A 57,671-nucleotide genomic window follows, 5' to 3' on the forward strand; every position below is an offset into this window, starting at 1 on the left:
AGTAGGGAGCAGTAACCCCGCGAAGGTTCAGGCTGTGAGGAAAGCTTATGGAGAGACTGCGGAAATTATTCAAATACACGCCTTATCCGGCGTTTCTGACCAGCCCTTCTCGGATGAAGAGACCATAGAGGGAGCGTCTAACCGGGCCAGGAATTGTCTAAGACAGAGCGATGCGGATATCGGCATCGGGCTAGAGGGCGGAGTTGTACAAACAAAATATGGCATGTTTCTCTGCAATTGGGGCGCTCTAGCTGACCGGGAAGGCAATCTCTTTATTGCTGGCGGTGCTAGGGTCCCTTTACCTGACCAAATCGCAGAAAGACTCATTTTAGGTGAGGAATTGGGCCCTGTAATGGATGAGTATACAAAAAAGAAAGGCATCAGGAAAAAAGAAGGGGCCATTGGCGTTTTTACCAATGAACGAATCACCAGGACTGGCATGTTCAGTCATATAATGAAAATGCTGATCGGTCAAATTGAATATAAAAATATGAAAAACAAGCAGCAATCTTGCCCTTAATGAGAAAAATCCTTGCCAGGTTTTAGCTGGCAAGGATTTTTTTATTCAATGTCAAAAACATAGGAGAGAACCTTCAGGGCCTGGTTTACGGACTCAACAGTTAAATTCGCTTTGGCCGAGAGTTCCTTTAACGGATGGTGAAGGGCCTCCGGTCTAATCAGTATGAGCGGTTTTCCTAGAGTGAGTGCTGCACTTGCATCCATGGCAGTATTCCATTGTTTGTATTTTTCCCCGAACAAAGCAATGACTAGATCTGCTTTCTTCATAAGCAGCTCTGTGCGGAGATTATTAATCTGCGATGCAGCGGCGTCTTTTAAAATACTTGTTGGCTGCGTCCCGAGAATTTCTTCCCCTATATTATCAGAGCGTTCATGATCTTCCATCGGACCGACAAAATTCAACGGAAGCTGCAACGCTTGTGCCTTTTCCTTCAACTCATGTCTCCAATTGCTATGAATCTCGCCTGCCAAATAAACTGTCATTTCCATATTTTCTCCTCCAGACTCATTTTTTCACAAATAAAGTTTCAGCTGATTCATAAAGATGTCCTTGAAGATAAGTGTAACATGACTAATATGGACATGTGTAATCAAGGTTGCATATTATTGGTATGCTGTCTTTTTGTTTGGTAATATCAAAATAAATCATTTGGCATAGATTGCGACATTGGCTGGCTAAATATATTTTGAGCTTTGAGACAAAGTTACCTGAATTTCCGCAATAATAATCTGGATTTTGGACAGATTTTTCTCCTGTTGGCTAAATAACTCTAATTTTGGACAGATTATCACTAGTCTTTGGAGAGATGATTGCAGAAATTTAATAGGGAAGGGAGAAAAAAGAATGAAACATTTAGAAACCATAGAACAATATGATGAACTAAAAAACGCTGGGAAACATATCTTTCTATTTTCTGCGGATTGGTGCCCTGATTGCAGGGTGATTGAACCTGTCCTTCCGGAAATTGAACAAAACCATCCGGATTTTACTTTTGTTTATGTAGACCGTGACAAATTCATTGATGTGTGTGCCGCCAATGACGTTTATGGCATCCCGAGCTTCATAGCGTATCAAGATGGGAAAGAATTAGGCCGTTTCGTCAGCAAAGACCGCAAAACACAGCAGGAAATCGAGGATTTCATCAACTCTTTATAATTGGCTTTCTCCCCCGTCCGCGTATGGGGGCGATTTATTTTTTTATACTAAAAACGAAGTATAACTTTTCCAATGGCGCAGGTACCAGTTAACGGTTAGCCTAGCTTATGCCGGGCACGATTGGTGTAAAAGGAGGGAAATCATTTGAAAATGGACGGTAGAAAAATGAAGGATCTTCTTCAGGAGCGACTTCAATCAAACGATCGGACATTTACGTTTGACAGCAAAAAAGATGTGCTCAGAATTGAAAATACAACGACTGGTAAAGGGATAACCATCGAATTGCCTGGTATTATCGCAAAATGGGAAACAATTAAGGAAAAAGCAGTAGACGAGGTTGTTTATTATGTGGAAGAAGCCCTCAACGTCATGGGAGAAGAACATACACTTGCAGGCCGTGAAAAAAATATTTATCCGGTAATTAGGTCTACATCTTTTCCACAAGAGGCGACTGAAGGGAATCGTTTTCTTTTTGATGATCATACAGCCGAGACGAGGATTTATTATGCATTAGACCTTGGAAACACTTACCGGTTGATAGATGAAGGCCTGCTCGCGAAAGAAAGTTGGGACGCTGAACAGATCCGTCAGATAGCCCGGTTCAACGTACGTTCTCTTCCAACTCCGGTAAAATCGGATACCGTTGCCGGAAATACTTTTTATTTCTTGAATACTAACGATGGATACGATGCGAGCAGAATCTTGAATGAGTCCTGGTTAAAAGAGATGAAAGGCAAAATGAACGGAACCATGGCCATCGCGATCCCTCACCAGGATGTAATCATTATCGCTGATGTGGAAAATGACACTGGTTATGATGTCTTGGCCCAAATGGCGATGAGTTTCTTCGCGAGCGGGCATGTCCCAATCACGGCGTTATCCTTCCTTTATGAAGAAGAAGGGTTGGAACCAGTCTTTATTCTGGGGAAAAATAAAAAACGAAGCGAGTAAAGGCTAAGAAACTTAATTATTTTGGGTTAGTAAAAAAGCAGCAAGGATGGGTCTTTTCCGCAAAATCGGAATCCCATCCTTTTTTATTTTGACGCTATTTGCCTTTTATTTTCCCATGATTGGCCAATCATTCCTCATATTGTACCAATCTACACAATTTTGCTCGATATTTTAAGAATTACTGTTAAAATGGTAAGGTGAAAACTGGCTGCAAGTCATCCAGCTATAAGTCCGATCAATGGAAAGAGTGATAATGATTGAAGTGGTTTAAGAAAATAAAGAAATGGTTTCAGGATGAAGAAATTATTGAAATAGAAGAAATCATCGTCGACGAGCCCATTGATAAAGAAACTTTGAAAAAAATAGACATCACAAAGCTGAAAGAGGAAACCAAACCAAACAGGCAGCAAAGGACTATAAACATAGCAGGAACCAATGATCCTGATACAAAGGTGTTATATCAATATCCGAAAGGGCGTTTTAAATTTCCTGTCATCCCGGATGAAAACCTTTCGCGGAAAAAAAGAAATAGTCATGAGCCCGTACGGAATTCAAACAAGAAACAAGGAGTCCGAAAAGAAAAATCAGAAGGCGAAAAGCCCAATGGTTTAGCCGACAAGCCAAAGAGCAGCAAACCAAAAAAAATAGAACCTTCCAACGTACCATTTCGGCCAACGGAAATCCCTTCTCCAATATATGGATTCAAGCAGCGGCCGGATAAGCAGCTGGATAAGCAAGCCCCGGATACAGATGATACAGTAGAATTTGAGCTTGAAAGTAAGCCGGCACAACAGCTAAAAACTAAAAACTTCCCGGATGATATTCCTGCCATCTACCGTAAAGGTGAAACGGAAAGCGACAAAGAGAAGCAGGACGGCACGGGCTATACCCTTCATGGGTCCGATACAAGCTTTGAAATAGAAGCTGCTGAGCAAACAAGTGAAGATAAACATACTGCAATATCTGAAATTGCAGTATCATCACAAGCCAATGTTATTATTGGGCAAAACGGACAAGACCATGAAGAAGCAAGTCTGGAAATGAGTGTACCTCTTATGGGAAATAAACAGGACGACGAAAGGCATAACGACGCGGAAGTCCTTGAAGTGCTCTCCACCCCTAGTGGTGAAGAGAGCGTTCCTGAGGAGATACAAGCTATGGAAGAGTTTGAGGAGGAATCAATTCGCCCTGAATTGAAGCCAGAGGCTATTAACGTACAAGACCTTCCTGCCGTACAAGTCGTGGAAGAGGTTCAAGAAGAAGTATTGAAGGAGGAACCCGAAGCACCTCCAACCACGTCCCAGAAGAAACACATTCCATTCAATGTCGTGATGACAAAGCAGGACAGGGACCGATTCCAGCAAAAGAGAAAGGAAAGCACATTTCTAAACATAGAGGGTTCAAACGACAAGAATTTTGAGGAATATGAGATAACTAAAAAACAAGCTAAGCCTGAGCCGATTGAGATTGAAAAAACTGTCGAGGCAGAGCCAATTGAGATGGTGAAAAAAACTGTCGAGGCAGAGCCAATTGAGATTGAAAAAGCTACCGATCCTGATCCAATTCAGCTTGGGCAAAAAGGGGCTGATTCAGAATCATTCCTTCTTCAGAAAAAAGTGATCGAAGCGGGGGCAATGCAATTTGAAGAAAAAGCTGCAGCTGCTGATGAGCAGGATAGAGACCTGCCATATTATGCTTTTCCGTCAATCGATTTATTGTCACCACCTGCGCATGCGGAGAGCGACCAGGAATGGCTGCAGGACCAGGCAACGCTATTAAATGATACGCTAAAGAATTTCAATGTGAGGGCCCATGTTGTGAATGTAACTCAGGGACCGGCGGTTACACGATTTGAGGTGCAGCCAGAACCTGGTGTAAAGGTAAATAAGATTACTAATTTAACAGATGATATCAAACTAAGCCTTGCTGCACAGGATATTCGTATGGAAGCGCCCATCCCGGGTAAACATACGATCGGTATTGAAATCCCGAATCGCAAAAGTAAGCCGGTATTTTTACGGGAGGTGCTCGAAAGCGATGCCTTCCAACAAGACGGGTCACCATTAACGGTAGCGCTCGGGCTGGATATCTCAGGACAGCCGATGCTGACGGATTTGAAGAAAATGCCTCACGGTTTGATCGCAGGTGCCACAGGATCGGGTAAAAGTGTGTGCATCAATACGATGCTAGTCAGCCTGTTGTATAAGGCAACGCCGCAGGAATTAAAGCTGCTTCTAATCGATCCGAAAATGGTAGAGCTTGCCCCCTATAACCGGATTCCACATTTGGTAAGCCCGGTTATTACGGACGTGAAGGCAGCCACTGCAGCTTTAAAATGGGCCGTTGAAGAGATGGAACGCCGGTATGAATTATTCGCCCATACAGGTGTACGGGATATTGGCCGTTTTAATCAATTGGCTGACAGAGCCGGCCAACATGCTGATAAGTTGCCTTATATTGTCGTGGTCATCGATGAGTTGGCCGATTTGATGATGATGTCCCCAGCGGATGTGGAAGAAGCGATTTGCCGGATTGCGCAGAAAGCGCGCGCATGTGGAATCCATCTTATTGTCGCCACCCAGCGGCCGTCAGTAGATGTTATTACGGGACTGATTAAGGCCAATATCCCGACAAGGATTGCTTTTTCTGTTTCTTCTCAAGTGGATTCCCGTACAATTCTTGACGCAAGCGGCGCCGAAAAGTTGCTTGGTAAAGGTGATATGCTGTTTGCTGAAAATGGTTCGTCAAAAACGGTACGTCTTCAGGGAACCTTTGTCTCTGATGACGAGATTGAGCAAGTGGTGGGCCATGTAAAACAAGAGCAAGAGCCGAACTATTTGTTTGAGCAGGATGAACTTTTAAGCAGGGCGCAGGTTATCGAAGAAACGGATGAATTGTTTTATGAGGCTTGCGAATTTGCGGTGAACCAAAACGGGGCGTCTGCATCAAGCCTTCAAAGAAGGTTCCATATAGGCTATAACAGGGCTGCGAGATTGATTGAGATGATGGAGCGGCAAGGAATCCTGTCCGAATCAAGAGGTAGTAAACCCCGGGATGTGTTAATATCTGTAGAGGAGCTTGAATACATTCTTGAATCGAATGGCGGAAATTAACGCTTTTATTCTACCTGCAATGGTTTAAGATAATAGTATTATTCAATATTTTCTAGGATCGGGGATTGCATGATCCCCGATCTGCATCAGAAAAGGTTTTCATTAGGAATTAGGGGAGCTGCCAGGGATGAAGGAAATTGAATTGAAATTAAAGGGAGAAATAAAGAGACTTACCAATAAAACCTTTAAATTTGATGATAGGGTGAAAGAAGGTTGGTTTTCTGCCGTTTACTTTCTAAAAACAAAGGAAATAGCAGAAGAGTTTTGCCCCGATCACACGGTCACCATGCAGTTTTTTCAACGAAAGCATGCCGTGCTATGCGGGACGGATGAAGTGGTGGCATTGATAAAAACGTTTGCAGACCATCCAGACTCGCTCGAAATCCACTCGTTAAAGGATGGCGATAAAATCAGCCCGTTTGAAACGGTCCTTACCATTACAGGACCTTATCAGGAATTCGGGTATCTGGAGGGGGTTATTGACGGAATACTTGCTCGCAGAACATCAGTAGCCACTAATGTATATAATGTCGTTAAGGCGGCTGCCTATTCAGGAATTCAAAAGCCTGTCATTTTCATGGGTGACCGGGATGATCATTTTACCCAGCAGGCTGGGGATGGATATGCCGCGTATATCGGAGGAGCCACTGCCCAGGCGACCCATGCCATGAGCGAATGGTGGGGTAAAAAGGGAATGGGGACAATGCCTCATGCGCTGATCCAGCTATTCAACGGAGATGTTGTAGCGGCTACAGAGGCGTACCATAAAAAGTATCCGGAAGATGAATTAATTGCGCTCGTTGATTACAACAATGACGCCATTACTGATTCATTAAAATTGGCCAGGGCATTTGGAGATAAATTGCGCGGGGTCCGGGTGGATACATCCAGGACCATGATTGATAAATACTTTGTTCGAAATCAGCATCTTTTGGGCTCCTTCGACCCAAGAGGGGTGAATGCGGAGCTGATATTTGCCCTTCGAAAGGCGTTGGATGAGGAGGGCTTCCAGCATGTCCGCATCCTGGTTAGCGGAGGGTTCACAGAAGAAAGAATCCTGGACTTTGAAAGAGAGGGAGTTCCGGTGGATATGTATGGCATCGGAAGCAGCCTCTTGAAGATCTCCGTCAGTTTTACTGGTGATAATGTTATGTTAAATGGAAAGCCTCAGGCAAAAGCAGGGCGTAAATACCGTCCAAATCCTCGCCTTGAAAAGGTAGAGTAACACCGAAACGGTAATAGAAGAACTAACTTTGGTTTATTGTAATAATTGAAATATTCCTGACATGGTGGACTATGCGAAAAAGTGATATAATAAAAATTCATTCATATAAATGCTTTAGCCCATTACAGCAGAGAAAAACGTGCCTGCCCTTCGCTTTAATTGTGGGATAGGAGTGCTGAAGGCGATAGGCAAAAAACAGAAAACGTCATATACTGTCATACAGATAGACGACTGGTGGAGGTTCTATTTATGACTGTTTACCATTTTGTTGGTATCAAAGGTTCAGGGATGAGTGCATTGGCTCAAGTCCTGAATGATATGAATTATGAGGTTCAGGGTTCCGATATTGAAAAAACGTTCTTTACCCAAGCTGCTTTGGAAAAGGCGGAAATACCCATCCTGTCTTTCAACGAAGAAAATATAAAACCGGGTATGACAATCATTGCTGGAAATGCATTTCCCGATACTCATCCTGAAATTACACGGGCAATGGAACTTGGATTGCCTGTTATTCGTTATCACCGTTTTCTTGGGGATTTCCTCAAAAATTTCATCAGTGTCGCGGTGACCGGGGCACATGGAAAGACGTCAACGACCGGCTTGCTTTCCCATGTCATGAGTGGGGCCAAACCTACGTCCTACTTAATTGGTGACGGGACTGGTAAAGGTGAGGAGAACGCGGAATACTTTGTATTCGAGGCATGTGAATATCGACGCCATTTCCTATCCTACCATGCTGACTATGCAATCATGACGAATATCGATTTCGATCATCCTGATTATTATTCCAGCATTGAAGATGTATTTCAGGCTTTCCAAGAAATGGCCTTGCAGGTTGGAAAAGGGATCATTGCCTGTGGAGATGATGAACAGCTCCAGCGCATTCAGGCCAAGGTACCGGTAATCTTTTACGGTTTTGCCGAGGAAAATGATTTTCAAGCAAGAAATGTGGCAACATCAGCTTCAGGAACAACGTTTGATGTCTTTGTCAGAAATACATTCTATGACACATTTACCATACCGACATATGGCAATCATAATGTGCTCAATGCTTTAGCGGTCATTGCCCTTTGTAATTATGAGAACCTGGATACAGACATAGTGAAAGCCCAGCTACTCACATTTAGCGGGGTCAAACGCCGTTTTACTGAAAAGGAAGCAGGACGCCAAATTATCATTGATGACTATGCGCACCATCCTACCGAAATTACAGCAACAATCGATTCTGCTAGACAAAAGTACCCGGAGCGGGAAATTGTAGCTGTATTCCAACCGCATACTTATACTAGGACCCAGGCGTTCCTAGGAGAATTTGCAGAGGCCCTTAACTTAGCCGATAAAGTGTATCTTTGCGAAATCTTTGGCTCGGCCCGTGAAAATCAGGGCAAGCTTTCCATTGAAGATCTCCGGGAAAAAATTCCCGGTGCAGAGGTCATTGCAGAAGAAGATACATCGCCACTGGCAGGGCATAATAGTGCTGTCATCCTATTTATGGGTGCCGGCGACATTCAAAAGTTCCAAGTGGCTTACGAACAATTGCTCCAGCAAACTAATTGAAAAAACGAATCAAAAATAAACTAGAGATTTCTAAAAGAAATCCTCAACAAAAAATGAATGCAACAAGTACGAACACCTTCGATTATGTTCCAATGTATGAACATGCTCGGAGGTGTTTTTGTACGTAAAAGGCATATAAAAATATTCACCGCTTAAATTGTAGTAGATTTGGACCCTGGGAATATTTTTAAGAACTATGTCCACATTATGTAATTGACATCCAGACTTCTTCTACAAGCCCATCCCCATTATATGGGTAGTTTGAAAAAAGGCCTTATGGGTATATTGACAAGGCTATTGATAGCCAGTTATCAATTTATCAAAATAAGTTTTAAGCTTTCCTAAACTGTTTAGGTTGATGAAGGGGGGATATCGATGTGGTTGGCGGCAATGTGGGGCTCGATTTCAGGATCAGCGGTTCTTTTAGGTGCTATAATCTCCCTGTATTTTTCCATTCCGAAAAAAATTATTGGTGATATCATGGCGTTTGGTACTGGAGTTCTAATTGGAGCTGCGTCTTATGAACTGCTTGGAGAAGCAGTTAACGATGGAGGGCTTACACCAACTACTATCGGATTTGTATCCGGTGCTGTCATTTTTACAATTTTTGATTATGCCATTTCAAAAAAGGGAGGCTCCGATAGAAAAAGGTCGGGACAAAAAGCTGTTGGAGGTGGAGGGCTGGCCATTTTTATTGGTACCATTATGGATGCTGTTCCAGAATCGATTATTATAGGAGCCAGCCTGCTTGAACAACAAACGGTAAGCTTCCTGTTGGTTATTGCTATTTTTATTAGTAATATTCCTGAGGGATTATCCAGTACATATGGAATGAAAAACAGTGGTTATTCCAGGAGAAAAATATTGCTGCTTTGGTTTGCAGTAGTCGCTATATCGACTCTTGGTGCTTGGGGAGGATATATCTTGCTTAATGGGGCTTCAGAACACCTGATGTCTGGTATAGCTGCATTTGCAGGAGGTGGTATTATAGCAATGGTTGCATCAAGTATGATGCCGGAAGCATATGAAGATAGTGGGCCAATAACAGGTTTAATGGCTGCGCTTGGCCTCTTGGTCTCATTAATGCTTGATCGAATTTCTTAAAAAAACTCCTTGAAGGGACTAATCCCTTAAGGAGTTTTTCCATTTATCGTTTACTTAAGATTTTCCGGATTCAACTTTTCAAGTTCGGGGATCATAAAGCGGCCATCTTTGCGAATTAACATGCCATCAAAATAAATTTCACCGCCACCGTAATCGGGGCGTTGAATATTCACCATATCCCAGTGGATATTGGAATGGTTACCGTTATATGCATCATCGTAGCATTGCCCTGGGGTAAAGTGGAAGCTGCCATCGATTTTTTCATCAAAAAGGATGTCCTGCATTGGATGAAGAATATACGGATTTACACCGATTGCGAACTCACCGATATATCGGGCACCTTCATCAGTGTCAAAAATTTTGTTAATTCTCTCTGTGTCATTGGCTTCTGCGTGAATAATTTTTCCGTCCTTGAAGGTCAGCTTTACGTTTTCGAAAGTGAAGCCCTGATATGGGGAAGGCGTGTTGTATGTAATCATCCCGTTAACAGAATCTTTTACAGGTGCAGTATAAACTTCCCCATCCGGAATATTTAACTCACCAGCACATTTAATTGATTTTATTCCTTTTATGGAGAAGGACAAATCGGTCCCTGGTCCGGTAATACGGACTTGGTCGGTCCGGTCCATCAGATTCACAAGGCTTTCCATTGCATCGCTCATCTTTCCATAATCCAGATTGCAAACATCGAAATAAAAATCCTCGAACGCTTCCGTGCTCATTTTTGCGAGCTGGGCCATGGAAGAATTCGGATAACGAAGCACTACCCATTTCGTTTTAGGGACACGAATTTCTCTATGGACTTTTTTTCCAATCGTGTTACCGTGGATTGCCATTTTTTCGGAAGGAACATCGGCATGCTCATTGATATTATCTCCTGAGCGCAGGCCGATGTAAGCATCCATTTTCTTCATGACATTTGCTTCAAAATCAGCCAACATATTGAACTGTTTGTCCTTGGCACCCATTAATAACGAACGGTCGACCTGTTGGTCTTTTAACAAGACAAATGGATTGCCGCCAGCCTCATATGCTTCTTTTACAAGTGCCATGACCAGCTCACGCTGCAAGCCAAAGTTTTCAATCAATACATTTTCTTCCTTTTGAAGCTTTACGGAATAATTGATTAAGTTACTCGCCAGTTTTTGTATTCTAGGATCTTTCATATTTAATTCCTCCGTATGATTCTTATGTTACCATACATATTGTACCCGATGACTGTCTAATGTTCATGAATGATTGTTTAAATATTGATCTGCAAGAAAATAATAATCATGGCATGCAATTTTTAAAAAGCGCTCGCTTAAAGGCTATACCTGGAAAAATAATTACGTTTATAATGAAAGTGAATGGGTATTTAACAAATAAATTGGTACAAGATGTACTGGAACAAATAACGGAGGTGTCCTATGGAAATTATTTTATATCTAAGCGCTGCGGTAGCGGCCATTGCGTTTTTAGTATTGGTGATCTTCTTATCAAGAACCTTAAAATCGCTGCAGACCACCCTTGATAGTGTGGCGCACACGTTGGATGGGCTGGAAAAGCAAATGCAAGGAGTAACCGTAGAAACTGCTTCACTTCTGCATAAAACGAACGTACTAGCAGAGGATCTGCAAAAGAAATCTGAAAACCTTAACTCCGTAGTCAATGCGGTAAAGGGTGTGGGAGAATCTATTAAAGGCTTTAATTCTTCCATTCAAAAGGTCTCTAACCAAGTTCAGGCAGGCATAGATAACAATCAGGAGAAAATTTCCCAGATTGTGCAATGGAGCAATGTAGCCATGGAAATCCGTGACAAATGGAAGTCTCGTAAGAACCAACAGCTTCCCGGTGTTTCTGCCATTGGAGTGACGGAGACGGAAGCTATGGAAACCGATAATCTTCCTAAGAAAAGATTTTTAAGATCCAGATAAGAGCATGGAAACTTTCGTAAAGAATACACTTATTAAAAATTGAGAGGAGCAAAAATAATATGATTCAAAAAGAGTATCAGGAATATACAAGGGATTATCAAAAGCCTTATCAGGAGCGAAATAACGAAACTGGATCAAGGGATTTCGTAATTGGAGCGATCATCGGCGGCGTTGTTGGAGCTGCTACCGCCTTGTTCATGGCGCCAAAGCCTGGTAAAGAGCTGCGGAACGATCTTAATGTACAGGTTAAGACCCTTGGTGAAAAAACAGATAAGTTAAAACAAACAGCTATGGAAAAGGGCGGCTCACTGGCAGAAACAGCACGTGAAAAAACGAACGCCGTAACTGAAATGGTCACAAGCAAATCTGCCGGATTAATGGATAAAGTTAAGAACATGAAACAGAATGATAGCAGCAAAACAGAGTCATCCGTTTCTTCAGATTATGAGGTTGGGAGCGACTTGTCCGCGGAAGCAACAGCAGATGACTATACAGCTGCTGATATGGGTAATACTACAGCAGATGCTACTTCATCCTCCAGTACGTCACCTGGAAAGAATGCTGCCCAGTTAAAACTGGATGAAACGAAAAAAGCATTCGAGGAAACTGAAAAAGCGTTTGAAGATACGGAAAAAAGGTATAATTAAAGAACGAAAATAAATTTGCAAAGGTAATATATTTGTAATAGCAGGCGGTGAAGTGGTAAGATAACTTCACCGCTTTTTCAGTCCAAAATGCACTGGTTAAAGGAGACGAATGATGGCAGCAAACAAAATTGAAACAAAAGAGCAATTTGAACAGCTTGCAACTAAGGACAGCTTCTTGCTAATCAAGCACAGCTTAACCTGTCCTATAAGCGGCGCCGCGTTTGAAGAATATGAAAGTTTCCTTGAGGACCATACAGATGTTAATACCGCTTACCTTGCCGTCCAGGAAGCGCGTGCGCTTTCCAACTATGTTGCTGAAACATATGGAATTAAGCACGAATCCCCACAGGCAATTTTATTTAAAAACGGGCAACCGGTGTGGAATGCGTCCCATTGGAAAATTACTTCCGATTCCTTATCAAAAGCAATTAAAGAATAATAATTTTTTTAAGCCTTTCCTTCTCTTAGATACTAAAGGAAAGGCTTTTTTGTGAAAAAAAGTTATAGAAAAATCGCAAAGTCAATGAAATGTCGGAAAACAACTATTGCTTTTTTATTTTGAATATATTAAATTTTTAGAAATAATGTTATTTTTTTAAACACAGATTAAAGTTTGTATCTATGCTTAAAAAGTGGGAACAAGAGGGGGATATTTTTGTGAAAAAGAGATTTAGTACAGCTTCATTCGTATTAGCGGGGCTTATTGCTTTGGCGGGTTGCAGCAGTGATGCTTCAAATGGAAAAACGGAAGAGGATAAAACAAAACAATATACAATCGGATTGACGCAATATGCAAAACATCCATCACTGGATGCTGCAACAGAAGGGTTTAAAAAAGCACTTGAGGATAATGGGTTTAAAGAAGGGGAAAATGTTAAATTTGATTTTCAAAATGCGCAGGCTGACCCGAACAACACCCAGCCCATTGCCAATAATTTTGTAGGGGACAAAGTTGACCTGATTTTTGCCAATGCAACGCCAAGTGCTGTTAGTGCATTGAACGCCACAAAGGAAATTCCTATTGTGTTTACTTCCGTAACTGATCCGGTTGGAGCAGGATTGGTGGAAGCCCTTGATAAACCGGGTACAAACATTACGGGTACGACGGACAATCATCCTGATGCAACGAAAAAAACAATCGATTTCATTACCGAGCAGATCGGTGCTAAAAAAATCGGTGTTGTATACAATGCAGGTGAACAAAATTCTGAGGTACAGGTTGACCAAGTAAACAAGCTTGCTGGAGAAAAGGGTGCGAAACTGGTGAAAGCCTCTGTTTCAACAACGGCAGAAGTTAAACAGGCGACGGAATCTTTGGTTGGCAGGGTTGATGCCATATATATCCCAACGGATAATACAGTCGTATCAGCACTGGATTCTGTCATTTCGGTCGCCAATGACAAAAAAATTCCATTATTTGTTGGTGAACTGGATTCAATGAAGAAAGGGGCAGTTGCTGCCACTGGCTTCAGCTACTTTGATATCGGCTATCAAACAGGTGAAATGGCAGCAGACATATTGAAAGCTGACAAGAAACCTTCCGAAATACCGGTAGAATTGCCTAAGGACTTGAAACTCATGATCAACAGGCAAGCAGCAGATGCGCAAGGGGTGGAAGTAAAACCGGAATGGGAAAAAATCGGAGAATTCTTTGAAGGGAAATAGGAAAGGATGATTTACTGTGTTTACGGCTTTATTTGGCGCATTTGAATCAGGAATCATCTATGCCATCATGGCGCTTGGCGTGTATTTATCATTCAGGATCCTCGACTTTCCTGATTTAACGGTTGACGGCAGCTTCGTAACCGGGGCAGCCGTTGCGGCCATATTAATTGTAAACGGGGTAAATCCATTTACAGCTACGATTATTGCCACTGCAGCCGGTTTTGTCGCAGGATGTCTTACAGGCCTCATTCATACGATAGGGAAGATCAATGCGTTATTATCAGGGATATTGATGATGATCGCCCTTTATTCGATTAACCTCCGGATCATGGGGAAATCGAATGTCCCTTTATTAAACACCGAATCGGTATTCACTCATGTTAGCGAATTCGGAAATAAGTTCGGGATGGATTCAGTTCTTAATGGTGCCCTATCCGCAATTGGCCTGGGAGACAGTCTTCCACGTACGTGGGGCATCTTGCTTTTTATGCTGGTTGTTACCTTTTTAATTAAATTTCTTGTTGATGTTTTTCTCCGCACAGAAATTGGCTTAGCGTTAAGGGCGACTGGAGACAATCAAAGAATGATCAGAAGTTTTTCTGCCAATACGAATTTGATGATTGTACTGGGACTTGGTTTATCGAATGGACTAGTTGCACTTTCTGGCGCACTCATTGCCCAGCAAGGCGGTTTTGCAGATGTAGGTATGGGAATCGGGATGATTGTCATAGGGTTGGCCTCCGTTATTATCGGGGAGGCGCTGTTTGGCACGAGAACCCTCGCTATTGCAACTCTAGCGGTAATTGGCGGAAGCATTGTCTACCGCATTGTTGTCAGCCTTGCGCTCCGGATTGAATTCTTCGAACCAGGAGATGTAAAAGCGATTACCGCGATGATCGTTCTGCTTGCCTTAGTTTTACCGCGTTTTATAGAAGGATATAAGGAGCGGAAACGCAGAGCCAGGAAGCTTGCTGAGCAAGTAAGGGCAGCGGAAGTTCCGGGAGAAAGGAAGGGTGAGACCCGTGCTTGAGTTAAATAATATCCATAAAATCTTCAATGAGGGCACACCCGACGAGAAAATTGCATTAGACCATATTAACTTGCATTTGAAGCAGGGAGATTTCGTCACGGTTATAGGAAGTAACGGAGCCGGTAAATCAACACTTATGAATCTTGTGTCTGGCGTTCTCCAACCAGATTTGGGAGAAGTGAAGATTGATTCAAAAAACGTCACGCAGCTTCCGGAATATAAACGTGCTAAAATGATTGGGCGGGTTTTCCAGGATCCCATGGCGGGCACGTCGCCTTCTATGACAATCGAGGAGAACTTGGCGATTGCCTATTCCCGCAATAAACGAAGAACATTACAACGGGGCGTAAATAAAAAGCGGAAAGAGTATTTCAGGGAAGTGCTAGAATCTCTTCATCTTGGCCTTGAAAACAGGCTTAATGCGAAAGTAGGGCTTCTTTCCGGAGGGGAAAGGCAGGCGCTTTCGTTGCTCATGGCCACATTTACAGAGCCTTCGATCCTTCTATTGGACGAACATACTGCTGCATTGGATCCATCGAGGGCGGAGCTGATTACATTGTTGACAAAGGAGATTGTCGAAAGGTACAGGCTGACCACGATTATGGTGACACATAATATGCAGCAGGCATTGGATTTAGGAAACAGGCTCATTATGATGGATAAAGGGCAGATCATCTTAGAGGTTGATGAAGACAAGAAAAAATCGTTAACGATAGAGAATTTGATGGAAGAATTCCAGCGTATTCGCGGCACACGGTTGGCCAATGACCGGGCACTGTTAACGTAAAGTAGAACACAGAGAGGACCATCCTTTTCATGGGTAATGGTCCTTTTTTTGTCGTATAGCGTGATACAAGGTAGGCTTATAGCTTTTGGGGCGTAGGAGCCCAAATGATTTGTAATTCGTCACCTGAAGATATCGGCTTATCAAAACTTGTTTCTTTATTATTATTGATAAGCACAAATTGGCCGCTGGATGAACTCGGAATCTCTACCTCTGCAACTCTAAAAACATCCTGGAAGATAAATGGTTCCATTTTATATTGCACAAATGTTAAGACCTCATGGTTGCGGACCGGCTCTTTTTCTCCTATGAGCTTATCGCCCCGGTAAAATTCAGAAAGACTTTTAGATAAGATAATCCTTTTCCCATTGAATTTGACGGCGATCGAATAATTGGTGCGGACCTTGAGTGCATTTGCAAGAGTAGACACATTAGGAAGTGAGGGTGGAACGACCTTAATTTCGTCACCATCGTCACACGAATTTGAAGGCCTTACTTGCCGGCCATTTTTTTCAATCCGACCAGAAAAGTCATTGAGTTGCCTGTTTTTTTTGTTGATCTGAATTTCAAATGGCTGGACATAAGAAAGAAAATGCTCTAAAGAGAGATAACTCAGCACATCAGCAATTGTCTGGGGCAACGTGCACATAATTTCATCTCGGTCTTCTATAAATGCATCGCCGTTTGTAATGGTTCCATTTTTTACAATGTGTGCTTTTATAGTATGCTTTTCCCCATTAATGGTGATTGTTTTTTCTGGAATGCTATCAATTAAATCCTGGATACGAACAACGGATGATGACCCGTCTTCGCCTTTTAAAGCGATGATTTCATCTCCATTATGTACCTTGTCTCCCAAAGATGCCTCCAACCCATTCAGAAGCAACTGCGGTTTTTGTCCATGCAAACCTGGAATGGTAATGTTCTGTCCATTTAGGTTCACCATTATCGCCATACCTGGTTTTCCATGTAGTCCCGCAAGCTTGATGCCGGCAGTTAATAGGCAGTCCCCCACCGTCAACTTCTTCATGTCGAACAGCCGGACAGCCTGCCCGTTTACACTAACACTCATATATTGGATGGGATTTTTATGAGCAGCAATAGCAATACCGATCGGGGTCACAAGCTCCGGTCCTTTTGCCAATGTATCCGCCAAAGTAAGGTTTTGAATTGCGTCCAGGCCCCTGATGGCTACCCTGTTTTCTTGCAGGCCAAGCCTTTCCGCAAGCATTACAGGAATTTCCGGAGTTAAGCTGCCGCCACCAACTAGCATAACAGCCCTGGGGGATTTGTCGCTGTTCAATGACAATATCTCCGCGCAAATGGCATCAGCCAGCCTCTTAAGGGATGGGGAAATTTTATTTGCGATTTCATCCCTTGTCATTACTGTTTCAAACCCAAGAATATCCGTCACTGTTATTTCTTCCTGTTCTCCCAGCTGCCTTTTTGCCTGTTCAGCAAGTGGAAAGTCGATCAGAAATTGATCGCTTAACGCTTCTGTTATTTCATCTCCTGCAACAGGCACCATTCCGTAAGCAATAACGGTACCGGAATCTGTAATTGCAATATCGGATGTGCCGGCCCCAATATCCACCAGGGCGACATTCAATCTTCTCATCGAATGGGGGATCAGGACATTTATAGCGGCGATCGGTTCAAGTGTTAGTGCCTGCATTTCAAGGCCTGCACGCTTTAATGCCGAAACCAGGGACTCTACAACTACCTTTGGGAGAAAGGTAGCTATGATTTCAATCGTAGCCTCATCGCCGCTCTGGTCAATTAAACTACCAATTTCCTGGCCATCAAGCCTGTAATATAGGACAGAATAACCCACACAATAATAATTGTACCCACCATTGGTGACATTCTTTTCAGACACCTTCGCCTGTGCCTGCTGGACTGCGCCTAACTCCAAATGAAGGATGTCTTCATGCTGCATCATTGGTTTGCCTTTAATGTCTTGTGCAATTTGGGCGCGCTCTGTCTTAAGTGCTCTGCCTGCTGCCGCTACACATACTTTTTCTAAGGGGCCATATTTCTTCTCGAGTGCTGCTTTTATTTCCTGGATAACTTTTGATACTGCAATGACATCGTGGATCTGCCCGTCCAGCATGGCACGTTCGGTATGTTCTTTTGAAATAATATCTTTCACAAAATAATTTTCATCCTGTTTCTGAATAATAATTCCCACAACGGAACGCGTACCAATATCCAGGGCAAAAATCTGTTCCTGCACGACAAACACCTTCTTTATTGGGTAATTTACTTTAGCGCTTAAAAGCGTTTAATTATTAAAGAAAAAAGTAGTGACAATGTTCTGACTTTGCTTTATAATAACCCTAAATAATATGAAATGTAACATACTTTTTTCATTGGTCCAAGCCGTCGGTGTTGAATGATCAAATGTTGTCACAATGGGAAGCAGTTGTAAATCATGATATATAGGCCGGCCGTATCTTTAAAAGCGAAAGGAAGGATGGCAATGAGTAACTTAGAACTAGATGCCCTACGAGCAGAATTGGATGATATTAATCTTGATTTATTACATCTTATTAACAAGCGAGCCGAACTTGTACAGGAAATTGGGCGTGTAAAGGAAAAACAAGGTGTAAACCGATATGACCCGGTCCGGGAAAGAAAAATGCTTGAGTTAATTGAAGCCAATAATGAAGGACCGCTTGATATTGCGTCGGTTAAGCATATTTTTAAAGAAATCTTCAAGCTTGGACTGGATTTGCAAGAGGATGACCACAAAAAGGCGCTGCTAGTTTCCAGAAAGAAAAAGCCGGAAGACACAGTTATTAATGTCAAGGGTGAACTGATTGGAAACGGCGTGCCTAGCTTTGTATTTGGTCCTTGCGCTGTGGAATCTTATGAACAAGTCGCATCAGTAGCGGAGGTTGTTAAGAACAAAGGCCTGAAACTATTGCGCGGCGGAGCTTATAAACCTCGTACTTCCCCTTATGATTTCCAGGGTCTCGGCGTAGAAGGTTTGAAAATCTTAAAACGTGTGGCTGATGAATACGGCCTAGGCGTAATCAGTGAAATTGTAAGCCCTAATGATATTGAAACGGCTGTTGATTACATTGATGTTATTCAGATCGGTGCAAGAAACATGCAGAACTTTGAGTTGCTTAAAGCAGCAGGTGCTGTAAATAAGCCGGTTCTTCTAAAGCGTGGCTTGGCTGCGACAATCGACGAATTCATCAATGCTGCGGAATACATCATGTCACAAGGTAATGGCAATATCATCCTTTGTGAAAGAGGGATCAGGACATACGAGCGTGCAACTCGAAACACCCTCGATATTTCAGCGGTTCCTATTTTAAAGCAGGAAACGCATTTGCCAGTACTCGTTGATGTAACCCATTCTACAGGAAGACGCGATCTACTTCTGCCTACCGCTAAAGCGGCTTTGGCAATTGGTGCTGACGGCGTAATGGCTGAGGTTCATCCAGATCCATCTGTCGCTTTATCTGATTCCGCCCAGCAAATGGACTTTAACCAGTTTGATGAGTTCTTCTCAGAAATCAAGAAACAGAACTGGGTTACTGTTTGATGTAACAGTTTGTTGCTATACTGCCTGGCAATATATCAGCCTCTTGCATATGCGGGAGGCTGATTTTTTGTTTTTTAAGTAGATTAAAGGTCGAAATTGGGTTAAAAAAAGACTCATACATTGCAGTAAAACAGTTACTATCGTATGATATTATACATAAAAATGTGTTTTCTCGGACCAATAGGCGATTATGTGTCCTTTTCTGTTTGCAATTGTTCAAAAGTGAACATACCTACCTTGATGATTTTGCCCGGATTCCTGGGAACAGGATTGAAAAGAACAGAAATAATCATATTATATTAAGGGAAAAATACAAGATATGAAGGAGTGGTAAAATGAATAATATAACGATTTATGATGTGGCCCGTGAAGCTAATGTTTCAATGGCCACCGTTTCCCGTGTCGTCAACGGGAACCCGAACGTAAAACCTGCCACTAGAAAAAAAGTGTTAGAGGTCATCGAGCGATTAGGGTATCGGCCAAATGCCGTGGCTAGAGGGCTTGCGAGCAAAAAAACAACGACTGTGGGTGTGATAATCCCTGATATTTCCAGTATTTTTTATGCGGAGCTTGCCAGGGGAATTGAAGATATTGCCACGATGTACAAATATAATATTATCTTAAGCAATTCGGATGAAAACCAAGAAAAAGAGTTTCATTTATTGAATACAATGCTCGGTAAACAGGTTGATGGAATTGTGTTTATGGGTTCGAATATTACGGAAGAGCATGTGCTGGAGTTCCAAAAATCCCCGGTACCAATCGTGTTAGCAGGATCTGTTGAAGACACCGGCCAAGTACCGGCGGTAAATATCGACTATGAAGCAGCAGCATATGACGCAGTAAATGCTTTTGCAGAGCAGGGCCATCGCAATATCGCCTGTGTAATAGGAAGCCTGTCTGAACCGATTAACCAGAAAAAGCTTGCCGGTTATAGAAGAGGGCTCGAAAGTACAGGTATGCAGTTTAATGATTCATATGTAGTGGAAGGGGACTATACATATGACTCAGGAATTGAATCATTTGAAAAGTTGGTTGAAGCAGTTGAAAGGCCGACTGCTATCATAGCTGGCGCCGATGAAATGGCTTTGGGGATTGTACATGCTGCACAGGATAAGGGCTATCACGTCCCGGATGATTTTGAGGTAATAAGCTTTGATAATACGAGGCTGACGTTGATGGTTCGCCCTCAAATTACAACTATTGTCCAGCCGCTTTATGACATTGGCGCCGTAGCCATGAGATTGCTGACAAAATTAATGAATAAAGAGGCAGTGGAGGGCCAGGAACAGGTCGTTCTGCCGCACCGTATTGAAAAGCGCCAATCCACAAAATAAAAAAACGTCCCGGAGGGCGTTTTTTTATTAATCTAAAACAATTCCGTTTGTTGTGGATGTTTTACGGCTGGACCTGATAGGGTACAGCGCTTTTTCAAGCGTTTGCTTGTTTTTTTCCGTGATTTCCGATTTGCGAGGGATTGGCTGGTAAATCCCTTCATGGTCTTCCCATTCGTAAGGAAGGGTGACAGGGGATTCCGGCTGCCATTTTTCAATCCATTCTGCAGGCATTGGGCCTGAGTTGTTTTTATTTTCTGTCATTTCAAGCCAAATCATAGACCAAGCCCTCGGCACGACCCGCCAGATATCATATCCTCCGCCCCCTACCGCTATCCAGCGGCCCTCACAGTACTTATGGGCCATTTCATGGGCAAGCTTTGGTATTTCTTTATATATCCTCATTGTGGAGGATAGGTGTGTCAACGGGTCGTAATAATGAGAGTCTGCACCGTTTTGGGTCATAATGACATCCGGTTTGAAAAACTCTGCCACCTCCCGAAAGGCGGTAGTATATGCTTCAAGCCAGGACTCGTCCTCTGTAAAAGCGTCCACTGGTATGTTGAAAGAATAGCCATAACCTTTACCCTGGCCCCGTTCATTAATATTGCCGGTACCCGGGAATAAGTATCTGCCTGTTTCGTGAATGGATAAAGTGCAGACATTTGGATCGTCGTAAAATGACCATTGCACCCCATCGCCATGGTGGGCATCGGTATCAACATAGAGCACTCTTGCGTTATATTTCTTCTGGATGTACTTTATGGCGACGGAGCTGTCATTATAAATGCAGAAGCCGGATGCCTTTCCCCTGAAACCATGGTGGAGTCCGCCACCAAGGCTGAGGGCATGTCTGGCTTGCCCGGTCATAACCTGGTCAACTGCAACTAATGTTCCGCCCACCAGTAGGCTGCTAGCCTCATGCATATTCGGAAAAATCGGAGTATCCTCTGTACCAAGGCCGAAGCCATCTCCCTTTTCCGCGGAAAGCGTTCCTTTTCCTGCAAGTTTGACAGCGTTTACATAGGACGGGTCATGAACCAACTGTAATTCTTCATCTGTTGCCATCCTTGGGGCAATTATATCCTCGTCTTTGATTGCATGGTGTTTTTTTAACAGGTCCAGAGTTAAGGTTAGCCTCTTTTGGTTGAATGGGTGCTTGTCATTGAACTTATATGATAATAGTTCATTAGAGTAAACAAACACAGCATTTTTAATCATGAGGAGGCCCCCGGTAAGCTTGGCCATAAAACGGTATAGCCCTCATTCTTTAAATCCTCCACCACCATAAATGGATTCATTGTTTGTACGCGCAGGACAAGGACTTTATGTGCTTCGTCATCTTTATAGGGATATATGAGAACGCTCAGGATATTCGCTTTTCGTTTTTTGAGGATACCTGATACATCATGAAGCATTCCAGCTTTATTAGGGACTTTTACTTCTAATTGGGAGCCTGGCTGATGGGCACCTGTCATTTCAACATAACAATGGAGCAGATCCGTACCGGTGATGATGCCTACTAATCTATTTTCTTTTACGATGGGCAGGCAGCTTATATGATTCTCATAAAAGACGGAAGCAGCTTCTTCTACAAAGTCGAGTGGGTGGGCGGTTATTACATTGGTTTTCATGATCATGCCTACTGGCTTTTGTAAATCGCCCTTGAACTCCTCTGTGCGGAATATGGAGGGGGTTGCTTCCCTGATATCTCGATCGCTAACCAAACCGACAAGGCTTGAGTGTTCATCCACAATCGGAATATGTCGAATCCGTTTCTCCTTGATTAACTTGACGGCAGTAAGGATTGTATCGGTTTCGGTCAAAGTAGTAACATCCGTGGCCATGATTTCCTCAATGATCATATCTATTCCTCCTCTTATTACCCGTCAATACATAAACCGATTCATAAATCGAAGACGGTCGAATAGCTGTACGGATTCGGGCGGAACTCTTGCACCGATCCTTGCCATAAGGCAATTGGCGGGATGTGAACAAATTTCCGGATCGTCTGTTGCGTAGTATACAAGACCGCCGGCATTCATCATTTTCTCCATGACCTTGCGATAATCCCAAACATTCAGGCCTGTCCCTTTCAGGTCCCAGTGCCAATAATATTCAGTTGTGATGATGATGTAATCCTCCATCGCATCGTCCATCATGGATACTATGAGTAGGTTTTTCCCCACTTTGGCACCGCGGAACTCCGGTATCACCTCAATCGCACCCAATTCAATTAAGTCATGCATTTCAATTTCAGACCATCTCTCCAACGGGTCAGGATATAAAAAAGTTACGTAACCCACAATTGTATCTTTATGCCTCGCAATGATAATCCTTCCCTCAGGGAGATCAGCAATGCCAATAAGTGCCTCATGCTGCTGCTTTGGCGGGCGAAATGCCACCAAATCATGATGGAACTCATATGAACCGAGTTTTTCGGCAGTAACGGGTCCTTCAATGATCAAGGTCCCATTTACCGTCTTTAATTCTTTCGCATTGTAAGTCTTCTTATGCTCCATTCCTTCACCACCTATATCAGTAGTCCTTTCCATTATACATAAAAAGGGTGAATGAATATTTAAAAATTTCATGTCTTTTTCTTTTTCATTCTATATTTCGACATTCGTTTATTATCTTAGAATACGGGTATAATTTTTTTAAAATTGAGAAAATGAAACAGGTGTAATATAATGAGGGTGTAAAGTCGAAATAAGGGGGAGTATGTGACATGAAAGTGGAAGCGCTACCAGTGGTAATAGGGGAATACAACCTTCAGAATTATGATGAAACGTACAAGCAGTTTGAGTGGTCGGAAACAGAAAAGTCTTTTTCCTGGGCGGAAACAGGTAAGGTAAACCTGGCTTATGAAGCAATCGACCGCCATGCAGAATCTCACCGAAAAAATAAAATCGCTTTATATTATAGGGACGCAGAAAGGAATGAAAAATATACATTCAAGGAGATGAAAGAACTTTCCAACAAGGCTGGAAATGTGCTCAAGTCTTATGGAAACGTGGAAAAGGGCGACCGTGTCTTCATCTTTATGCCCCGTTCTCCTGAACTGTATTTCGCCCTTTTGGGTGCTGTTAAGCTGGGTGCGATCGTTGGCCCTCTATTCGAAGCGTTTATGGAAGGCGCGGTAAAAGACAGGCTGGAAGACAGTGAAGCAAAAGTTTTGATAACAACTCCTGATTTACTATCGCGGGTACCGGTGGCGGACCTTCCTGCTTTAAAGCATATTTTCCTTGTCGGCGAAAATATCGAAGAAGATACGATATACTTCGACTTTAAAAAGAAAATGAAGGAAGCTGATAAGAAGCTGAATGTTGAATGGGTAGACAGGGACGACGGCCTAATCCTGCATTATACTTCAGGTTCAACAGGAAAGCCAAAGGGAGTCCTTCACGTACATAATGCTATGATCCAGCACTATCAAACAGCCAAATGGGTGCTCGATCTTAAAGAAGATGATGTTTATTGGTGTACGGCTGATCCCGGCTGGGTAACCGGCACTTCGTATGGAATATTCGGGCCGTGGCTTACTGGAACATCTAATGTTGTAGTGGGAGGCCGATTCAAGCCTGAATCATGGTACCAAACCATTGAGGATTTTGGTGTAACGGTTTGGTATAGTGCGCCTACTGCTTTCCGAATGCTGATGGGAGCGGGGGACGAGATCGTAAAAGGCTTCGACTTAAGCTCGCTGCGACATATTCTCAGCGTAGGGGAACCTCTAAACCCTGAGGTAGTCCGGTGGGGTATGAAGGTATTCCAGCTTCGTATCCATGACACATGGTGGATGACGGAAACAGGGGCACAGGTGATCTGCAATTATCCGTGCATGGAAATTAAACCTGGCTCAATGGGAAAACCGATCCCAGGTGTAAAGGCTGCGATAGTAGATGATCAGGGGAACGAGCTACCGCCTTACAGAATGGGGAATCTTGCGGTTAAAAAAGGCTGGCCGTCAATGATGAACCAAATATGGAATAATCCACAAAAATACGAGTCTTATTTCATGCCGGGCGATTGGTATGTTTCAGGGGATTCTGCCTATATGGACGAAGATGGTTACTTCTGGTTCCAAGGCCGGGTTGATGATGTAATCATGACTGCCGGTGAACGCGTTGGCCCGTTTGAAGTAGAAAGCAAGCTTGTGGAACATCCGGCAATTGCTGAAGCAGGTGTTATTGGAAAGCCGGATCCGGTTCGCGGCGAAATCATTAAAGCATTCATCGCCTTGCGTGACGGTTATGAACCGAGCGATGAACTCATTGAAGAAATTCGACAGTTTGTTAAGCAAGGACTTGCTGCACATGCGGCACCGCGAGAAATTGAGTTCCGGGATAAGCTGCCTAAAACCCGAAGCGGAAAGATCATGCGCCGTGTCTTAAAGGCTTGGGAATTAGATTTGCCAACAGGCGATTTATCAACGATGGAAGATTAATAAGGCTCTAATAAAAGAAAAGAAAAACCAAACCCTGCGGTTTGGTTTTCTTTTTGAATAGTAAAAGGTTTCCCAGTATAATGTTGTTTCTTGCTTGAAGGTAAGATAATCTCAGCGGCTGTTCCTTTGTTCCAATTCATCAACGCGTTACAATGTTAGAAGGGGGCGACTCATTACCTTCGATGTCAACCGCAGTCACTGAATGTGAGCCTCCGCGGCTGCCAAACGATAAGTTTCGACCAGCCTTGACGATTCCTACTTTTTTGCCATTACTATATATCCTGTAGCCAATAACATCATTTTCAGGGTGTGGATCCCAAATAATTGTTCTTCCCTGCATTCTCGCCGTTGGCGGGCTTGGCACTTTGCCGTTATCCTTTAGTACTGCAGCTGTAGAGCTGCCCTCGGTTTTATTGTTAGGTAACAAAGATCCCGGATTTATAATATATCTGCCGCCAATTTGTTCAAAATTATTAGGATTCACGATAAAGCCAGTACTTGTAAACTCAGCGGGTGTGGAAGGCAGTGCAGCATATCTCCTGTTTCCAATCTGGACGAACAGGCCGCCCCCGGTTAAACCCTGATCCATTCGGCTTGGTACAAACTTTGCGATAAAGAGGTCTGTTTTTACCATTCCTGCTGCCTCACACGACTCGGAAGGCAACAGCCCTGAAGTGCTGCAAAAAGAACGTCTCACTATTCCTCCAGGCATTTCGAATCTTTTCTTCGGTGCAATTAAATCTGGCTTAACCTTATATGTTTCATTCATTAATTTGGCCCATAAGTATATATTCCGTTTACTATAGGATAACCCATGATACGTTTGATCCAGAGATTTTGGGGTATCATAGCCTATCCAGGTTCCGAATGTTACATTTGGGTTGGAGGCAACGAACCAAGCATCTCTGAGATTTTGCGTAGTACCGGTCTTTCCTGCCCAATCTGCGGAAAACGACAGCCGGTTTTTTAGTGAAGCTGCGGTTCCATTTGAAATGACATCTCTCATCATATCCAAGGTAAGATATGACGTTTGAGGTGTAAAGACATCCACTGGTTTGGGTTTATGCTGGTAGATCACCTTTCCGTCTTTTGACACAATTTTATCAATCAGATAGGCGTCTACGAACTTACCGCCATTTGCAAATGTCGCAAAAGCATTCACATTCTCCTCCACCGTAACCCCTTTTTGCATGCCGCCAAGCGACAAAGACATACTGCTATAGTCGTCCGGCGTGAGACTTGAGAAACCCATCTTTTCTAGGTATTTAATCGGCTGTTGATTTTTGATATCAGCGTAAAATAATGCGGCTGGAATGTTATAGGATTTGGCAAGTGCCTCCCGAGCAGTTGTCAATCCTGTATAACCACCTCCTGAATTAGTGGGTTTCCATGGTTTTGAGGAACCGTCATTGATGCTGATAGGCACATTGGCTTTAACCGAACCGGGCGCCAGTTTGCCTAGCTCTATGCCTGGGGCATAAACGAGGAGGGGCTTCATGGTAGAACCGTTTTGCCTTAACGCGTTGGTTGCATGGTTGGTTGCTTCCCTCTTATGGTCACGCCCGCCAACAAAGCTGATGATTCTTCCTGTTTTGTTTTCGATCAGCACAGCTCCTGTTTCCACAGGCTCCATCACGGTTTTCATTCGCCCTGTTTCAGCATCTTTTACCTCTTCCGGCTTTGCACTTCCATAGTACTGGTATTCATTTGCGGCTGCTTGCATTTGGTCATAAATTTTTTTATCAATCGTTGAATAGATTTTATATCCGTTTTGGTACAGGTTCCTATCAGCCAATTTCAAATATTGCTCTCTGAGATCTTTGTCTTCTTGTAGGTCGCTTTCTTCATAACCGGCTTGGGTAGCAAGAATTTTTGAAAGAACATCAATGGAGCGCTTTTCAATTTCATATGTAACCCATGGATATTCTTCGGTTGGTGAAGCCTTTTTGCCAATAAAATCTTTTGTTATATCATAACTAAGAGCGCTTCGGTATTCTGATTCGGAGATGTAATTCCCGTCACGCATCCGTTTTAAGACGGTTTTCATCCTGGATAACCCCGGTTCCAAATCATCCTTAATTGTACCCTTTTGAGTATAAGGCGTATATCCGAAAGGGCTCTGGGGCAATCCTGCAATAAATGCTGATTGAGGGATATTCAAATCTTTGGCACTCTTGCCGAAGATGCCTTCTGCGGCCGCTTGCACACCGGCAATGTTGCGGCCAGAGGAATTTCTTCCGAACGTCGAGACATTGAGATAGGTTTGTAATATCTCATCCTTTTCAAAGAATTTTTCCACTCTAAGTGCAAGCAGAATTTCTTTTGCTTTTCTTTCAAAGGAAACCTCATTGGTTAGGATTTGGTTTTTGATCAGCTGTTGGGTAAGGGTACTTCCTCCTGACTGTACGGAAGAATTTGTTATTTCCTGGAGAATCGCTCGCATGATGGCTTTGGGCACCACACCGTCATGTTCATAAAAGTATTCATCCTCGGTGGCGATTACCGCATTGGAAAGATGTTTCGATATTTGGCCAAGCGTAATTTCTTCCCGCTCGAGGTCTGTTTTCAGTTTGCCGAGATATACATTATTGGCAAAATAAATTTCCGAAGTCTCCTCATAATTGTAAATATCTTTTCTTAGTTCGCTTTTGGTCCGGATTGGTTCATCCTTCACTATCGCGGCAAAATAGCCGGCCCCAACTCCCCCGGCAAAGGAAAGACCAACAATGATCAAAATAATGGATAAAAGAAATAAGTTCCAAATAACACCATACGTAATCCGGGAATATTTTCTTGTCTTTTTGTCACGGAGAAATGCCGTGATTCGCTTCCACTTTGATGGCAGTTGGCCATCCGGATTGGTTGTCATCATATCATCCCTCCCCCGAAATCAACCTACATTATAGCATATTACCGTTACATTTAAGTTACATAGCCAACCGCTCAGAGCCTTAAGCAGCAAGTTGACATTCGTTTTAATATATGGTAAAAATTCATTATTATTAAAACTCAATTTTTTCAATGGCTATGACAGGACCCAGTAGTGGCTTCATCCCTGTTTCAGAGAGCTGGTGGTTGGTGCGAACCGGTACAAATGGAGAGACGAATTACTTCCTTGAGCATTTGCTGTGAACTTAATGCGCTTCCGGGCGTTTAGTAGCAGTAAACGGCAGCGACCGTTATCGTTTAAAGTGGAGGATAAATGATCCTCAAGTTGGGTGGTACCGCGAATTTTTTCGTCCCTTCAGTTGCTGAAGGGGCGTTTTTATTTGCCTAATATTTTTAATTTTGTTTTATTCAGGAGGAAAATAAAATGAATTTGTTAAAGGATCTCGAATGGAGAGGAATCATTTACCAGCAAACGGATGAAGAGGGACTGGAAAGCGTCTTGGCTAGCAATAAAATATCACTTTATTGCGGAATGGATCCCACTGCAGATAGCATGCACATTGGTCATTTGCTTCCGTTTCTGACTCTTCGCCGTTTTCAGCAGGATGGCCATCGGCCGATCGTGCTGGTAGGTGGAGCAACTGGTCTGATCGGTGATCCGAGCGGAAAGAAAGAAGAGCGTAAGCTGCAAACGATCGAAACGGTGGAGCATAATGTTAGAGGCCTAAAAGCCCAGCTGGAAAGCATTTTTGATTTCGGAGGGGAAAACGGGGCTGTTATGGTAAATAACTATGACTGGACACGTACCATCGACATCATCACCTTCTTGCGCGATTATGGGAAACATATCGGAATCAACTATATGCTCGCAAAAGACACGATTGCTTCCCGTTTGGAAACGGGCATTTCATTTACTGAGTTTACGTACACGATTCTCCAGGCAATGGATTTTAATCACCTATATCAAACCTTGGATTGTAAGCTTCAGATTGGCGGAAGCGACCAGTGGGGGAATATCACCACAGGCCTTGACTTAATCAGAAAGATGAACGACGAGGGTGCCAAAGCATTTGGGCTCACAATTCCGCTTGTAACTAAGGCTGACGGCACAAAATTCGGGAAATCTGAAAGCGGCACTGTGTGGCTTGATCCTGAAAAAACAACTCCTTATGAGTTCTATCAGTTTTGGATTAACACAGCAGATGCGGACGTTGTTAAATACCTGAAATATTTTACTTTCCTTTCACATGAGGAAATAGATGCCCTTGCACAATCCGTTGAAACGGAACCTCATCTTAGAAAAGCACAGAAGGCACTGGCGGAAGAAATGACTCGTTTGATTCATGGAGAACAAGCGTTGCAGCAAGCAATCAAAATTTCGGCTGCTCTGTTCAGCGGGGATGTGAAAAACCTGACTGCCGAAGAAATCAAAGTTGGATTTAAGGATGTGCCAAGCTTTGAAAGGGGAAGTAAAGAAGCTACAGGGCTTGTAGATTTATTAGTAGAGGCAAAAATTTCTCCTTCCAAACGCCAGGCCCGTGAAGATATTCAGAATGGAGCCATTTCCATAAACGGCGAAAAAGTGACAGACCTGGAATACCAGGTTTCCGAAAATGATATGATTGAAGGACAATTCATGCTGGTCCGCAGAGGGAAAAAGAAGTATACATTAATTAAGTAATGGTATAGAAGAAGCAGGCTCTTCGGTGAGCCTGCTTCTTCTATAAAGCAGGAGATATTTTAAAAACAAAGGTTTTTTTACTTGATAGTAAAATTTATTCAAAACAAAAAACCCCCATCCGAAGATGAGGGTTCTCGTTATTAACGAGAGTAGAATTCAACGATAAGAGCTTCGTTGATTTCAGCAGGCAATTCAGAGCGTTCTGGTAAACGAGTGAATGTACCTTCCAATTTATCAGCATCAAAAGTCAAGTAATCTGGAACGAAGTTGTTTACTTCGATAGATTCTTTAACAGTATCAAGGTTGCGTGACTTTTCACGAACACTGATTGTTTGGCCAGGAGCTACTCTGTAAGATGGAATGTCAACGCGTTGTCCATCAACAGTGATATGTCCGTGGTTTACAAGCTGGCGTGCTGCACGGCGAGTGCGAGCAAGGCCAAGACGGTAAACAACGTTATCAAGGCGTGATTCAAGAAGTACCATGAAGTTTTCACCGTGCTTACCTTGAAGTTTTCCGGCTTTATCGAATAAAGTACGGAATTGGCGCTCATTTACACCATACATGTGACGAAGCTTTTGCTTCTCCTGTAATTGCATTCCGTATTCGGAAACCTTTTTACGTTGATTTGGACCATGTTGTCCAGGAGCGTAAGGACGCTTTTCTAATTCTTTACCAGTTCCGCTTAAAGAAATTCCCAGACGGCGGGATAATTTCCAGCTTGGGCCAGTATAACGAGCCATGAATGACTCCTCCTTCAATGTTTTTATTTGGGTAAAATAAAAACCGGTTGTGAATACAATCATGCCCATTTTGTTTTCATGTACCTTCGCCCTAGCAGCAGAGGGTTACGCGATACACCTCTATGAAAGAGGAACAAAATGAAACATAAAGGCTACACAATAGGCTGCAATATTTTACACAAAGAATATTATATATTTTTTCTTCGATCCCTGTCAAGGGCATTTTAATAATATAAAAATAGACGAAGTAATAGGATTCCGACAAGGACAATTTCACTTATGAAACGAAATAGACATAAATTTTTGAAGAATTTTTGTTTGCCAAGGTTTATAATGAAATAGAAGAAATCATTTTATTAAATAAGATTCGTTATAATTTTACTACAACACATAGAGATTAGGACTTGGCTAACTTCAACACAGCACATGTTTTATGATAAAAGCGAATTTTAAATGAAAGGCAACCGCTTATAGGGATGAGAGAGATGGAACATCAAAAAACTCAATTGCTTTATGATTTAAGGACAATTTTTTTTGAAAATATGGATTTGACGAACGGAAATGTCCAATATGACCGGTTTGTCCGAACCCTGCTTTTAGCAATTAAACGGTCGCTTGCAGTCCAGGAAGTGACATTCTTTAAACGTGATGACTGGCAACAGCGTGTATTCATAGAGGCCTCCACGGAAAGCAGCTTGGACAATCATATGTTTGATTGCGATAAATTATATGTGGCCATGGAAAGTGCAGTTGGGAAACGTTATTTTTATAATGACCATCCTGTTCCTGAGTTGCAGGAATATCAAGCTCTTCTGCCCATCAAAGAAAAAAGGGGGATTACGGGACTTGTCGCTGTTAAAGAACAAACCAAGGGATCCCTGTCAAGAATCGGCCCTGAAGCAGCTCAGCTTTTAACCGATGAATGCATCAAGCTTCTTGAAACCGCCTTTAATCTTAATAAGGTCGTGTTCGAGGAAAAACGGTATAAACAATTGTTCAGGGTAACAGAGAAATTTCATTCTTCGATGAGTATGGATGCCGTGCTAGGCGAAATTATCAATACGCTACTGGAAGTCTATCCATTCTTCACTTATTACCTGATGCTGTCCCATGATAATAACAATCATGCAAATCTGCCAATTAAGGACTTGGAATATGACAGTGAAAATGTTGCGGCAATGCAGGCCTTCGTAACTGGTACAGTGCAATTTGAGGATTCGTTGGCAGCGAAAAGGTCAGTTCTTTATGCTCCCCTTAAAGGAAAACAAGGTGTTTATGGTGTTCTGCAAGTAATAGCGCCTAATTCACTTGTGTTTCCGGAAAATGAAGTAGGGTTTATTTCCTTGCTTGCAAATACGGCAGGAAGCGCTCTTGAGAATGCCCAGCTATATCAACAGTCTAAAAGGCTTATTTCTGATCTCCAGCTTATCAATGAAACATCGCACCGGTTAAATTCCAACCTTCGCTTAAGTGAAACGATGAGTTATATGAGGGAACAAATTGTTAAATCCTTCAATGCCAGTGAGGTCGGATTTATTTTCCTTCTTCCAAACGGAGACGTACAGCCTCTAACAGGGAGCTCGGAGTTTTTCCAGACCAAGGAAGCCGAACATTATATCCGCTATTCAAAAGAGAAGATTGATTTTGATAAGGAATCCCTGTTTATCGGTGATTTATCGCTTCAGAATTTGAACGGAAAGATGAGATATCGCTCCTTAATGGCTGTTCCAATGATCCAAAGCAGTTCCCTGAGGGGATTTTCAGTTGTCCTTCACGAAGAGCCGTATTTTTTTCCCTTTGAAATGTTTAAATTGCTTCAGTCCCTCATTCACCATTCCACCCTTGCTTTGACGAACTCCATGCTCCGCGAGGAACTTGAAAAAATGGTCATAACTGACCATCTGACACGACTGTATTCGCGCAGCTATCTGGATGAAAAAATTCTTCAATCAATGAATGAAGATGAAGAAGGAACGTTCATATTAATTGATATAGATGATTTCAAAAAGGTAAATGACACGTATGGGCATCAGGTAGGAGACGAAATATTGATCCAGGTTGCCCAGTTGATCCATGGCAACATCCGTGAATCCGACATTGGTGCAAGATGGGGCGGAGAAGAACTGGCCATCTATTTGCCAAGACTTCCGCTTCAGGTAGGTGTAAGCATTGCCCAGCGGCTTTTGAAAAAAGTCAGTGAGCTTTCCAACCCGAAAGTAACTATATCCTGCGGGGTGTCTTACTGGAAAAAGGACAGGATGGATGATGCCAAGGCATTGTTCAAGCGAGCTGATGAGGCTTTGTATCTTGCGAAAAATACGGGAAAGAATAAAGTTGAAGTGTTAAATTAAAAAGGTCACTGGCTGCCCTTTTATAATGAGCCGGCTAACATCTGCCTTGTCCAGTGGCAGAGTTTCGTCCTTCATCTTGGGCTATGAAGGACAAAATCTGTGCAACCAGGAAGCAAAATGTCCTTCAACGGGGTTATGAAGAACAAAATCCTAGCCACGGGAAGGAAAAGTCATGTCAGCAGCAAGAAATGCTTCCTTCAAAAATCTTCGCAGCCATAAACAATTAAGCTCTTCTTGGTGATATGAACGACTAGGCACCACTTTCCTTCTTGTGGTGTTTTAGCGTTCCTTGACCAAATAAAAACCCGGCGGACCCAAATCAAAGAGGGTTCGCCGGGTTTTGTGTTGGCTCCACTTTTTAATTAAATGTGCTTAGCGAGAATATCAACATATTTTTCAAGCATCAATTGATCCATTTCGTCAAACCTGTTTTTGATCGGGCTGTCAATGTCTAGAACACCAATCAATTCCTCATTTTTGATGATCGGTACAACGATTTCAGATTGTGAAGCTGCATCACAGGCTATATGCCCGGGGAATAAATGCACGTCTTGTACACGCACTGTTTTTCTGTGCAGAGCGGAAGAGCCGCAAACGCCCTTGCCAAAAGGGATTCTTACACAGGCCGGTAAGCCCTGGAAGGGACCAAGAACTAATTCTTCCCCCGCGGACAAATAAAATCCTACCCAGTTGACTTGATCCAAGAACTGATTAAGCAGGGAGGCAGCATTGCTTAAATTGGCAATCCTGTCCGTTTCATCTTCTACTAACGCGGCAAGCTGCTTCAGTACAAGCTCGTAATTTTCTTCCTTCGTTCCTTTGTATAATTCGACATTAAACATGAACAACCACCTTACTTCCACTTAAAATTACAGCTATCCCCATCAATTCCATCTAACCGTAAACAACGTGTCGAGAAGTTAATAGAGGATAATCACTTAAAGAGATAGAATAGAAGCTTCATAGCATTCTCACCAAAAAGCGAGGGGAAATCGAGTGAACCGTCGGACTCAAACTAAACAAGCCATTTTAGATGCCGCGCTTTATTTATTCCATATAAAAGGCTATCATGCCACATCAATTCGGGATATTGCGGGAAAAGCACAGGTTAATCCGGCGAACATCGCCTATTATTTCAAAAACAAACAAGGTTTGCTAGAATTTTGCTTCATCGCTTACTTTGAACAGTATATTGAGATCCTGGAACGGAATGTCGAGGGAATTGACAAAAAAGGAGCAGCAGTCTGCCTGATGGATATGGCAGCAGATATCCTTAGCTACCAGCAAAAGAATTTCCTGGCAGCCAGTTTCATTAATGGTGAATTTTCGTTAGATTCCAATTTAAACAGGGAATTTCTCTCCACTTATTTGACGAAAGAGAAATATTTTTTTCAACAGGTACTGGAGACTGGAATGGCCAAGAATGAGTTCTTGGTTATTTCGGTGCCGATCTTTATTCTCCAGCTAAAAGGACTGCTTACTGCCCCTGTCATCCATTCGCAGTATTCAAGGGAACTTCTTTATATGATGCCCCAGGACACTTATTATCACGAAAAGTATACGGAACAGGTTTGCCGTTTCCTCGAATCCACCCTTTTTGTATCCCAGGAATTCGTGAGCCGCCGAGAAACCTCAGCTATTGCTTTTATAAATATTTGAACGCGCCGTTATTAATGAAGCTGCGTTGATTAACGCCCCGAAACCCTGCCCTAGATCCTTTGCCTGATGTGCATCAGAGCCATATACCATTGGAATGCCAAGTTGCACGGCATGACGAATGAACCTTTCGGAGGGATACGGTTCGCCACACAGTGGTTTTACCACACCTGCCCCGTTGTAGTCCAGCTCGTAATTTTTCTGTCGCATGACTTCGAGAATGCTGTATACCCGCCTGTCAAAATTTGCGTCAGACGGGAATTGGCGCTGAAATTTATGGACCAACGTTATATGGCCGATGCGGGAAGGTTTATATGCTCCAAGGTCGGCATGCAACGATTTTTCAACGGTAGAATAATAACGTTCGTAAACCCTGTCGACTGAACCGAGCTGCCGTGATATGTTCCCGAACATCTCGGCACTGAAATCAAGGCAATGCCAGTTATTGCCGTGCTTGATGAAATGTACGGACAGGATACTATCATCTAGCCGGGGCCCTATTTTATCCAGAAAATCTCTTGTTTGTGCTTCATATCCCTCAATAAAGTCGACCTCAAGCCCGAGGTTGATTTTTATTTTGCCCCTGTAAGTTTCCTTCAATGAACCGATTTGATCCAGATATTCAGGCAGATGTACAGGATTCATGCCACTGTCCTTTTCCGGGGTAGGGTCAATAAACCCTTCAGGCAAGGGGGCATGTTCGGTGAACGATATTTCTTCAATTCCTAACCGAATTGCTTCCTCAATATATTCTTCAAATCTATCAAGCGTCCCATGCGGGCAAAACGGAGTATGGACATGGCCATCGTATTTCATAAAGGAAACTCCCCTCTTATCCATATTTCTACAAAAAAATTCAATTTCGTAGCCAAAAATTAATGTTAACATGGTATCATAAAAGCATTGAATTGGACATGTAATGAATGAAAATAGATGAAAGAATTGTTTTGGCTTAGATTAGGGGGCTTATGATGGGATACATACTTGGTATTATCATAATTATTTTGGCTTTTATCATATGGGGTTATTTTTTCAAGAAAAAATATTTTGCCGAAATCGACCGGCTGGAGTCGTGGAAGATTGATATTATGAACCGTCCGGTTCTGGATGAATTATCTAAGGTAAAACAGCTCAACATGACTGGTGAAACGGAAGAAATGTTTGAAAAATGGCGCAGAGAATGGGACGAGATTATTACTGTTCATATGCCGGAAGTGGAAGAGCTTTTATTCGATGCGGAAGAATATATTGATAAGTACCGTTTTGCAAAATCCAAAGAAGTCCAGAGAAAAATAGCTTCTAAATTAAAGGAAATCGAAGATACCATCAAAAACATTCTTACAGAGCTGAATGAGCTGGTCGGAAGCGAAGAAAAGAACAGGCTTGAAATCGAAGAATTAAAGGGTTTATATCGTTCTTTGAAGAAATCGCTATTAACCCACCGCCATAGCTATGGAAAAGCGGCCTCGAAATTGGAGACGGGGCTGGATGAGGTACTGGAGATTCTGCAGCAGTATGATAGTGCCACAGAAAACGGGAACTATCTGAATGCCAGGGAACATGTGTTATCTATTAAAGCCAGATTGACACTCATCAGCACCAAGATGGAACGGGTACCACAGCTTTTGCTTGAATGCCAGTCATCCCTTCCGTCGCAGTTGGAGGAACTGAAGGAAGGATATAAAGAGATGCTTGCGCAGGGATATGAGCTTGACCATATCCAGTTTGAAAAGGAAGTAAGCAGGCTGGAAAGGGATCTTGCCGTGTATGCGGAGCACCTGGAAAAGGCAGAGACTGAAGAGGTTGAACAAGGTGTCCAGGAAATAACTGAGAGTGTAAATGTGCTGTATGAGCTTCTTGAAAAAGAGGTATTCTCCAAACAGTATATCCAGAAAAACCAGGATCTGTTGACGGAAGATATCATGGGCCTTGAATATGAAAATGACAAGTTAAAGGCAGAAACAGCGATTGTTCAGCACAGCTATCAATTAACAGAAAGCGAGCTGGACGCACAACGTAAGCTCGATAAACAAATAGCCCAGATCACTAAACGGTATAGTCTCCTGCGCTTGAAGCTGGAGGAAAATGAAGGATCTCACTCCTCGTTGAGTGAAGAGATGCAGGAAGTGGAGGTCCAAATCAAGGCCGTTAAAGAAGAACAAGTGCTTTTTTCTGGAAAACTTCAAGCTTTACGCAAGGATGAAATGGAAGCGCGGGATACTTTAAAAGAACTCATTAAGAAGATGGCAGATACCAGCAGATTAATATCCAAAAGCAATTTGCCCGGCCTGCCTGAGCAATATAGATCTTATATTTTGGAAGCAGACGAAAGCCTCAATGATGTTCAGGCAAAATTGGAGGAAAAGCCGCTTGATATGGCATCTGTCCATATTTATCTGGAAAAGGCTGTGTCTACCATAAACGAGCTTCATGACCGTACAAGGCAACTGATTGAGCAAATGTTACTGGCAGAGAGGGTCATACAGTACGGCAATCGGTACCGAAGCCGGTATCCGCAGGTTGCAGAAACCCTATGGGAAGCAGAAGAGAAATTTAGGAATTTTCAGTATGAGGGAGCCTTGGAGCTAGCTGCCGCGGCCATCGAGAAAGTCGATCCAGGAAGCCTTAAGAGAATAGAAGCTAATGTTGAAGAAGTTCTTTCTTAAATATCTAATCTAGAGAACCGGTCCATTCGCCGGTTCTCTGTTTTTGTTCCGGTTTTATTTATCGGATGACCCAAAGCTTGTATGATATGGTGTAGCCTAAAGTATGTTAATATTAGAAGTTGAATATTGGAGAAAAACAATAGAAGGTGACAAGCATGATCTATTTTGATAACAGTGCTACTACCAAACCATATCCGGAGGTCATTGAGTCCTTCGTTAAAGTTTCGACTAATTTTTTTGGGAATCCGTCATCATTGCATGGAATTGGCGCCCAAGCCGAGAAATTGCTGGCAAAGGCAAGGGATCAAATCGCCGGGCTGTTGAATATCAGGAGTTCTGAAGTATATTTCACCTCTGGAGGGACAGAAGGCAATAATCTGGCCATAAAAGGGGCGGCACTAGCCAATTCTGGAAAAGGGAAGCATATCATCACAACCGCTATTGAACATGCTTCCGTTTTTGATGCATGTCATTATTTAAAGAATCACGGTTTCGAAATAACCTATCTCCCAGTGGATACGATCGGCCAAATTGATATCGAAGAATTAAAAAAGGCAATAAGGAAAGATACCATTTTGGTTTCTGTTATGCATGTCAATAACGAAACAGGAACCATCCAGCCGATTGAGAAAATAGGTAAAATTCTCTCCACATTCCCAAACATCCTTTATCATGTCGATCATGTACAAGGCGTGGGCAAGGTGCCTCTTGATATAAAGAAATCTGGAATCGATTTGTGTACAATATCAGGGCATAAATTCCATGGGCTGAAAGGAACAGGTGTGTTATTCATCAAGGATGGCACCAATATTTCCCCTTTGTTTTCAGGCGGCAGCCAGGAGTCCAAAAAAAGGAGCGGCACGGAAAATGTAGCGGGAGCTGTTGCCCTTGCTAAGGCCCTGAGAATCACGATGGAACATCAAAGGACGGGAATGGACAGGATGAAAACCATCAGGAAGATATTGTTGGAAGGGCTTCGGGCTATTGAAGGAATCGAAGTCAATAGCCCAAGGGATGGAGCGCCACACATTTTAAATTTTTCGGTTCCCGGGCTTAAATCGGAGGTTTTCGTTCATGCTTTGGAGGAAGACGATATATTCGTGTCCACGACAAGTGCTTGTTCCTCCAAGAAAAAATCGCCAAGCCGAACGGTGATGGAGATGTTCGGCAGCGAGAAAAGGGCAGAAAGCATCATCAGGATTAGCCTATCCTATGAAAATGAACCGCATGAAGCAAAAAGGGCAATTGAAGTAATACACAATACAGTGAAAAATTTACAAAAAGTAATGAGGTAACAATAATGGAATTTGATCATATTATCATCCGTTACGGAGAGATATCCACGAAAAAAAGGAATCGTAAAGGGTTTGTAGATAAACTAAAAGCCAATATTAGACGGGTGCTTGAAGAATATGAAAATGCCAAGCTTTCTGCAAGCCGGGACAGGATGTACATTCTTTTGAATGGGGAAGATCATAAGGAAATCATAAACCGTTTGAAAAGCGTTTTTGGAATCCAGTCCCTTAGTCCTGCATTAAAGGTTGAAAGGGACATAGAGGCAATAAAAAACGCAGCTCTATTCTATTACAACCAGCTTTCCGGGCAGACTGCCACGTTTAAGATTACGGCTAAAAGGGCCGATAAAAATTTTCCATACACTACGGATGAGTTAAACCATATCCTGGGCGGACACCTATTGAAACATACAGAAGGAGTAACGGTCGATGTAAAGAATCCTGATTTTAACCTTAGGGTGGAAGTCAGAACGGAAGCCGTTTATTTAACGGGTGAAATCATACCTGGTGCTGGAGGTCTGCCACTTGGTTCAAGCGGCAAGGCAGTGCTGATGTTATCCGGCGGGATAGACAGCCCGGTTGCAGGCTTTTTATCTATGAAGCGCGGCCTGGAGATTGAATGCATTCATTTCTTCAGCCCTCCCTTCACTAGTGAACGATCCAGGCAGAAGGCCGTTGACCTGGCAGGTAAACTGGCTGAAGTGAGCGGAAAAGTGAAGCTTCATATTGTGCCTTTTACAGACATTCAGCTTCTTATCCAAAAGCAAATCCCGGAAAACTATACCATGACGACGACACGCCGGATGATGCTGAAGATTGCAGACAAAATCAGGGAGCAGCAACAAGCAATGGCAATTGTTACAGGAGAAAGTCTCGGACAGGTTGCCAGCCAGACATTATATAGCATGTACGCTATTAATGAAGTAACCAATACACCCATTTTGCGGCCTTTAATCACGATGGACAAGCTAGAAATTATTGAATTGGCAAAAGGTTACGATACCCTTGAAATATCAAACAGGCCATATGAGGATTGTTGTACTGTGTTTACTCCGGCAACGCCGAAAACGAGGCCACGCCGAGACAAGGTGAATTTTTATGAAAGCTTTGTCGATTTCGAAGAATTGGTGAACGATGCTGTCAATAAAGTTGAAACACTTATAATAGACAATCAGAAGAAAAACCCTGATGGCATTGAAATGGAAGATCTTTTTTAAATCAATGCATCTACTTAGAAGCGAATTCCTCGCTTCTATTTTTTTGTTATCATAATATTGCCAATAGATAAAATATTGAAAATTTCATATAATTAAACCAAGGAAAGTGAGTAAGTAAATAAAAGGGGGACACAATATGAATGGCCTGGATTTGCTGGCTCCGGAGAAGTACAATCTTGTAAGTGAGATCGAACATTTTGCACAAAATCCGCAAAGGTTAGCATTGCAATGGGAAAATGAATCAGGTGATCGAAAAGAAATTACATATTCGGATCTCATGGCAAGTGTGAATAAAATTGGTAACGCTTTCTTGCAGGCCGGTCTCCAAAAAGGGGACAGAGTGTTAGTGATCATTCCCCGGCTAATTGAAACTTACGCGGTATATATAGCAGCGTTGAAGGTCGGGATGGTAGTCATCCCAAGCTCGGAAATGCTTCGGTCAAAGGATATTCAGTACAGACTAAACCATGGCGAAGTAAAAGGAATCATCATCTACCATTTATATACAGAACAGATTAATGAAGTAAAAGAGGCAGAGAGTGTAATTAAATTCTCAGTTGGAAAGCAGGTTCACGGCTGGCGGGATTTGGATTCCGAAATGAAAGGTGCTTCAGGCGTTCTCGAGTTGGCAGATACCAAAAGCGGTGATACTGCGTTTCTTTCCTATACATCGGGTACAACCGGAAATCCTAAAGGTGTAGTCCATACGCATGGATGGGCCTTTGCCCATCTTCGTACCGCTGCAGAACACTGGCTTGGGATCCGTGAGGGGGATATAGTGTGGGCAACAGCAGGCCCTGGCTGGCAAAAGTGGATTTGGAGTCCGTTTTTATCTGTTCTTGGCTCTGGAGCAATAGGGCTTGTGTACAATGGGAAGTTTGAGCCGCAGAAATATCTTCAACTGATCAGGAAGCATAAAGTAAACGTGCTGTGTTGTACCCCGACAGAATACAGATTGATGGCCAAGGTTGACAATTTGGCTGAATATAGCTTCCCTGCCCTCCATAGCGCTGTTTCTGCAGGAGAACCGTTAAATAGGGAAGTTATCGATACCTTCCGGAAACACTTTCATCTTGAGGTCCGTGATGGATATGGCCAAACGGAAAACACCTTGCTTGTAGGTGTGGCCAAAGGAATGGAAATAAAGCCTGGTTCTATGGGTAAGCCAACACCAGGAAACAGGGTTGAAATAATTAACGAAGCCGGTGTGGTTTGCAAGCCCGGTGAGGTAGGCGATATAGCGGTTCATGTAGATACACCTGCATTGTTTAAGCACTATTTTAAAGACCCTGAGCGTACTGCCATGCAGTTCCGGGGAGAATATTATATTACCGGAGATAAAGCGAAAAAGGATGTAGACGGTTATTTTTGGTTCGAGGGGAGAAGCGATGATATTATTATCAGTTCTGGGTATACGATAGGACCATTTGAAGTGGAGGATGCACTTGTGAAGCATCCCTCCGTTAAAGAGTGTGCCGTTGTGGCAAGTCCGGATCCCGTTCGGGGCAATATTGTTAAAGCATTTGTTGTGCTCCGGGAAGGCATTAATCCCGAGGTCCCTGATCTGATAAAACAACTGCAAGACCATGTAAAGGGATTAACCGCGCCGTATAAGTATCCAAGGAAAATTGAATTTGTAACAGACCTCCCTAAGACCACCTCGGGGAAAATACGCCGGGTTGAATTGCGAAATCAGGAGCTTCGCTTGCTGAACAATTCCTGATTGAAGAGCGCAGCACTAGCCTTTTAGCTGGTGATGTGCTTTTTTATGCCGCTTGCACATGTGACTTGTCAATCTGAACATGCCTCCCATGCTCGATGCGGCACGTAAATTGATATTGGGTGTATGCTTTAGGTATAGTAGTACAAGGAGCCCTAATCGGCTTCATAAAATTTAAAGCGAGGGTAACTATAGTGAATTCGATTGAAAAAGTTGCTGACTATCTTAAAGAGCACGCTAAACCGCTTGCAGATGAATTGGTTGAAAAAATTGTCCAACGGTTTGATTTCCCGGTTTTAGAAGGGGAAATAAATCAAGCCAAAGAGGTTTATTTCGAATTTTTGGGCTTTCTCAGCCACTCGATCGTTTCCGTAAAAAATGAGGTTCCAGACGGCCTTATTGAATGGAGTAGGAAAAATGGAGAACAGGAAGCCATTTTAAAGGGCAAGATTTCAGGAATCATTATACGTTACCCTGCCACCAGACAAGTGTTTATAGAACGCTTTGCGAGTATCAGTATGGATCACGGATTATCTGCAGAGGATATCCTGATCATCAATATGCGAATAAACTACCTGCTAGATATCAGCATTTATGAGACGATTGTAGCTTTTGAACGGTTCACTGATAAGATCATAAAGCAGGCCCAGGAAGAGGTAAATGAACTATCAGCCCCTGTTGTTCCCATTCAGGCTGGGATTGCGGTATTGCCGTTAATTGGCTCCTTCGGCTTTGATCGGGCGCAGGCTTTAATTGAAAAGGCAGTTGCGAAGGTGGCAAACCAGGGAATAGAGTGTATTATTATAGATTTTTCCGGTCTCATTACAATCGATGATGAGGTAGCCAGCCAAATTTTTAATATCAATAGTATTTTTCGTTTATTGGGTATAAAGGTTATTATTACCGGACTGCGTCCGGAGTTAGCTCAAAAAGTTGTTGCGCAGGGATTTGATTTTTCTCATATTGATACATATGCTAATGTAAAGCAAGCGATAGAAAGCTTGGATTAATATACAGCGGTCTATGAAAGAACCATTTTCTTCTGCAGCTTCACTCATGTGCGGCTGCTATTTTATTAGAGTGAAAATTTCTCATGAATTGTTTTGACTAATCCAAACTTGAGAAACGGAGTGCATGGAATGGGAACCATTTGGCATAATGGGCTTATCTATACTTTGGAACAGGAAAATAAAACGGTCGAGGCCGTTTTTACGGATGAAGGCAAGATTATTGAAGCAGGTACTTTTGAATACCTTAAGGAGATTTATCTTTCAAAGATAACGAGAGAGATAGACTTGCAAGGGAATACGATGATCCCCGGGCTGGTTGATAGCCATATGCATCTTGTCGGGCATGGGGAACGATTATTGAGGCTGGATTTGTCAGTATTCAAGAGCAGAGAGGAAGTTATTCAGGCTGTCGCGCAAAAATGCCAAACCACACCAAAAGGTGATTGGATTATAGCTGAAGGATGGAATGAAAATGAATGGACAAGTCCCGATTTAATTTTACTCGATGATCTTGACCGTATTTCAACCGATCATCCGCTTGTTTTAAAGAGGATCTGTCGGCATGCCATGTCGGTGAATTCTCGTACATTGTCGGAAACAGGGATTAATAACAGCATACATGAACCAGCGGGCGGGGTAATCGGTCGATATCAAGACGGCAGGCTCAACGGAATCTTTAAAGAAAAACCGGCGATGGAACTTATTACTGCAAGCATACCGGGGATTTCCGAGGCCTACGTAGAAGAGGCGCTTCGCACGGCTATAAAGGATTGTTACCGCCTCGGCATAACCGGCTGCCATACTGAAGATTTAAATTACTACAACGGTTTCCGTCCTACATATGACGCTTTCGTCTCTGTGATTGAAAAAGGCGGCATGGCTTTTCGTGCCAGCCTCCTTGTGCATCATGAGGCAGTGGATGATATGCAGCAAGACCACCATATTTATGGGGAAGGAACATCGTATATTACGTTTGATGCCATGAAGATATTTGCGGATGGGTCACTTGGAGGGAACACCGCACTATTGAGCCGGCCGTATAAAGACAATCCTGAAACACAGGGAGTCGCGATTTTTTCCCAGGAGGAATTGGAAGGCCTTGTTAAAAATGCAAGAAGCATTGACATGCCAGTTGCCGTCCATGCCATAGGAGATCTTGCCTTTGCCAATGTCCTTGATGCAATCGAAAAAATCCCCCCGAAAAGAGGGCTTAGGGATCGGTTAATCCACGCCCAGATTGTAAGGGAGGATTTATTGGACCGTGCAGCGTCCCTACCGGTTATATTCGATATTCAGCCAGGGTTTGTTGCATCCGATTTTCCATGGGTCAACGAGAAGGTAGAGGAAGAACTTCTGAAATTCTCCTACGCCTGGAAAACATATAGTAAAAAGGGGATTATATGCGCTGGAGGCTCTGATGCGCCGATTGAACCTTTACATCCTTTCTGGGGCATCCAAACTGCTGTAACAAGGATGAAGCCAGGCGGCGCATGCCGAACCATTTATGGACAGGAAGAGTGCTTATCTATCTATGAGGCAGTCTCGCTTTATACAAAAGGAAGCGCATTTGCAAATGGCTGCGAGAATATAAGGGGACAAATCAGAAAAGGTTTTGACGCGGATTTCACTATTGTTGATCGAAATATTTTTAATATCAATCCTGCAACACTAGTACAAACTAGGGCGCTAATGACGGTCATTGATGATAAAATTGTCTATCAAGAAGAAGGAAATGCAATTCTAATAAAAAAACTATAGAATTCTTGTCTACCTCCCATTATAATAGAATTTATTTCGAGTTTAGAAATAAAAGTAAACTTCCATAGTTGGAGTTCTTAATGCCCGCATGCGGCATAATGGGGAGTGTGGAACAAGTGAAGCTTAGAAATGAAAATGAAGGAGTGTTTTATGCCGCTCTTTCTTATTTTATTTGGGGAATTATTCCAATATATTGGAAATTGCTCCAGGATGTACAGGCATATGAAATACTTGCTCACCGGGTACTATGGTCTTTTGTCTTCATGATTGGACTATTGGTCGCGACGAAACAATGGAAAGGTTTTGTTTCCTACGTAAGGGAGATTGCAGGCAATCGGAAGAAGCTTTTCGCGTTGCTTGGCGCCTCGCTCTTGGTTAGTGCCAACTGGGGCATCTTTATTTGGGCCGTAAATTCAGGGCATATCCTTCAAACAAGCCTTGGGTATTATATTAATCCCCTTGTCAGTGTCCTTTTGGGAGTCATTGTGCTAAAAGAAAAATTGAGCGGCGCGCAAGTTTTATCATTTGCCTTGGCAGCCGTAGGCGTTTTAATTTTGGGGATACATTTCGGACAAATACCGTGGGTTTCGCTGCTGTTGGCGATAACTTTTGGGCTTTATGGATTGGTCAAAAAGCTTATCAATGCGGACGCCGCCATCGGGTTGACACTTGAAACGATGATGGTAACGCCGCTTGCCATCGGCTATTGGATCTATCTGCTTTTTACAGCCCATTCGGAATTCTTCGTTTCTGCCGATACAGCCCTGCTGTTAATGGGCGGTGGAATTGCCACTGCGCTTCCTCTCTTATATTTTGCTAAAGGAGCGCAGAAGGTTCCGTTATCAATGTTGGGATTCCTGCAATATATCGCTCCAACCATCACTTTAATCCTAGGGGTTTTCTTGTATCATGAAACTTTTACGAAAACCCATCTGCTGGCTTTCATCTTTATTTGGAGCGCTCTTACCATCTACTCCCTCTCCATGACGAAATGGGGAACAGCCGGTGTACAAAGGATGAAAAACCTGCTGAAAATAGGAGCATAATAATTAACGAGACAGAGGAACGGCTCATGCTGTTCCTCTTTTTTAAAATAATAGAAAGTATAGCTTCAACGAATAAGGGGATGTACTAGGAATACAAAGAAATCCAAAAGGTCTTCTAATCTGCCTCTATAAAAATGTTCTCCTGACTTTTCCCAGAAGGAATGGTCGCGCAATTTAATAGTTTTGATTTGTTTTCCACTTAAGGATACTCTTATTTTTCAACATGGCTAATGCTCATTGCTTCATTATCCAAGCCGATGTATCTTCCGGGTAGAAGAAATAAATATTTTTGCGATTGGTCATTATCTCTCCTCATTCTGAAAAAGTGTATTCTTTTCCATTAACTGAATACTTTGGTACAATACTGAAATGTGCTATTAGTGTATCATGGTATGGAAACATTTTGAAAACGTAAACGTGATAATATTCGTAATGTTTGAAGCTTGAGGAGGAACAATTATGAACGGGAAACGGTGGGCTGCGCTTGGAATTGCGGTGGTGTTATTTTTTGTGTCGATTGGCACTAGTATCGCCACATCACTTTTCTTTGCCGATACAGATGAACTTTTGAACGAGATGTTTGCTTCTGACCAGGAATTTATGGAAGAGGTAATGGAAGGCGAGGATGAACTTAATAAAATAGCCGTTTTTGATGTGGATGGAGTGATTCAGGATACTGGGGAAACAAATCCTATTATGGGTGCCGGCGGCTATGACCACCGCGCTTTCATGGACAAGCTGCAAATGGCGAAAGATGACCGGAGTATCAAAGGGATTGTCCTCCATGTCAACTCCCCAGGTGGCGGAGTGGTTGAAAGCGCTGAAATACATGACAAGATAAAGGAAATCCAAAAAGATACGAAAAAAACGGTCTTCATCTCCATGGGTTCCATGGCTGCATCAGGAGGCTACTATATATCAGCACCTGCCGATAAAATCTTTGCAAGCCCCGAAACGATAACTGGGTCACTGGGAGTCATCATGCAGGGATATAACTATGAGGAACTCGCGAAGAAATATGGGGTTGAGTTTGTTACGATTAAAAGCGGGCCATATAAAGATATTATGAGCCCAAATAGGGAAATGACAGCGGAAGAACGAAAAATCCTGCAATCGATGATCAACAATTCTTATGATCAATTTGTAAAAATCATTGCCGACGGGCGGAATATGCCGGAAGACAAGGTCAGGAAGTTAGCTGATGGAAGAATATACGATGGGCGCCAGGCTAAAGAAGCAAATCTAATAGATGAATTCGGCCACCTCGAAGATGTAACAGATGCAATGAAGAAAGAAATAAACAGTCCAAACGCTCAGGTGGTGCGATATACAGATGCAATGGGCTTCGGTTCTCTGTTGGGAGTGAGTGCACAGAAGCTTATGGGAAAAGACCTGGAAACAGCAGGCCTACTTAAATTGCTTTCGCAGCCAAATTCTCCACGCCTTATGTATTTGTATGCGGAATAGGGGGATGGAGAAATGAATGAACGTAATGAAATAACGCAGGACAATTGGGCTAGCAGCGTCGCCAATAGTGATACTTCTATAGATCATTTCGAGGGCGATACAGCAGGTTCCTCAGCTTCAGAAATAAGGGGGCAAACTCACCAGGTTACCTCCGATATAGATAAGGTACCGCCATTTGCGGGGTTTTGGATGAGGTTTTGGGCATATTTGGCTGATTTAATTATTATCGGCAGCATCAATCGAATCATAGTGCATCCAATTTTTACAGCATTGGATGTATCGGAAAATGGCTGGTTCTCGGCAGAAAACTTATCTACTGCCATCATTTTTTACCTGTACTTCACGTTGATGACAAAATATGCTGGCCAAACATTGGGAAAAATGATCTTTGGATTAAAAGTGATCAGCCTAAAGGAAGAAAAACTTTCATGGGGAACGGTGCTATTCAGAGAGTTCATCGGCAGGTTCATTTCGAAGACCATCATCATAGGCTACATTATTGTGGGGTGGCTACCGAAAAAGCAGGGCCTTCATGACATTTTTGCAGATACTTCCGTTATATTGGATAAAAGATAGGATCATCTCCTGCTGACTTGGATCAGCAGGTTTATTTTTTTTCCAAAGGCCGATAATGGTTTTTGGAAAGGTGTGGGCGTTTATGGTATGGGCTTTAGGGATAATAGGAATTGTTCTTGCACTGATTCTTTTACTTATGTTCACAAGGATGAAAATAATCGTACATTACCATCATCAGCCACCAGACCCCGATGTGTTCTATATACAATTCCGGGCAGGGTTCGGGATATTACAATACACGATGAATGTACCATCCAATAAAAAAAACAGGAATCCTTCCAAGAGAACGGATACCGGTTCTTTCGGTTCAAAAAATGATCTAGAAAAGGCATCCAACAAGGCCAACTTCCTGGAGGAGGCTATAAATGGTTTGCATCAACCGGGACAATTGATTAACCAGGTCTCAGCTTTCTCTCGGCCATTAAAGAAAATTATACATAAGGTGAAAGTAAGAAAGCTTGAATGGCATAGTTTAGCAGGGGCAGGCGATGCCAGCTATACAGGAACAATGGCAGGGGGATTCCTGGCTGTAAAGGGAGCAATAATCGGTATGCTCTATGAATTTCTGCTATTTAAGAGACAGCCCATCTTTTCCGTGACCCCTGATTTCGCTCGGGCTGTGTTTTCTACCTCTATCACTTGTATATTCCAGCTTCGTATCGGAGAAGCTATATTAGCAGCAATAAAACTTTTGCGTTATTTGAATACGCAAAATATAAAAACTAATACAAACGAATATAAGAGGTCAGAAGAACAATCGATATAGAGTGGAGGAATGAACAGATGGCGGACCATCCAATTGAAGGCTTAATGACCGCAGCAATGGAAAATCTGAAGGAGATGGTTGATGTTAACACAATCATAGGCGATCCCGTAGAAACTCCTGATGGAAGTGTCATCTTAACAGTTTCGAAGGTAGGGTTTGGTTTTGCAGCCGGTGGAAGTGAGTTTATCCTGGACAGCGGTGGCTCTGGGGGAGGTTCACAGGATAAGCAGCCTTTTGGAGGGGGGAGCGGGGGTGGTGTATCCATAACACCCATAGCTTTCTTGATTGTCAGCTCACAAGGCGTGAAGCTGCTACATCTGGAACAAGGGACACATCTGCTTGAAAAAATAATCGATACAGCACCTTCACTCGTTGATAAGATACAGAATATGCTCTCCGGAAATGGAAACCAAAAGCAAGAGCAAGAAAATAAAAATCAGGATAATCAGAAACAACAAAAGAATCGCCAGAAATCAGGAAGAAGCAGCTATTCCCAGGATTTTGATATTTAAAGGAGATTACAAAACGCATGGGGGGGATATTCTCCCCTTTTTTACGTTAGCTGTACAGGAAAATCATTGCAAAGAATTCCCCGAGGCCATATCATTAACACTGTACATATTCATTGATTTAAAGGAGGAAATTTACCATGGCATCTGTAACATTTAAAAATAATCCTGTTACATTGGTAGGCAGCGAGGTAAAAGCAGGAGATCAGGCTCCAGATTTCACGGTACTAGCGAATGATCTTTCCGAAGTGAAATTAAGCGATAGCAAGGGGACTGTCAGAATTATCAGCGTTGTGCCTTCCATCGATACTGGTGTATGCGATGCACAAACAAGAAGGTTTAACGAAGACGCATCCAAAATCGATAATGTGCAAGTATTAACGATCAGTGTCGACCTGCCATTTGCGCAGAAACGCTGGTGTGCGGCAAGCGGCCTTGACAATGTCCAGGTGCTCTCTGACCACCGTGATTTGTCGTTTGGTGAAGCCTATGGTGTTGTTATAAAAGAGCTTCGTTTATTGGCGCGTTCCGTTTTTGTTATAGATTCCAGCGATAAAGTCGTTTATGCGGAGTATGTCAGCGAAGGGACAAATCATCCAAACTACGAGGCAGCAATCGAAGCTGCAAAAGCTGCGAAGTAATCCCCATTTTTTACAAAGGTTTGGCCGCTTACGTGAATTATTTGCGTAAGCGGCTTTTTTTAGCCCAGCCCTTCATCATTTTTATTTTATTTTAGTAAATCTCAGTTCATTTACCGCGTCTCACAATCCCATAACTTGTGTCAAGGTAGTTCGACGGATAAAATAAGAAAAGATTATAACAGGAGGAAGTTAGAAGTGAATTTTACCCCAATCGAAGATTTATTTGAGAATTTTAATAAAACAGCACAAATTCTTCAAGAAGAATTGTCATGTACCTATTTAGATGCACTTGGTGAAACGGGAGAAAACTTTTTTCACGGCCAGGTCATTCAGGAGGAGGTTAGCGAACTTTCGCGGAAAAGACTTTCGAAAATTTACCATAGCTTTTCCGGCCAAAATTATTCGAAAGAAGAGATTCGGAAAGCATACCAGCTCGCGATATTAAAAGGGATGCAAGAAAACATTCAGCCTAACCATCAGATGACACCTGATGCAGTGGGAATGTTTGTAAGCTATTTAATCGGCAAATTTACACATAATAAACAGGAATTATCCATAATTGATCCAGCTGTCGGAACAGGGAATCTTCTTTTTACCATTATGAATTATTTATCGGGCAAAAAGATTTCTGGATATGGTGTGGACATTGATGAAACATTAATTAGGCTGGCCTATTCCAGTGCGAATCTTCAGGAGCACTTCGTCCAATTCTTTACTCAGGACAGCCTTGAGCCGCTGTTTATTGATCCGGCTGACATCGCGGTAAGCGATCTGCCTGTCGGGTATTATCCAAATGATGTAAGGGCCGCAGATTATGAACTGGCTGCAGAAAGTGGACATTCCTATTCCCATCACTTATTTATTGAGCAAAGCGTCAAGCATGTAAAGGACGGGGCATATTTATTTTTTATCGTCCCAAACGGGATATTTCTCTCAGAAGAAGCACCTAAGCTAAATGCTTACTTGAAACAATATACCCATATACAAGGTATGGTGCAGTTACCTTTATCGATGTTTAAAAGTGAGGCCGCTGCCAAGAGTATATTAATCATCCAGAAGAAAAAAGAGGGCATCCAAGCACCGAAAAATGCTTTGTTGGTGAACCTGCCCAAGCTTTCCGATGCGCCTGCGACCAAATCGGTGATGGGCAAGATTGATGACTGGTTTCAGCAGGAAAAGTACTAATCTTCTTCATAAAAGCTAATGACCTTTTTGTCATTAGCTTTTATATTCATATTATCGAAAAAATTTGAATTCATTCTATTTTACATGTAAGCGCAAACAGGCATATATAGTGCTTGAAAAGCATGATATTCAATGATTAAATGTAAAATTGTTACGACATTTTATGCTAACAACTGAACTTTACTAATAATTTATCCTTAGCATAATGAAAAGGAGCAGAAATATGTCAAAGATTATTGCCATCAACGCAGGCAGCTCCTCTTTGAAATTTCAATTATTTGAAATGCCGAACGAGGAAGTCATCACGAAAGGGCTTGTGGAACGGATCGGTTTACATGATGCGATTTTTACCATCACTGTTGACGGTGAAAAGATCACTGAAACAACCGATATACCGAATCATGCTGTAGCGGTAAAAATGCTATTGGAAAAGTTAATTAAGCATGAAATCATTCATTCCTATGACGAAATAAATGGAGTAGGACACCGGGTAGTGCACGGTGGGGAAAAGTTCAATGATTCTGCAATAATAACGGAAGAAACCGTGAGGGCTATCGAAGAGCTTTCTGATCTTGCTCCGTTGCATAATCCAGCAAATTTGACAGGGATTAAAGCATTTCAGGAAATCCTGCCAAATATTCCGGCAGTGGCGGTTTTTGATACAGCCTTCCACCAGACAATGCCAGCTTCCTCTTATTTATATAGCTTGCCATATGAGTATTACGAAAAGTACGGCATCAGAAAGTACGGTTTCCATGGAACCTCTCATAAATACGTTTCCCAAAGGGCAGCAGAAATGCTGGGACGGCCGCTTGAACAGCTTCGTTTGCTCTCTTGCCATCTTGGGAATGGTGCAAGTATTGCAGCGATTGAGGGCGGAAAATCCATTGATACCTCAATGGGCTTCACTCCTCTCGCAGGTGTCACCATGGGAACGAGGTCAGGGAATATCGACCCGGCGTTAATCCCATATATCATGGAGAAGACAGGTAAAACGGCTGATGAGGTCCTTGATGTCCTAAACAAGAAAAGCGGTATGCTTGCAATTTCTGGTTTCTCAAGTGATCTTAGAGATATTCAAACGGAAGCCGAAAAGGGAAATAAGCGGGCTGAATTGGCTCTGGACGTGTTCGCGAATAGAATCCATAAGTATATTGGATCATATGCTGCCAGAATGAGCGGTATAGATGCGATTATATTTACCGCAGGAATTGGAGAAAACAGTGAAGCTGTCCGTGCGCGAGTACTTCGCGGCTTGGAATTCATGGGAGTATACTGGGATCCATCCTTAAACAAGACACGTGGAGAAGAAACATTTATCAGCTATCCTCACTCACCAGTAAAAGTCATGGTTATTCCTACAGATGAAGAAGTAATGATAGCTCGTGATGTTGTACGTTTTGCAAAGATATAATAGATTGTATATCCCTCATTGGAACAGCAGCGTTCCATGGGGGATTTTTTATATGTAAAACAGGAGCTGTTGTGATTAAAGGTCGGAATGCTCATGTACTGCAGGCATTAACCAAAAAACGTCAGATTGCCGGCTAAAGGCATCTGGTGACAATGTATGACCAACCCACAACCTGTGCTTTTCCTATGTGAATCACATTTCTGCAGGCCTTAATTTCGCTCCCATTTTCGCCTTAACAAAGGTCTATCAATCGGTGAATCCATATTGAAAATTTCCATTATGACTTAATCATTGGGGATTTGCCGTCCCGGAAATAGGTGAACGTCCAAGCAGTAGCGAAACACTTTGCATATACTGGACTGCAGACCATATGTTAATACCTATTTGAAAGGGGCTAAGAAGACCATGGAAAAACAGGAATATTACCATGACGTTTTGCTCAACCTTACGCCAGGTTCTGAAGTGAATGTCCATACAGGAAAAAAGACTTTTTACAATGCGATATTAAAAAAATACCATCCGGATAAAAAAGTTGGCTATTTCTTAATTGACCAATTCTATGAGTTTAAAAGCTTCATACTTCCAATACCTTTAGGAAAAATTGTTTCATTGGATTTGCCAGTGGAGTCTCAAGAAGCTGCTCTCGAAAATACTGATGAAGCCACTGCTCTTAAGGTGTTATCGACCCTTCCCAAGGGTGTTTCCGAAGATGATGAATAAAACGGGTGGCTGACTCTGTTAGAGAAGGCGAGACTCCATAATGCTCGTGGGGATCTAAACAAATCTCCCAATATGGTAGTTTTTATAGGGTCGGACTCCTAATGAGTCAGCCTCTTTTTTTATTCTTATAATTAAGCGCTCGTGTATGTGATGCTATATCTCCCCAACTGTTTTTAAGAAATAAGGGCGGACGCCCTGCCACTCCGTATTATCCCTAATATAATGTAAAATCTCTAAGTACATGGGGAGGAAATAGATATGGAGATCTGTGTGATTGGCGCGGGCTATGTCGGATTGACTTCTGCAGCGGTCCTGGCTGATCTTGGGCATTCCCTTTATTGTATCGATACAGACGAAGAAAAGATAAAACAGCTAAAACAAGGGAAAATGCCAATCTTTGAACCTGGATTATCTGAATTAATAAGAAAAAATGAAAGGAATTTAATTTTCAGTTCATCCATAGCAGAACATATCAAAACAGCTTCCGTTATATTTATTGCCGTTGGGACCCCGTCATTGCCGGATGGCAGGACAGATTTATCATATGTCTTTTCTGTTGTAGATGATTTGGCTAAGGCAATCGATTCTTACAAGACCATCATTACGAAAAGTACGGTGCCACCAGGGACAAATGAAATAATTGTTAATAAGTTAATAGATAAAGGATTGAGTCAGGAATTATTTCATGTCGTTTCGAATCCGGAGTTTCTAAGAGAGGGATCAGCGATTTACGACATGACCCATCCTGATAAAATTGTTGTAGGAAAGATGGAAGAAGATGATCAATCTTTGCCGATCCTTAAAAATATCTATCAAAAAATAAAATCCCCCTATATTGTAACAAGCTTAACAGGAGCCGAGATGATCAAGTATGCATCTAATGCGTTCTTGGCAACCAAGATTTCATTTATTAATGAGATTGCTAGAATTTGCGATAAACAAGGGGTGAATATTGAAGATATAGCAAAGGGAATTGGTACTGATCCAAGAATCGGTCCTCATTTTCTTTCCGCAGGCATAGGATATGGCGGTTCCTGTTTTCCTAAAGATGTTCGTGCCCTGGAACATAGTGCCCTGGATAAACATGTAACCCCACTTATTTTACAGGCTGTCCAATCAGTAAATGGGACACAGATAGATCTATACATCGAGAAGCTATCCGTGCTTTTTGGCGATTTGACTGGAAAAAATATATCGGTTCTAGGTTTCTCTTTCAAACCGAATACGGATGATACAAGGTATTCTCCTGCTGTTTCCTTAATTCAAAGGCTTGGTGAAATGGGATGCAACGTCAATGCTTATGATCCGAAAGCTCATCTGCCTATCGATGCGAGACAAACTGCCATTCAGCATGCTCAAGTCGAGAAGGCGATCATGGAGGCAGATTGCGTGGTGATCGCTACAGATTGGGATGACTTTAAACAGCTCGATTGGAAACAAGTGAAAAGCCTGATGAGGGGCGATTGCATAGTAGATGCCCGTAACTGTGTCGATCCGGGGAGCGTCCGCCAAGAAGGCTTGAAGTACATTGGAGTTGCAAGACCATGAAGATACTTGTTACAGGCGCGGCCGGGTTTATAGGCTCGCATCTTTGCGAGAAGCTTTTAATGGATCCTAATAATGAAGTGACCGGTGTAGATACATTTATTGGACCGACATCCGAGACTCTTAAAAAACAAAATCTTGCCGCTTTGGCTGTCCACCCGAGATTTACATTCAAGCAAGCGGATTTACTGACAGTTGACTTAGACAGAATGCTCCAAGAACAGGATATTGTTTACCACCTGGCCGGCATGCCAGGGGTGCGTTCAAGCTGGGGAAAAGAATTTGGGCCATATGTTACAAATAATATTGTCGCTACCCAGCTCCTGCTTGAAGCGGCTAAAAATAAGCCAATTGAAAAATTCATTTATGCTTCGACATCATCAGTCTATGGAGATATTCTAGGCAAGGTAGCTGAAAATGCAACGCCATCACCGCTTTCTCCATATGGTATAACGAAATTAACAGGTGAACATTTATGCAATGTGTATCGAATAAGCTATAACATCCCTGTTGTCACCTTAAGGTTTTTCACCGTATATGGTCCGAGGCAGCGTCCAGATATGGCCTTTCACCGGTTCATTGCACAAGTTCTGAAAGGGGAGCCGCTGACGATTTATGGAGACGGAACCCAATCAAGAGATTTTACCTATATTAGCGATTGCGTCGACGGAATCGCATCGGTCATATACAGGGGAAATTTGGACGGACAGACAATCAATATAGGCGGCAAAGAAAGAGCATCAATAAACGATGTCATTAGGCTTATTGAACACCTTACAAGAAAGAAAGCGAAGCTGAACTATCTTCCGAAAATAAGCGGGGAACCAAAGCATACCTGGGCAGATATTTCCAACGCACGTGCTTTGCTCGGCTATAACCCGATGATTACCCTGCAAGAAGGTCTGTCAAAGGAAATAGAGTATATAAAAACAATTTATACCTTATGAGAAGGGGGCATGAAGGTGAACATTGCGTTCATATGTACGGAAAAGCTACCATGTCCCGCTGTAAAGGGCGGGGCGATCCAAATTATGATAGATGGAATCATTCCCTTTCTTAGGAAGAACCACAAGCTAACTGTATTCTCCATTACCGATCCCTTTTTACCGGAACGGGAAGTGACAGAAATGGTTGAGTTTGTTCGGTTCCCAAAAGAGACATATGAAGCGGATGTAGCGGAAGAATTAAAGTGTCGGGAATTCGATATGATACACGTGTTTAACAGGCCAGCAAATATAATGAATTATAAAAACGCCGCACCTGATAGTGCATATGTGCTTAGCCTGCATAATGATATGTTTTCTGAATTAAAATTAAGCCGTAGCGAAAGTATAAAGGCGATTGAGTCAGTAGATGCCATTACCTCCGTGAGCAAATTTATAAAAAATACTGTAACAGTTAGGTTTCCCCAGACAGAAGAAAAGGTGCATATTCTTTATTCAGGAGTTGATCTTGAAAAATTTCCTTCACCATTATCTTCGGAACGGGAAAAGAAACGGCAAGAAATGCGCAAGGTGTACCAAGTTGAAAATAAGAAAGTCATCCTGTTTGTGGGCAGGCTCAGTAAAACCAAGGGTCCACATTTACTCATTGAATCTCTTAAGTTTCTAATCGATAAATATCCTGAAGCTGTTCTTATGATTATTGGCGGTAAATGGTTTAGTGATAATACCATCACTGATTATGTAAAAAGGCTGCATGATTTGTCAGATAGTTATAAGGGGCATGTGATATTTACCGGATACATGCCAGCTGATCAAATTCCATCCATGCTTTTATTGGGAGATATTTTTGTTTGCAGTTCACAATGGCATGAACCGCTTGCACGTGTCCTTTATGAAGCGATGGCTGCAGGAATTCCCATTGTCACAACCAATAGGGGAGGAAATGCAGAAGTAATTGAACATGGTGTTAATGGGATCATCATCGATGATTATGACCAGCCGGAAGCCTTTGCAAGAGCCATCGATCAGGTTCTCTCACAACCGGTTTGGGCAGCCAGGATGGCTAAGCAGGGCAGGCAACGAGTTGAAGCGAGCCATCAATTTAACCATGTCGCGGATCAACTTGAAAAAATCTACGTGGATATACTTGCGCATGGGAACCAGGATACAAAAAAATAAAAACACTTACTGTCATATGTAACTTTATGATAAGTAAGTGTTTTTTTTGTTCCTCCAACAAAGTTAAAAAATTGGAAGATTGGTTATAAAATTTTTTAGAATAATAGTCCTTTCAGCTCGCACCGATAGGCAACAGGGTTTTCTAAGAAAATTTCAACCTATGATATACTAGACGATATAAATTGCCTAATGGCGGGGCGGGAGGTATGTAAATGGGGTTAACAGCACGGGAAGAAGAGGTATGGAATGAAATTAGTGAATGGGAACAAAATCTGCTGGATTATGAACCTACCGATTTTGCTTCCCTTTATGACCGATGGCTGGAACAAGGGTTTTCCTTGCTGCCGGAGGAAGTAAAGAAGCGATTTTTTGAGAAGCTTGACGTTTCGTTATTTCATTTGCATGCAATGATCACAAGTTCCCAAATACAAATGGATGCACGCGACCGAATTCTGAAAACCGCCCGTGTCTTTTATCCGGATATTGGTGCTGTTTCTGATTTGAAATTGCTGACGATTGATCAGTTAAATTATATTGCAGGGCAGCATATCGCAAAACACAGGCTCTACTCATTCGCGCAGGGAGGAGCAAGCGGGTCTGGCGGGTTGCTCATGCTCGGAAGCGACTTGCCGGGAATGGCCGTTATCAATATCAGGGCCGTCCAACTTATTGCCATGAGTTACGGATTTGAAGTGGATACACCGTTTGAAATGATGGTCGCCCTGAAGGTATTTAATATTGGGATGATGCCAGCTCGGCTTCAGGGAGCAGCCTGGGAAGAACTACTCCTAGAAATAAAAAATACTGAAGATGGGTATTTTTATGATGGAAACGAGGAACTTACGAATATTTCATGGCTGGAACAGCCCTTGGGACAACTATTAAAAGCGGTAGCCATCACTGCTTTTCGCAGGAAGTTAATACAGGGTGTTCCACTTATTTCCATGGCGATCGGGGCAGGCGCAAATTACCAATTGACGAGAAAGGTTACAGAACTTGCGCAAAAGTTTTATCAATATCGATATTTAACTGAAAAAAGAGAGGAACAGGCATGAGTGTAATACAGCATAAGAAAGAGGCGCCGAAAAAAATCCACTGTATGGTGATCACTGTAAGCGATACTCGTAACCCGGATTCAGATAAAAGTGGAAAGCTTATGATCGATCGCCTTGAGGAGAACGGCCATAAAGTAAATGAATATAAGATTGTGAAGGATGAATTAGAAGAAATCAGGAGAGCCATTTTACATGGAGCGGAAAATCCAGAAGTAGATATCATCTTGACTAACGGCGGTACAGGTATTGCAAAAAGGGATGTAACGATCGAAACTGTAAAGGATTTACTCGATAAAGAAATTCCAGGATTCGGAGAAATTTTCAGGATGCTCAGTTATCAGGAGGATATTGGTTCGGCAGCGATTTTATCACGTGCAATCGCCGGAGTTGTAAAGGATAAGGCCATATTTTCAACTCCTGGATCTACTGGCGCGGTCCGGCTGGCAATGGATAAATTGATTCTTCCAGAATTAGGGCATATCGTAAAAGAACTAAAAAAAGACCTATAGGAAAAGGCTTGGACAACGTGGTCCAAGCCTTTTAATTGAACTTTAAAAAAAGTATAACTTGGTCAACACTAGTGTTTAGGCGACGTAGTTAAGGAACAGAGTAGATTACAGCCTATGAA

Annotated in this window: 48 protein-coding genes, 2 pseudogenes and 1 other annotated feature (1 of these 51 running past the window's edge); of the genes and pseudogenes, 39 read left to right on the forward strand and 11 right to left on the reverse strand. The window is 42.5% G+C overall.

What is annotated here, in order from left to right:
• Positions 1 to 520: the 3' portion of a DUF84 family protein gene (locus CUU64_RS19195; protein ID WP_101635461.1), read on the forward strand. Its footprint begins 11 nt before the window's first position; the window shows 520 of its 531 coding nt (coding positions 12–531); the start codon falls outside the window, past its left edge; the stop codon is at positions 518 to 520.
• 41 nt (positions 521 to 561) lie between these two features.
• Here CUU64_RS19195 and CUU64_RS19200 read toward each other — a convergent pair whose 3' ends face one another.
• A complete protein-coding gene (locus CUU64_RS19200) occupies positions 562 to 1,008 on the reverse strand; it encodes a YtoQ family protein (protein ID WP_101635282.1) in 447 nt (148 codons plus the stop codon).
• 355 nt (positions 1,009 to 1,363) lie between these two features.
• Between CUU64_RS19200 and CUU64_RS19205 the strand changes: the two genes are divergently transcribed.
• The 6 genes and pseudogenes from CUU64_RS19205 to CUU64_RS19230 all read left to right on the forward strand — a co-directional run bounded on the left by CUU64_RS19205 (position 1,364) and on the right by CUU64_RS19230 (position 9,625).
• A complete protein-coding gene (locus CUU64_RS19205) occupies positions 1,364 to 1,675 on the forward strand; it encodes a thioredoxin family protein (protein WP_101635283.1) in 312 nt (103 codons plus the stop codon).
• 150 nt (positions 1,676 to 1,825) lie between these two features.
• Positions 1,826 to 2,626, forward strand: coding sequence for a DUF1444 domain-containing protein (locus CUU64_RS19210; RefSeq protein ID WP_101635462.1), 801 nt, complete (start codon positions 1,826 to 1,828; stop codon positions 2,624 to 2,626).
• Positions 2,627 to 4,317: 1,691 nt separating this feature from the next.
• Positions 4,318 to 5,739, forward strand: a pseudogene (locus tag CUU64_RS23250) (DNA translocase FtsK); the annotation flags it as partial.
• A gap of 127 nt (positions 5,740 to 5,866) precedes the next feature.
• Entirely contained in the window at positions 5,867 to 6,964 is a 1,098-nt protein-coding gene (locus tag CUU64_RS19220) for a nicotinate phosphoribosyltransferase (RefSeq protein WP_101635284.1), read from the forward strand.
• A 249-nt stretch (positions 6,965 to 7,213) separates the two neighbouring features.
• Positions 7,214 to 8,521, forward strand: a complete 1,308-nt coding sequence (gene murC, locus CUU64_RS19225; protein ID WP_101635285.1) for a UDP-N-acetylmuramate--L-alanine ligase — start codon at positions 7,214 to 7,216, stop codon at positions 8,519 to 8,521.
• A gap of 375 nt (positions 8,522 to 8,896) precedes the next feature.
• Positions 8,897 to 9,625, forward strand: a complete 729-nt coding sequence (locus CUU64_RS19230; protein WP_101635286.1) for a ZIP family metal transporter — start codon at positions 8,897 to 8,899, stop codon at positions 9,623 to 9,625.
• A 50-nt stretch (positions 9,626 to 9,675) separates the two neighbouring features.
• Here CUU64_RS19230 and CUU64_RS19235 read toward each other — a convergent pair whose 3' ends face one another.
• Positions 9,676 to 10,791 carry an aminopeptidase gene (locus CUU64_RS19235; RefSeq protein WP_101635287.1) on the reverse strand — a complete coding sequence of 372 codons (1,116 nt, stop codon included), beginning with the start codon at positions 10,789 to 10,791 and terminating at the stop codon, positions 9,676 to 9,678.
• Positions 10,792 to 11,034: 243 nt separating this feature from the next.
• Between CUU64_RS19235 and CUU64_RS19240 the strand changes: the two genes are divergently transcribed.
• The 6 genes from CUU64_RS19240 to CUU64_RS19265 all read left to right on the forward strand — a co-directional run bounded on the left by CUU64_RS19240 (position 11,035) and on the right by CUU64_RS19265 (position 15,670).
• Positions 11,035 to 11,541, forward strand: coding sequence for a DUF948 domain-containing protein (locus CUU64_RS19240; RefSeq protein WP_101635288.1), 507 nt, complete (start codon positions 11,035 to 11,037; stop codon positions 11,539 to 11,541).
• Positions 11,542 to 11,600: 59 nt separating this feature from the next.
• On the forward strand, positions 11,601 to 12,188 hold the full coding sequence (locus tag CUU64_RS19245; RefSeq protein WP_101635289.1) for a YtxH domain-containing protein: 588 nt from the start codon (positions 11,601 to 11,603) through the stop codon (positions 12,186 to 12,188).
• A gap of 112 nt (positions 12,189 to 12,300) precedes the next feature.
• A complete protein-coding gene (ytxJ, locus tag CUU64_RS19250) occupies positions 12,301 to 12,627 on the forward strand; it encodes a bacillithiol system redox-active protein YtxJ (RefSeq protein ID WP_101635290.1) in 327 nt (108 codons plus the stop codon).
• Positions 12,628 to 12,845: 218 nt separating this feature from the next.
• Positions 12,846 to 13,853 (forward strand): ABC transporter substrate-binding protein, encoded by a 1,008-nt coding sequence (locus CUU64_RS19255; protein ID WP_374702740.1) that lies wholly within the window; start codon positions 12,846 to 12,848, stop codon positions 13,851 to 13,853.
• Between the two features lie 16 nt (positions 13,854 to 13,869).
• Entirely contained in the window at positions 13,870 to 14,883 is a 1,014-nt protein-coding gene (locus tag CUU64_RS19260) for an ABC transporter permease (RefSeq protein ID WP_101635292.1), read from the forward strand.
• Positions 14,876 to 15,670, forward strand: a complete 795-nt coding sequence (locus CUU64_RS19265; protein ID WP_101635293.1) for an ABC transporter ATP-binding protein — start codon at positions 14,876 to 14,878, stop codon at positions 15,668 to 15,670. Before CUU64_RS19260 ends, CUU64_RS19265 begins: the two co-directional genes overlap by 8 nt.
• Before the next feature lie 76 nt (positions 15,671 to 15,746).
• Here the strand turns inward: CUU64_RS19265 and CUU64_RS19270 are convergent, their stop codons facing one another.
• Positions 15,747 to 17,903, reverse strand: a complete 2,157-nt coding sequence (locus CUU64_RS19270) for a cell division protein FtsA (RefSeq protein WP_101635294.1) — start codon at positions 17,901 to 17,903, stop codon at positions 15,747 to 15,749.
• Positions 17,904 to 18,149: 246 nt separating this feature from the next.
• Between CUU64_RS19270 and CUU64_RS19275 the strand changes: the two genes are divergently transcribed.
• Both CUU64_RS19275 and ccpA read left to right on the forward strand, forming a co-directional pair.
• A complete protein-coding gene (locus tag CUU64_RS19275) occupies positions 18,150 to 19,226 on the forward strand; it encodes a bifunctional 3-deoxy-7-phosphoheptulonate synthase/chorismate mutase (RefSeq protein ID WP_101635464.1) in 1,077 nt (358 codons plus the stop codon).
• A 335-nt stretch (positions 19,227 to 19,561) separates the two neighbouring features.
• Positions 19,562 to 20,563, forward strand: coding sequence for a catabolite control protein A (gene ccpA, locus CUU64_RS19280; RefSeq protein ID WP_101635295.1), 1,002 nt, complete (start codon positions 19,562 to 19,564; stop codon positions 20,561 to 20,563).
• Between the two features lie 27 nt (positions 20,564 to 20,590).
• On the opposite strand, the gene CUU64_RS19285 is transcribed toward ccpA, so the two are convergent.
• Genes CUU64_RS19285 through CUU64_RS19295 form a run of 3 tightly spaced genes read right to left on the reverse strand, consistent with a single transcriptional unit; the run spans position 20,591 to position 23,082 of the window.
• Positions 20,591 to 21,781, reverse strand: a complete 1,191-nt coding sequence (locus CUU64_RS19285; protein WP_101635296.1) for an acetoin utilization protein AcuC — start codon at positions 21,779 to 21,781, stop codon at positions 20,591 to 20,593.
• On the reverse strand, positions 21,778 to 22,425 hold the full coding sequence (locus tag CUU64_RS19290) for an acetoin utilization AcuB family protein (RefSeq protein ID WP_101635297.1): 648 nt from the start codon (positions 22,423 to 22,425) through the stop codon (positions 21,778 to 21,780). The genes CUU64_RS19285 and CUU64_RS19290 overlap by 4 nt, the downstream gene beginning before the upstream one ends.
• 24 nt (positions 22,426 to 22,449) lie before the next feature.
• Positions 22,450 to 23,082: a GNAT family N-acetyltransferase gene (locus CUU64_RS19295; protein WP_101635298.1), complete on the reverse strand. Its 633-nt coding sequence runs from the start codon at positions 23,080 to 23,082 to the stop codon at positions 22,450 to 22,452.
• 209 nt (positions 23,083 to 23,291) lie between these two features.
• Here CUU64_RS19295 and acsA point away from each other — a divergent pair, with 209 nt between their 5' ends.
• Positions 23,292 to 25,010, forward strand: a complete 1,719-nt coding sequence (gene acsA / locus CUU64_RS19300) for an acetate--CoA ligase (RefSeq protein ID WP_101635299.1) — start codon at positions 23,292 to 23,294, stop codon at positions 25,008 to 25,010.
• A gap of 139 nt (positions 25,011 to 25,149) precedes the next feature.
• Here the strand turns inward: acsA and CUU64_RS19305 are convergent, their stop codons facing one another.
• The gene (locus CUU64_RS19305; protein ID WP_101635465.1) at positions 25,150 to 27,879 is read right to left on the reverse strand and encodes a transglycosylase domain-containing protein; all 2,730 of its coding nucleotides are present in this window, start codon (positions 27,877 to 27,879) and stop codon (positions 25,150 to 25,152) included.
• 149 nt (positions 27,880 to 28,028) lie between these two features.
• Positions 28,029 to 28,257 (forward strand) — a binding site (T-box leader).
• Positions 28,258 to 28,323: 66 nt separating this feature from the next.
• Between CUU64_RS19305 and tyrS the strand changes: the two genes are divergently transcribed.
• The gene (tyrS, locus tag CUU64_RS19310; RefSeq protein ID WP_101635300.1) at positions 28,324 to 29,580 is read left to right on the forward strand and encodes a tyrosine--tRNA ligase; all 1,257 of its coding nucleotides are present in this window, start codon (positions 28,324 to 28,326) and stop codon (positions 29,578 to 29,580) included.
• 140 nt (positions 29,581 to 29,720) lie between these two features.
• On the opposite strand, the gene rpsD is transcribed toward tyrS, so the two are convergent.
• Positions 29,721 to 30,323, reverse strand: coding sequence for a 30S ribosomal protein S4 (gene rpsD, locus CUU64_RS19315; RefSeq protein WP_101635301.1), 603 nt, complete (start codon positions 30,321 to 30,323; stop codon positions 29,721 to 29,723).
• A gap of 476 nt (positions 30,324 to 30,799) precedes the next feature.
• Here rpsD and CUU64_RS19320 point away from each other — a divergent pair, with 476 nt between their 5' ends.
• Entirely contained in the window at positions 30,800 to 32,674 is a 1,875-nt protein-coding gene (locus tag CUU64_RS19320; RefSeq protein ID WP_101635302.1) for a sensor domain-containing diguanylate cyclase, read from the forward strand.
• A 362-nt stretch (positions 32,675 to 33,036) separates the two neighbouring features.
• Here the strand turns inward: CUU64_RS19320 and CUU64_RS19325 are convergent, their stop codons facing one another.
• Entirely contained in the window at positions 33,037 to 33,516 is a 480-nt protein-coding gene (locus CUU64_RS19325) for a GAF domain-containing protein (protein ID WP_101635303.1), read from the reverse strand.
• 154 nt (positions 33,517 to 33,670) lie between these two features.
• Here CUU64_RS19325 and refZ point away from each other — a divergent pair, with 154 nt between their 5' ends.
• A complete protein-coding gene (gene refZ / locus CUU64_RS19330) occupies positions 33,671 to 34,333 on the forward strand; it encodes a forespore capture DNA-binding protein RefZ (protein WP_101635304.1) in 663 nt (220 codons plus the stop codon).
• On the opposite strand, the gene hisJ is transcribed toward refZ, so the two are convergent.
• Complete coding sequence (gene hisJ, locus CUU64_RS19335; protein ID WP_101635305.1) at positions 34,307 to 35,146, reverse strand: histidinol-phosphatase HisJ; 840 nt, start codon at positions 35,144 to 35,146, stop codon at positions 34,307 to 34,309. The two genes, refZ and hisJ, sit on opposite strands and share 27 nt — an antisense overlap.
• Before the next feature lie 155 nt (positions 35,147 to 35,301).
• Here hisJ and ezrA point away from each other — a divergent pair, with 155 nt between their 5' ends.
• The 7 genes from ezrA to rarD all read left to right on the forward strand — a co-directional run bounded on the left by ezrA (position 35,302) and on the right by rarD (position 45,042).
• Complete coding sequence (gene ezrA, locus CUU64_RS19340; RefSeq protein ID WP_101635306.1) at positions 35,302 to 36,996, forward strand: septation ring formation regulator EzrA; 1,695 nt, start codon at positions 35,302 to 35,304, stop codon at positions 36,994 to 36,996.
• Between the two features lie 155 nt (positions 36,997 to 37,151).
• The gene (locus CUU64_RS19345) at positions 37,152 to 38,291 is read left to right on the forward strand and encodes a cysteine desulfurase family protein (RefSeq protein ID WP_101635307.1); all 1,140 of its coding nucleotides are present in this window, start codon (positions 37,152 to 37,154) and stop codon (positions 38,289 to 38,291) included.
• A 5-nt stretch (positions 38,292 to 38,296) separates the two neighbouring features.
• Positions 38,297 to 39,508 (forward strand): tRNA uracil 4-sulfurtransferase ThiI, encoded by a 1,212-nt coding sequence (gene thiI, locus CUU64_RS19350; RefSeq protein WP_101635308.1) that lies wholly within the window; start codon positions 38,297 to 38,299, stop codon positions 39,506 to 39,508.
• Between the two features lie 136 nt (positions 39,509 to 39,644).
• Positions 39,645 to 41,231, forward strand: a complete 1,587-nt coding sequence (gene mbcS, locus CUU64_RS19355; RefSeq protein ID WP_101635309.1) for an acyl-CoA synthetase MbcS — start codon at positions 39,645 to 39,647, stop codon at positions 41,229 to 41,231.
• Positions 41,232 to 41,422: 191 nt separating this feature from the next.
• Positions 41,423 to 42,238 carry an STAS domain-containing protein gene (locus CUU64_RS19360; protein WP_101635310.1) on the forward strand — a complete coding sequence of 272 codons (816 nt, stop codon included), beginning with the start codon at positions 41,423 to 41,425 and terminating at the stop codon, positions 42,236 to 42,238.
• A 129-nt stretch (positions 42,239 to 42,367) separates the two neighbouring features.
• Positions 42,368 to 43,996 (forward strand): amidohydrolase, encoded by a 1,629-nt coding sequence (locus tag CUU64_RS19365; protein ID WP_101635311.1) that lies wholly within the window; start codon positions 42,368 to 42,370, stop codon positions 43,994 to 43,996.
• 116 nt (positions 43,997 to 44,112) lie between these two features.
• Positions 44,113 to 45,042 carry an EamA family transporter RarD gene (rarD, locus tag CUU64_RS19370; protein WP_257985601.1) on the forward strand — a complete coding sequence of 310 codons (930 nt, stop codon included), beginning with the start codon at positions 44,113 to 44,115 and terminating at the stop codon, positions 45,040 to 45,042.
• A 126-nt stretch (positions 45,043 to 45,168) separates the two neighbouring features.
• Here rarD and ppnK read toward each other — a convergent pair.
• A pseudogene (gene ppnK / locus CUU64_RS22800) lies at positions 45,169 to 45,301 on the reverse strand (NAD kinase); the annotation flags it as partial.
• 200 nt (positions 45,302 to 45,501) lie between these two features.
• Here ppnK and sppA point away from each other — a divergent pair.
• From sppA to CUU64_RS19440, 13 genes are all read left to right on the forward strand, one after another.
• Entirely contained in the window at positions 45,502 to 46,509 is a 1,008-nt protein-coding gene (gene sppA / locus CUU64_RS19380) for a signal peptide peptidase SppA (RefSeq protein ID WP_101635312.1), read from the forward strand.
• A gap of 12 nt (positions 46,510 to 46,521) precedes the next feature.
• Complete coding sequence (locus CUU64_RS19385; RefSeq protein ID WP_101635313.1) at positions 46,522 to 47,085, forward strand: RDD family protein; 564 nt, start codon at positions 46,522 to 46,524, stop codon at positions 47,083 to 47,085.
• An 82-nt stretch (positions 47,086 to 47,167) separates the two neighbouring features.
• On the forward strand, positions 47,168 to 47,851 hold the full coding sequence (locus CUU64_RS19390) for a DUF2953 domain-containing protein (protein WP_180954683.1): 684 nt from the start codon (positions 47,168 to 47,170) through the stop codon (positions 47,849 to 47,851).
• 17 nt (positions 47,852 to 47,868) lie between these two features.
• Positions 47,869 to 48,363 carry a GerW family sporulation protein gene (gene ytfJ, locus CUU64_RS19395; protein WP_101635315.1) on the forward strand — a complete coding sequence of 165 codons (495 nt, stop codon included), beginning with the start codon at positions 47,869 to 47,871 and terminating at the stop codon, positions 48,361 to 48,363.
• Positions 48,364 to 48,500: 137 nt separating this feature from the next.
• Positions 48,501 to 49,001 (forward strand): thiol peroxidase, encoded by a 501-nt coding sequence (gene tpx, locus CUU64_RS19400; RefSeq protein WP_101635316.1) that lies wholly within the window; start codon positions 48,501 to 48,503, stop codon positions 48,999 to 49,001.
• A gap of 195 nt (positions 49,002 to 49,196) precedes the next feature.
• Positions 49,197 to 50,186, forward strand: a complete 990-nt coding sequence (locus tag CUU64_RS19405; protein WP_101635317.1) for a class I SAM-dependent methyltransferase — start codon at positions 49,197 to 49,199, stop codon at positions 50,184 to 50,186.
• 223 nt (positions 50,187 to 50,409) lie between these two features.
• Complete coding sequence (locus CUU64_RS19410; RefSeq protein WP_101635318.1) at positions 50,410 to 51,600, forward strand: acetate kinase; 1,191 nt, start codon at positions 50,410 to 50,412, stop codon at positions 51,598 to 51,600.
• Positions 51,601 to 52,005: 405 nt separating this feature from the next.
• A complete protein-coding gene (locus CUU64_RS19415) occupies positions 52,006 to 52,320 on the forward strand; it encodes a hypothetical protein (protein WP_101635319.1) in 315 nt (104 codons plus the stop codon).
• A gap of 258 nt (positions 52,321 to 52,578) precedes the next feature.
• On the forward strand, positions 52,579 to 53,868 hold the full coding sequence (locus CUU64_RS19420; protein WP_101635320.1) for a UDP-glucose dehydrogenase family protein: 1,290 nt from the start codon (positions 52,579 to 52,581) through the stop codon (positions 53,866 to 53,868).
• The gene (locus CUU64_RS19425; RefSeq protein ID WP_101635321.1) at positions 53,865 to 54,812 is read left to right on the forward strand and encodes an NAD-dependent epimerase/dehydratase family protein; all 948 of its coding nucleotides are present in this window, start codon (positions 53,865 to 53,867) and stop codon (positions 54,810 to 54,812) included. Before CUU64_RS19420 ends, CUU64_RS19425 begins: the two co-directional genes overlap by 4 nt.
• 15 nt (positions 54,813 to 54,827) lie before the next feature.
• Positions 54,828 to 55,988 carry a glycosyltransferase family 4 protein gene (locus CUU64_RS19430; protein ID WP_101635322.1) on the forward strand — a complete coding sequence of 387 codons (1,161 nt, stop codon included), beginning with the start codon at positions 54,828 to 54,830 and terminating at the stop codon, positions 55,986 to 55,988.
• A 212-nt stretch (positions 55,989 to 56,200) separates the two neighbouring features.
• Complete coding sequence (locus CUU64_RS19435; protein ID WP_101635323.1) at positions 56,201 to 57,043, forward strand: EcsC family protein; 843 nt, start codon at positions 56,201 to 56,203, stop codon at positions 57,041 to 57,043.
• A complete protein-coding gene (locus CUU64_RS19440) occupies positions 57,040 to 57,552 on the forward strand; it encodes a MogA/MoaB family molybdenum cofactor biosynthesis protein (protein WP_101635324.1) in 513 nt (170 codons plus the stop codon). Before CUU64_RS19435 ends, CUU64_RS19440 begins: the two co-directional genes overlap by 4 nt.
• Positions 57,553 to 57,671 lie beyond the last annotated feature (119 nt).

The sequence above is a fragment of the Bacillus sp. V5-8f genome, from assembly GCF_002863565.1.
GTDB lineage: Bacteria > Bacillota > Bacilli > Bacillales > DSM-1321 > Peribacillus.

Excerpts from the sequence above, each read along its gene's own strand:
- CUU64_RS19200 (WP_101635282.1), bottom strand. The coding sequence starts at position 1,008 with ATGGAAATGACAGTTTATTTGGCAGGCGAGATTCATAGCAATTGGAGA.
- CUU64_RS19205 (WP_101635283.1), top strand. The coding sequence starts at position 1,364 with ATGAAACATTTAGAAACCATAGAACAATATGATGAACTAAAAAACGCT.
- CUU64_RS19210 (WP_101635462.1), top strand. The coding sequence starts at position 1,826 with ATGGACGGTAGAAAAATGAAGGATCTTCTTCAGGAGCGACTTCAATCA.
- CUU64_RS19220 (WP_101635284.1), top strand. The coding sequence starts at position 5,867 with ATGAAGGAAATTGAATTGAAATTAAAGGGAGAAATAAAGAGACTTACC.
- murC (WP_101635285.1), top strand. The coding sequence starts at position 7,214 with ATGACTGTTTACCATTTTGTTGGTATCAAAGGTTCAGGGATGAGTGCA.
- CUU64_RS19230 (WP_101635286.1), top strand. The coding sequence starts at position 8,897 with ATGTGGTTGGCGGCAATGTGGGGCTCGATTTCAGGATCAGCGGTTCTT.
- CUU64_RS19235 (WP_101635287.1), bottom strand. The coding sequence starts at position 10,791 with ATGAAAGATCCTAGAATACAAAAACTGGCGAGTAACTTAATCAATTAT.
- CUU64_RS19240 (WP_101635288.1), top strand. The coding sequence starts at position 11,035 with ATGGAAATTATTTTATATCTAAGCGCTGCGGTAGCGGCCATTGCGTTT.
- CUU64_RS19245 (WP_101635289.1), top strand. The coding sequence starts at position 11,601 with ATGATTCAAAAAGAGTATCAGGAATATACAAGGGATTATCAAAAGCCT.
- ytxJ (WP_101635290.1), top strand. The coding sequence starts at position 12,301 with ATGGCAGCAAACAAAATTGAAACAAAAGAGCAATTTGAACAGCTTGCA.
- CUU64_RS19275 (WP_101635464.1), top strand. The coding sequence starts at position 18,150 with ATGAGTAACTTAGAACTAGATGCCCTACGAGCAGAATTGGATGATATT.
- ccpA (WP_101635295.1), top strand. The coding sequence starts at position 19,562 with ATGAATAATATAACGATTTATGATGTGGCCCGTGAAGCTAATGTTTCA.
- CUU64_RS19285 (WP_101635296.1), bottom strand. The coding sequence starts at position 21,781 with ATGATTAAAAATGCTGTGTTTGTTTACTCTAATGAACTATTATCATAT.
- CUU64_RS19290 (WP_101635297.1), bottom strand. The coding sequence starts at position 22,425 with ATGATCATTGAGGAAATCATGGCCACGGATGTTACTACTTTGACCGAA.
- CUU64_RS19295 (WP_101635298.1), bottom strand. The coding sequence starts at position 23,082 with ATGGAGCATAAGAAGACTTACAATGCGAAAGAATTAAAGACGGTAAAT.
- acsA (WP_101635299.1), top strand. The coding sequence starts at position 23,292 with ATGAAAGTGGAAGCGCTACCAGTGGTAATAGGGGAATACAACCTTCAG.
- CUU64_RS19305 (WP_101635465.1), bottom strand. The coding sequence starts at position 27,879 with ATGACAACCAATCCGGATGGCCAACTGCCATCAAAGTGGAAGCGAATC.
- tyrS (WP_101635300.1), top strand. The coding sequence starts at position 28,324 with ATGAATTTGTTAAAGGATCTCGAATGGAGAGGAATCATTTACCAGCAA.
- rpsD (WP_101635301.1), bottom strand. The coding sequence starts at position 30,323 with ATGGCTCGTTATACTGGCCCAAGCTGGAAATTATCCCGCCGTCTGGGA.
- CUU64_RS19320 (WP_101635302.1), top strand. The coding sequence starts at position 30,800 with ATGAGAGAGATGGAACATCAAAAAACTCAATTGCTTTATGATTTAAGG.
- CUU64_RS19325 (WP_101635303.1), bottom strand. The coding sequence starts at position 33,516 with ATGTTTAATGTCGAATTATACAAAGGAACGAAGGAAGAAAATTACGAG.
- hisJ (WP_101635305.1), bottom strand. The coding sequence starts at position 35,146 with ATGAAATACGATGGCCATGTCCATACTCCGTTTTGCCCGCATGGGACG.
- ezrA (WP_101635306.1), top strand. The coding sequence starts at position 35,302 with ATGGGATACATACTTGGTATTATCATAATTATTTTGGCTTTTATCATA.
- CUU64_RS19345 (WP_101635307.1), top strand. The coding sequence starts at position 37,152 with ATGATCTATTTTGATAACAGTGCTACTACCAAACCATATCCGGAGGTC.
- thiI (WP_101635308.1), top strand. The coding sequence starts at position 38,297 with ATGGAATTTGATCATATTATCATCCGTTACGGAGAGATATCCACGAAA.
- mbcS (WP_101635309.1), top strand. The coding sequence starts at position 39,645 with ATGAATGGCCTGGATTTGCTGGCTCCGGAGAAGTACAATCTTGTAAGT.
- CUU64_RS19365 (WP_101635311.1), top strand. The coding sequence starts at position 42,368 with ATGGGAACCATTTGGCATAATGGGCTTATCTATACTTTGGAACAGGAA.
- sppA (WP_101635312.1), top strand. The coding sequence starts at position 45,502 with ATGAACGGGAAACGGTGGGCTGCGCTTGGAATTGCGGTGGTGTTATTT.
- CUU64_RS19385 (WP_101635313.1), top strand. The coding sequence starts at position 46,522 with ATGAATGAACGTAATGAAATAACGCAGGACAATTGGGCTAGCAGCGTC.
- CUU64_RS19390 (WP_180954683.1), top strand. The coding sequence starts at position 47,168 with ATGGTATGGGCTTTAGGGATAATAGGAATTGTTCTTGCACTGATTCTT.
- ytfJ (WP_101635315.1), top strand. The coding sequence starts at position 47,869 with ATGGCGGACCATCCAATTGAAGGCTTAATGACCGCAGCAATGGAAAAT.
- tpx (WP_101635316.1), top strand. The coding sequence starts at position 48,501 with ATGGCATCTGTAACATTTAAAAATAATCCTGTTACATTGGTAGGCAGC.
- CUU64_RS19410 (WP_101635318.1), top strand. The coding sequence starts at position 50,410 with ATGTCAAAGATTATTGCCATCAACGCAGGCAGCTCCTCTTTGAAATTT.
- CUU64_RS19415 (WP_101635319.1), top strand. The coding sequence starts at position 52,006 with ATGGAAAAACAGGAATATTACCATGACGTTTTGCTCAACCTTACGCCA.
- CUU64_RS19420 (WP_101635320.1), top strand. The coding sequence starts at position 52,579 with ATGGAGATCTGTGTGATTGGCGCGGGCTATGTCGGATTGACTTCTGCA.
- CUU64_RS19425 (WP_101635321.1), top strand. The coding sequence starts at position 53,865 with ATGAAGATACTTGTTACAGGCGCGGCCGGGTTTATAGGCTCGCATCTT.
- CUU64_RS19435 (WP_101635323.1), top strand. The coding sequence starts at position 56,201 with ATGGGGTTAACAGCACGGGAAGAAGAGGTATGGAATGAAATTAGTGAA.
- CUU64_RS19440 (WP_101635324.1), top strand. The coding sequence starts at position 57,040 with ATGAGTGTAATACAGCATAAGAAAGAGGCGCCGAAAAAAATCCACTGT.